Consider the following 57,671-nt stretch of genomic DNA (forward strand, 5'->3'; position numbering starts at 1 on the left):
TGCTTTGTCTGCTTTGTCTGCTTTGTCTGCTTTGTCTGCTCCTTCTCGCAATCTCGCTCCTCGCATCTAAAAACAAAAAAGCCCCGATATCGCTATCGAGGCTTCTGTTCGTTGAACGAGTTCGGCGTGAAATTATGCGCGGCTCATGAATTTGTGTTCAACGGTGTTGATGCGGATTTTGTCGCCATTACCGATGTACTCAGGCACTTGAACAGTCAGGCCAGTAGAAACGGTAGCTGGCTTAGTACGAGCACTTGCTGATGCGCCTTTGATAGAAGGAGACGTGTCAGTAATAACCATATCAACGGTTGATGGCAGTTCAATTGCTACAGGGCGACCGCTCACTGTTAGAACTTGAATACCTTTGGTTTCTTCAGTAATGAACAGGATTTCTTCTGCAATGGTTTCTTTGTTGAAGTGGTACGGCGTGTAATCTTCGCTATCCATGAAGATGTACTCGTCACCATCGATGTAAGAGAAATCCGCAGCGTGACGGCTGAAGTCAGCCAGTGGAAGCATGTCATCCGCTTTGAAGCTTTCATCATACTTTGCACCAGTTGCTACATCGTAAAGACGCATTCTGTACAGGCTAGTGCCTGCACGGCCAGCTGGAGTCAGCTTAGCAATGTCTTTAACCGCCAGCACTTTGCCGCCATGTTCGATAACTGCGTTCTTTTTAATTTCACTTGCCTTTGGCATGGTCATTTTTCCAATTGAGAAAATTTGGCAAGAAAATATCACGATTCTAAATTTTGGCAAGATGTTGGACGCAGAGATGGTGAAAGAACCACCGGTGAAGGCGCTCTACGAGGCATTTATCACGTATTCAAGGCCTAAATACGTGCCTGAGACACCGTGTAAAAAGGGCCGCTGAAAAATTTGTTGAACAACAATGCAATCAAAATTGCGACTGATTCGTTAATGAAGGAAAGCATTGTGTTTTACATGCGCCTTTATTCATTCACACAGGATCTCCTATGAACAAAGACAGTACGCGATACCTACATTAATCGCTTAGATTTTTCGGTGGTCACGCCGTCGCAGCTTCATGTGAAAGATTTGGATGGCGTGAGTGTGTCGCTGTGGGAAGAAAACGGTTTGTTGATGGGCCTCGCCAAAAAGCGTCAACCGGTATGTAATTCCGTGTGTTTTTGTACTTTTCCAACTGGGGACACGCGGGTATATTGCGTTGTATTCGATATCATTTTTTCGCCTATGACTTGTCTGAATAGGGTGTGCGAGAGAGCAAAACAGGGATGCACCGTGATAAAGCAACTCGAGAGTAAAATTGTTTACCAAAACAAGTGGATGAGCGTGAGAGAAGATAGAGTTCTTCGACCAAGTGGAGCAGAAGGCATCTATGGGGTAGTAGATAAGCCAGATTGTGCAGCGATCATCGCCATCGACAACGGCTTCATTCATCTGGTTCAACAATATCGCTATACGGTGCAAGAGCGTTGCTGGGAAATACCACAAGGGGCGTGGGAGTCGTCGCCTGACGCTGACCATCTTGATCTAGCAAAAGGGGAGTTGCGAGAAGAGACCGGGTTAGATGCGGCATCCATGACTTACTTAGGTGCTCAGTTCATCGCTTACGGCTTTCTTAACCAAACCTGCCATGTTTATCTCGCGACGTTCCTGACGCAAAAAGAAAACCAACTCGACAGTGAAGAAGAAGATTTGATCACACGCGCTTTTCCCGTGGATGAATTTGAACGCATGATCATTGATAACGACATCAAAGACTGCGTGACAATATCTGCTTATGGTTTGGCCAAATTGAAGGGGTTGGTGTAGCGAGATTGACAATGGTAAACGGCCATTCATTCCCTTCAGGTTAGCTTGTCCCCTCATTACGCTAATGGCATTGTTTTACTTTTGGATAATCTCGACCTGATATTGTTGTTGGGTGGTATTTGTTTTGTGTTTTTGCGACGGAAGATTGGCAAAATGTCGTTTAAATATACACATTTATGACATTTTTATGGCGCTGAGTGAGGGATATCGCAGAGACGGCTAAAAACCACAATATATCCGTGTGCACAACAAAGTTTCGTTCTTATAATGGCAAGAAAATGTATTAAATCGACTTTAAAAACATCGATTTAGATAATACGTGTCATAACAAGAAGCAGTTGAGCAAAGACGCCCAGTTTTACACTTCCATGTAAGCGTGGAGAAACGTTTCGCTCATGGAAAAATAATATGCGTATAGCCTCTCTAGCAATCCTCATCGCAGGATTGAGTACCAATGTCCCCAAATCTGCATTCGCCGAATCAGAACTCGATGAATTGCTTAATATGTCGCTTGAATCTCTTTCCGAAACCAAAGTCGTTTCCGCCACGCGTACTGCCCTCAGTTTGGCAGACACACCTGCCGCTGTGCATGTCATTACCGCCAAAGAAATCAAACGCTCAGGTGTTCGCTCAGTCGCGGATGCGTTGGTGCTTGCCCCAGGTCTGCATGTCGCAAAGTTCTCCAACTACGATTGGGGCATTTCTGCGCGAACCACCAATGAAGCTTTGAGTAACTCCATGTTGGTAATGGTGGACGGTCGAAGTGTTTTTAATGGCATGTTCTCCGGCGTGGATTGGGATCTTATTCCCGTTAGCCTTGATAATATCGACCGAATTGAAGTGGTGATGGGGCCTGTTGGCACCATTTGGGGTGGCAATGCCGTGCACGCCGTCATCAATATCATCACGTTAGACGCAGAAGATGTGTTACGTCGTCACGTTTCTGTGTCCGTCGGTAATTATGAATACCAAGAGTATCAGCTTCACCATGGCGGTCAGATCAGCGAAAATCTGCATTTAAGTGGGTACGCCGAGTTTGTTCAACACAAACCTTGGACGAGTGACGAGGAACGCGTAAAGCCGCTCCAACAATACAAGGTGTATACCGAACGGTTTGGACTGAGAAGTGACTATCAGCACCTCGACCGCACTGTCTCCGTGCAGCTTGGCGGCATTCGTTCCCGAGAAGACTATCAATGGGGGTACTACGAGCCTCACTTCCTTAACCCTGGGCATGATGGACCGGATTTCAGTGCTTTCGACACCGAGCTTTTGGCTGAAGAGTACTTTGCAGGCTTGAAATGGCTTCAAGAAGTGGACGAACAGCGTCAGTGGGAGCAGCAATTCTGGCTCACTTACAGCAGCAGTGATGGTTCTGACCGCAATGCGTCGTTTACGCGATTTGACTCTGAAACGCGGTATACCGATCAGAATGTGTTTGGAGGAAGCCTGACACTCGGCTTGAACTACCGATTGATTGACGAGCACTTCGACTCCTATGATACGAAGTCGTCTTATACCCTGCCTTATGCGCGAGTGACGGATGAGCCGGATTTCACGAACCAAAGCGTGGCGGTGTATCTCAACTATTCCTACCCACTCACTGACACCACAGAACTGATGGTGGGGAACCGTTGGCAGTACTTCAACTTGGTTGAAGACACGTTCGCGCAGCCACAAATTCGTGTGATGCAGAATTTGGGTGAAAATCAGCGGCTATGGGCTGGTTGGGGGCGTGCCGTGATCACACCGTCTCGCTTAGATCGCTCTACAGATTTCCATCAAAACATTTATGGCAGTGATGTGATGTTTTGTACGGCAACGCAACCCGTACAATGTCTGCCAGATAATTATGATTATCTGAAAAGCATTAGATACCTCGGTAACGAAGATATCCCTGTCCCTAAAATTGATACCTTCGAGATTGGCTATCGCTTCTGGGATGACAGGCGCATTCAGTTTGATGCAAATCTGTTTTACAGCGAAGAAGATGGTATTCCTGCTTATCAGTTGCTCAGTGCTGATCGTTATCTCTTTGGTGAAAACTCATCACCTGGCACTGCGGGCACCGTTGTTGATGTTTACAGTTATCAATTGATCACGCCGCTTTCGGCGACAACCTACGGCGGCGAGTTAAGCATGAAGTGGTCAATGAATTCTCAGCTTCAGGTGAATGCCAGTTACGCCTATAAACAGATCGAAGCGAAATGCGAAGGAAGCATATGCGGAAAGACCGAAGCGCCGATGCGCTCATACGAGAATGAACCGATGCATCTAGCGGGTGCGCAGGTCATGTGGGACGTTACGCCAGAGTTTTGGGTGAGTAATGTGGTTCACTATGTATCGGGATCTCATCCTGACGATGCCATCCCAACAAAAGAGCAATATGCGTGGCCTGAAGTGGTAACGTGGGATCTGATTTTAGGGTGGCAATATTCGCCACGTGCCCCTTTGTTTACTTTGACGGTTGAAAACCTCTTGAACGACCAAGTGAACGAGTTTCCTGATTCCATGGGCGGTTTTGATAATGGCACGCAATACTGGCTAGAACTTGATTGGCAGTGGTACTGATTATTTGATGACAAGGCAGCGTTTCCGTCACAGACAAGATTCAACGCGCTTTCACCGGTTCATTCTTGGACTGGTGATGCTTGCGTTGTTGTCTGTGTGCTTGCCTGTTCGAAGTAACGACTTCCAAGACGAAGATTTAAAGGCAGTGTACTTGTACCGTTTTGCATTTTTGGTGAATTGGCGAGATATGCAGCCAGCAGACGGTCGTTACGATTTCTGCGTCTATGGCGACAGCAGTGTGAGCCGTCGGCTTCAAGACATTGCAAACTCAAAACCTGAACAAGTGCAATATCACAACATAAAAGTCAGTGGTTCTTCTCAAGAACCTTGCCAAATCATTTACACCCCCGAGCGTGCCAAAGAACACATACGCACACTGCATAATCAATATCCCGATGCGTTGATTGTGGGTGAAGGTAAACGGTTCTCTAAGGCGGGTGGCATGATTTCGTTTATTAAAGTGAACAACCGCGTCAAATTACTCATTAATAGAAAGAATATTCAGGGTATGCCCTTTACTTTGCGCTCGCAGCTACTATCCATCGCCGTTATAGACGGGGAGGAGGAAATATGAATCGTCGCTGGATTAACAGCCTTCCTCTTCGCGTAAAACTTATCATGCCGATCTGGCTCTTGCTGACGCTTGGCATTGCCGTTGTTGGGCTTGCAGTGACGCACATTGTGAGTAAGAACCTCGATCAAAGCTTACTGAGTCGAACAGAAATCATGGCGAACGGTGCTGCGAGTAACTTAACGGCGGCACTGGCGTTTGAAGACAGGGCTACGGGTAGAGAACAGCTCGCAGCCTTGAGTTATGATCCTGATTTGATGGCAGCCCGCGTAACCCGTGTTGATGGCTCAGAATTTGCGAACTTGATGCGCCTGCCTGATGATTGCTTCACCATGGGCGCAGGGATCATATGCTCGAAAACCCCATTCACCAAAGTCTCGCGTTCCATTTCATTGGGAACGGATGTGCTTGGTCACATCGATTTGTTTATGTCACGCAGCGCCATCGTGAACGAACGAAATAGGCTGATCTTGTTCCTTGCTCTTGGAACGGTATTGTTGTCTCTGTTTTCTTGGATGTTCGCGCAGTTATTACACCGTATAGTCTCTTACCCACTGGCTTCTCTTCACCGCTCAATGTCGAACATGATCCGATTGGGTATTCATGGTCACACGATCCCGATTTATCACAACGACGAACTCGGTCGCCTCACGGATTGTTTCAACGATTTGGTGAGTAGCCTTGAGGCGCGTGATAAGCAATTAAACGCGACGTTTAAACAGCTGGAAGAAAAGAATAGCTATATCAATCAGGTATTGGACACCATGGATCAGGGTGTCATGGTTATCGCACCGGGCGATCTGGTCACGTATTACAACCCTGCGGCCGCTGCACATTTGGCGCAGCTAGGCTGTGACCCAAATGACTTGGGGCAACTTCTGCAAATTTTGGAACCTTCGTCAGTGATGCATCAAGTCTCAAATGCCATTGATGCGCATCAGCCGCTGACAGGACTGGAATTGCACCACCGCCACACGAACAGATTGTTCCGTGTAAGCACACACCCAATGGCGACCGCGAAGCACTCTTTGCTGCAATTTGAAGACATCACTCAGCAACATGTTGCGGAACAACGCCGTAAAATGGCGGAGTACATCTTTGACCAGAGCAAAGATGCCACCTTGGTACTGTCCCGAACGTTAGTCATTGAAGCGCAAAATGCGGCGTGTATTCGTCTGTTTGGTCAACATCGTCATTGGTCAGAATTGAGCGTGGATCAACATTTACGCTTTGGACGCCCTGAAGTGAAAGCGCTGTTGTCTAATGGTAGTCATCAGTGGCAAACCCATATGCTCTCTGCATTAGGCACCAGTTTGCCGTGCCAAATTTCAGTGCGCACACTGACAAATCGCCAAGGGAAAACCGAAGCCTTTGTGGTGTCCATTATCGATCAATCAGCGGCGATGGAAATTAAACGCCTCAACCATTTGGCAAACCATGACCCACTCACTGGCCTTGCAAACCGTGTAAGGGCACAGAAGCAATTGCTCCGTAGCCATGATATGGGCTGGGATGTGCACGTGCTGTTCGTTGACCTTGATGGCTTCAAAATGGTGAACGACCAATTTGGTCACCGAGTCGGTGACGAGTTGCTGAAAGTGGTCGCAAGACGATTATTGGCCAGCGTGGCTCAATCCGATATGGTGGCACGCCTCTCTGGGGATGAGTTCTTATTGATCATCAATAATGCTGCCGAGATTGAACCTGTCGCTGAGCGTGTTCTTCATAAATTAAGTCAGAGCATCATCATTGACGGCGCAAGGCCTCAAATCAGTGCGAGTATTGGTATCCGTCATTGGCGAGCGGGAGAGAGCGGTACGTTTAACGCGATCATCGAACAAGCGGATAAGGCCATGTACGCGGCGAAAGAAGCGGGTAAAAATCGCTATGCGATGGCGACTGAGGGAAGCCAAGAAAGCTCCGTATCCTAACTGCCTTAAAACACGGCCGTGGAAAACGTCAAAGGTAGAAACGTCAAAGGTAGAAACGCCATAGATTGCGCACAAACGAAGCGGCAATCGATGGCGTTTTATTTTGTGTTTTCGTTAACCTATACCCAAACAACCTCAAGACACTTTGAATCCTGAATCCTGAGATTATTTGGGTATAGTGTCAGAGAATCTTACTGGCTATTTTCTGGCAACGTGTAGTGACGCTACTCTCGTTTGACTTTGTAAATGCGGATTGAGATAGCCAAGAAATATCCCATTCTGATGATTTTGTGCGCATCAATCCTTTACGTAAAATAGGCACAAGTGGCTTTGACATGTCATTATTTGCTTTCACATCAAAGTCGATATTATTCTCCACCAATTTCCCGTCTTCTAATTTCCATTTTCCATGTGCAGACACATTAAAAGAATATGCATCCATTGGCTTAGGGTTTTGAATTATCGAGATGGCTTGGGTATCTAAACCGCCATCACTGAGGTAGGTAATGTCTGCGTTAAACGCTGTTTTTTGGCTGGATGAGGATACAGTGGTGCATTGCCATGATCCCAGTATTTTTTCTTTTATATCAATGTATTGAAGATTACTACTGGCCAGTTGCTGTTGTGTGTTGTCAGTCGATGCGCAGCCTGAAACTGCCGCGCAAATCATGAGCGGTATGAGTCCCTTCACGATACTGTGTCCCTTTTTGTCTAACCATTCATAATAAATAGCGGTGCGAGGCACGGCCACTAATAGGGGAAATAATAAAACTGGATGATTCGGTATTACTGTTATTTTTATATGTCTTAATAGTCATCAATTGCCTAATTTAGTAATCAATGAATAGGCAGTGTTAAATGCCATGGCAAACCCGTATATTCTATTTATTGTTTATCGAGTGTTGCGAGAAAAATAATATCTTGGTTTCACATTGCAGAGTGTCAACAGGATGAGATTGCCGAAGATATTCCGCGACAGGTGTGTTAGGCATCACAGAAATGAATTGAAAATCGAAAGAGTGCGTAATCTCGCATCACATGCAAACTGTTTTCCCCCTGTTTATTGCTGACTAGAAAGCGATCGAGATGAAAGCGATAAGGCACGTTTTTAACGAGGGTGATTTTGCGAGGGAAGACATCGCAGGCAGTGAAACTGTCTCGTTAAACGGTTAATCAAGTTTTTGTTAATCCATACTTTGTGAATCTATGCTGTGCGAATCAAAGCTTCGTGGATGCCGTCATTGGGATTACAATGCGCCGGAATTTTTATTACCCCGCAAAACCGCCTTCCTGCGAGTATGCTTTCAGACGGACACCTTCTTGAAACTCAGTAAAAGATTGACGCAAATCGATGCGATGGTTGCATCAGGCTATGACCATGTGTGGGACTGCTGCTGTGACCACGGTTTTCTCGGTTCAGCCTTGCTTGCCCGCAGTGCCGCACCGCATATCCATTTTGTCGATATAGTTCCCGCACTCATGGACACGGTGAACCAGAAGCTACAGCGGTACTTTGTGCATGCCACTTCCGCATGGACCACGCACTGCATCGACGTCGCAGCACTGCCTTTATCGCAATATCAAGGTAAGCACTTAGTGATCATTGCTGGGGTTGGCGGTGATCTTATGGTGACGTTTATCTCAGCCATTCGCCGCCGTTATCCAACGCTGGAATTGGACTTTTTGCTTTGCCCTGTGCGCCACCAGTTTTCATTACGTGAGCACCTTATCTCGCTCGAATTCTCCATGCTGCACGAGGCGTTAGTCGAGGAGAATAAGCGGCTTTATGAGGTGTTATTGGTTTCTACAGCGAGTGATGCTGGTTTCTCTGTTCATCCCGTCGGCGAGCGCTTTTGGCAAACGCAAACACCAGAGCAATCCAAAATTGCGTTGCATTATCTCAGTAACACGCTGAACCATTACCGCCGTCTGCAACAAAGCCAGCAAGAATCCGTTTCTCATATTGTTGAGGCGTACCAAGCGGTTAAGTTGCACGGCCTCTTTAGACGTTAGGAAAGACGAAGAAGTAAAAACCACCGTAGAAAAAGATAAACAAGATGGACGCGAAGAGCCCTGCGAAGAAATGCGATTTGTTGTCGTAATAGTCGATGAACCCACCTGCAAACAGCACGCGCTTGGTGGTGAACGCGTAAATCACGTTCGCGAATGACACGATAGTGGCGATGAGAAAAACGATGTCCATAAATGCATAACCAGTCTGTGAAAAGATGTGATTCTACGTGAACGGTTCTCGACCATAAGATTTGCTCTTCCTCGCGAAAAACTTTCATCGATAGTGTTCACATTTCTGTGTTAGCTTCGCGGAATAACAAAACAAAAAACACGGAGGAGTCGACATGACGTTGGAAGGGGCGGTGACGTTCACCATTGCGATATTCATTTTTGTTATCACGCCTGGACCTGGCATTTTTGCGTTAGTGGCTCGAGCCATGACGCGAGGTGCAAAAGACTGCTGGGCGTTGGCGTCTGGTATGGTGCTCAGCGATTTGGTGTACCTTATCTTGGCCTGTTTTGGTCTGGCGACCATCGCGGAAAATTATGCCACCTTGTTTGTGGTTATTCGTTATGTGGGTGCGGCGTACCTTATCTACTTGGGTTACAAAATGTTTGTCGCCTTGCCGCAAGCGCAAGACTTGGCAGATCAATCAGAGACCAAGCACTCAGGCCATGTGGCGGCCTTTATACAGGGCTTTTTGATTTCGGCATCAAACCCTAAAGTGATTTTGTTTTATATCGCATTTTTGCCAACCTTCATGGATTTAACGGTATTGAGCTTAGGCGATGTTGCATTGGCGGTTGTGCTGGCGTGTTTTGCTTTGATGAGTGGTGCGATGCTGATGGCATTTGGCGCGGCGCGTATGGCTCGCATGCTGAAAACGGAAGCTGCACAGCGCAAACTGAACCGTTGTGCAGGTTCTGTCATGATTGGTGCAGGCGCGTATTTGGCCGTGAGCCGATAAAGGCTTAAAACGGCTTTCTGAAGCGCTATTTTCAAACAACAAAAAAGCAGCCGACATGGCTGTTTTTTTATACCTGTTGCAGCGAGTTTTGCCACACCGTCTAAGCGATACTGGCTCGTTCGCTATACCTTGCGGCAAAGGTTTGTGCCAGCGAAGACACCACAGATGCAGACAACAATGGGTGAGCGCGCGTTGCCGTCACTAACACAATATCAATGGCGGGTAACGGCGGAAGATTCACATGGGTGATCACGTTGAGATCGTCTGGCACGCTATTGGATGCCATGGCGGAGATCGCAACGTTACTTCTAACCAAACCTTTCAACGTGGAAGCGCTGGTGGTGAAGGCATATAAGTCCACATCAATGCCAAATTTCCCCAGTCCATCCAAAGCGGTAGTGTGAAATTTACAATTCTTATCAAACAAGGCAAGGGGGAGCGGGCGACGAAGCGGAAGCTGTTTATCGCTGCCCATTATCCACACACCTTGGTCGTGCTGCAGCAACCAACCTTCATCGGAATCAGGGGCGCGCGTTACCACGACCACGTCGAGTTCTCCGCTGTCTAAACGTTGTCGAATACGCGTGCTGGATGCGCATAAAACATCAAAAGTAATGTGTCCATTTACGTGTGCCCGAAGTGATTCAAGAAGCCGTGGTAGCAGGCTTTCCGCATAATCATCAGGACAACCAATGCGGATAGGGCGAGAGGCATCTTCCTGTTTAAACGCGATCAAGGCTTCATCATGCCCAGCAACAAGGCGTCTTGCGTGGCTCACTAGACGTTGCCCCGACAAACTCAAACTGAGGGGGCGTTTATCGCGATTAAACAGCGTGCTACCCAATTCTTCTTCAAGCCGTTTAATCTGCATACTAATGGCAGATTGCGTGCGATGAATTTGTGCCGCTGCACGCGTGAAGCTGCCAGTATCGACAATGGCGAGGAAGCTTCTGAGTGAGTCGATGTCCATGACTGATTTTTCCTTACATCACAAAAGCGAATACTTAGTATCAATACTTTGCGTTAGAAACCTAACGGCTTGCTCAGCATACTGGTTTCATCAACGTAAATGCAAAGGAGTGCAAAGTGAAATTATTTATTGCAAACAAAAACTATTCGACGTGGTCATTGCGTGGTTGGCTGGTACTTCGCGGTTTCGACATTGATTTTGAAGAAATTGAGCTGTCGCTTTTCACTGATGAGTTCTACGACGAACTGAAAAAATACAGCGGTGCGGCGAAGGTGCCAATGCTGGTGGACAATGGTGTTCCGGTCTGGGAATCACTTGCTATTTGCGAATACGTGAACGAGCAATATTTGCAAGGAAAAGGCTGGCCAGAAAATGCTGCTGACCGCGCAAAAGCCCGTGCTATCTCCTCTGAAATGCACGCAGGTTTTGGTGGGGTTCGCAGTGAAATGCCAATGAACATTCGTGGTCGCCGCAAAATCACGCCCTCTGAAACGTGCCTAAAAGATGTGCAGCGCATTGACGATATTTGGGCAGAGCAAATGGAGGCGTTTGCGGATAAAGGCGGCTATCTGTTTGGCGAATTTTCCATTGCGGACGCCATGTATGCACCCATTGCACTGCGTTTCCTCACTTACGGCGTTCAACTGTCCGAGAAGGCCCAAATCTATGCGGATAACATTCTTGCAAATGCGGCGGTTCAGCAGTGGGTGGAAGAATCTAAGCAAGACTTGAGCGTGGTGCCGGAAGACGAAGCGGGCATCGAAATCAATGCGTATGCTTAGCGTCTCGACGACAAGCGTGAAACGGACCGAGTAATAACACCCTCTCAATCCTATCGATTTACCATACCTTTGACGGGCGTAAGCCCGTCTTTTTTTGCCCCAAACCGTCAGTTTGTCACCAAATCGGCCATTTCTTTGATGTAACCCATCTAATCGGTTTTTCACTTCCGTTTAAGGTGTGGCTTCATCCCGCAGAAAAGAAGTCGCACACCGATGACAAACATTAATCAAGAAAGACTGGTAGAGCATTTTATTGAGCTGGTGAAAATTGACAGCGAGTCAGGTAACGAGAAAGCCGTTGCCGAAGTGCTTGCGGAACAACTGGGCCAAATGGGCTTTGAAGTGACTAAGCTTCCTGTCCCAGACACCATTTCAAATGGCTTTAACATCTACGCGAAACTGCAAGGCGAGCGAGAAGGCAGCATTGTTTTCAGCAGCCATATGGATACGGTAACACCGGGTATCGGTATCGAGCCAATCATTGAAGACGGCATTATCCGCTCTAAAGGCAACACCATTTTGGGTGGCGATGATAAATCGGGCATCGCAGCGGTGATGGAAGCGGTTCGCACCATCAAGGCGAATGGCGAAGCGCACAAGACCATTGAAGTCGCGTTCACCGTGTATGAAGAGCTTGGTCTTGAAGGCGCGAAGCACTTTGACATGAGCAAGATTGAGTCGAACCAAGCGATCGTGCTTGATTCAGGCGGCAACATTGGCACCATCATTACCACGGCTCCAGGTCAGCAGAGTCTGAAAGTGACTATCAAAGGTAAGCCTGCGCACGCAGGTCTGGCACCTGAAACAGGCATTAACGCGCTGACCGTAGCCGCTGATGCGATCAGCAACATGACGCTAAGCCGTATTGACCATGAAACCACCGCAAACATTGGCGTAGTGCGTGGCGGGCAAGCGACGAACATCGTGATGCCTGAGCTATACATTGAAGCGGAAGCGCGTTCACTGGACGACGAAAAGCTGGCGAAGCAAGTGGCGCACATGGTGTCAACGTTTGAAGCCGCGGCTGAAAAACACGGTGCCGAGATCGAAATCGAGTCTACCCGTTCTTACAATGCTTACCGCATCGCGGATGATAACCCTCATGTTGTCGCGATTAAAGCCGCATTCGAAGCCATAGGCATTGAACCAATGACCAAGCCAACGGGCGGCGGTTCTGATGCGAACGTCTTTAACGAGAAAGGCCTCACCACGGTTAACTTGTCTACCGGTATGTCAAAAGTTCACACCACTGATGAGTTCATCGCGATTGCTGATATGGTGTCTGTGACTGAATTTATTCGTTCATACCTGACGCGTTAATTTCAATCATACGATTTTTCAAAGCATCAAATGCCGCCTACATGGGCGGTATTTTTTTATCCAAGCACCTTGTATGAAAACCTGCTTCTAGGGAAACCAGACACTTAGGCTATGTTCTATGCAAATGGAAACAGCAACGTATGCCAACAGTACCGCCATCACCCGAGTGAAATACGCAAAGTAACGGGGGTGTTCGATTTGCCGTCCAAGCGCTCCGCCAATGAGTGAGTAGGAAAGGGGCGCACCAAAGGCCAATATCGACAGGGCGGTTGACCACAACCCCCCAGCCATGCCTCTGATTTTGCCAGTCGTGACAAAAAGCGCATCGTGACAGTGAAGGACGTATCGCTTTTAGGTGTAGCAGCTGCGAGTTGGTGTGATACTAAACGGTTGGTTCGATATAAACCGATGAGTGACATCCGCAGACAGACGGAAAAACAGACAAAAAAGAGGCAGCGTCTTTAGACACTGCCCCTATTAAACAATCATTTCTTAGTGCTTAGGCCGTATTAAAAACCGCCGCCACTTTCAGGATAACCAAATGTTGAACCGCAGTGGTCACATTGTTGGTAAGAAGATCCAAGCATCACATCGATGGAGTTCGATATTACGATGGTTGCGCGGTGGAAAAGCGTGCTGTTTGCGTCCGCTTTCAGTGGCTCTAGGTCGATACGTTGGTGCGAAGTCATACACGCACACTCGTTACAAAATAGTTTGTTTTCTTGGTCTGCCATGTCGCCTTCCTTGGTTCGGTGAACAGATTCGGATGACTTCACCCTACGTAGCGTGACGCTGAAAAATAGGCCAACGCCCTATATTTGAGACTCATATCACTGTATCTGACGATGACTGCTGACGATTTGAACACCACGAACAGAAATGTTTACGAAGACGTTGAATGCTGGACGCTCTCTTGTTTTGCGATCTTCTTTCGTACATTGATGGCGCAGCCTTTGTCATTCACTGGGCCTGATACCGCTAAAAATAGGGGAGGGGTAGCTGTATCTGGAGACAGCAAACCTTCGACGCTATATTTCAATCTTGCCGTATATGCATGAGCTGTGAGCATTGAATTTATTGGTTCTCCGTCTAGGAAGTATTGGATGTCATTCTTATTAAGGTACTGTGCGAGTAGCATGTTATCGCTCGCGTCCTTACCCAAAATATTAACCAATATTTCCTGGTGGCATTGGGCTCGTGAGAGCACATACACATAGCTGCTGTTATTGGTGTTTAATGCTGCTTTTAGATCAAGTGTCCAGCCTGAACTTGCTACGGTCTCTAAGAAGTGTGTCTCTGTTTTTTCATGTTGCGTGATAGAGGCAGTGCTCGTATAGCGAGCCACCTTTTGACCAAGACTCACTGTGGCGATGAGGATGAACAGGAAAATACAAACGAAGTGGGTTCGCATCATGTTATGCCTCCCTAGCAGCATTTATTGGCGTTTTTTTGTCACTGAACAGCAAAGCAGATGCGGCAATTAGGGTGAGCAATACATTGTAAACTTCGAGCCCGACACCTTCATGGACAACCAGGTAAATGTCGTAACTTATTGCCATTATGCCGATGCGCACGATGTTCAGTGACATCAATAGAACAATGATGGCGATTGGCCAAAGTGGGCGAATGGACTGTCCGCCTTTCAAAAAGAACAAAGACACCCATCCCAGCATGACGAAAGCAACATTGGAAAAACATGAACAGCCAATGCCGATGGAAAGATCATGGTTTCCGGTAAAAAGAAGGTGATTTCCGTTGATAATGAGCCCGTCATAAAGTAGCGAAAGCGCAGACCCAATGAGCCAAGTCTCAGCATCTAGTATTGAAGATGATGTGATTTTGAAAAGACAGGATTTCCAGATAAAACTGCCAGCAATCATCAGCCATAGAAGGTGCTGCGGTTTGGCTTGTTGACAGAAGTAGATGCGCCATACTGATGCAAACGCTAAACCGACCCATGCCACCAAGGTGCTAGGAATCAGACAAGCAAGTGAGAGAACGAGACAGGGAACGATAACATTATCTGGGTTGTGGCTGTCTTTCCCCCGCTTCCAGTGAAGACACATAATGGTAAACAACGAGACAATCAAGACGGCGGGGAGGGGGTCGTTGGATTCTCCGTTAACCCAAAGAATGAGATTGTAAGAGAGCCCATTCGCGACCGTTAGCAAGGCCAAAAAAACATAAACGGTTTCGGTAAAGAAAAGGGTTTTGCCATTGCGATTCTGGGCTTTCATTCTTATCACCGTCAGGTCTGTTTAGAGACTAGGCCGCTGTGTTATCAGCATGTGAAACCTTGGCTTTTCTGCGCTGTAATACAAAGCCAACTGCGCCTGCAAGAAGTAATACACCCGAACTAATAGCACTTGCGCCAAAATCGCCCATTGGAGCACTAGAACTTGAGGCACAGTGTGGATTACCGACATGTTTACCGTTTCCACAAACGGCATCAGGCACTGCATAGGCCGCTGTCGAACACGCCAGTAAAGTGACAAAACCAAGGGCTCGATAATATGTTTTCATTGTGATCTCCTAAATGTGATGTGCGTAGCTGTCTGGTTTCAAAATGAAATTAAATTTGAAGAGAGATTTTCAATTTGCACTTATCCAAGGGTGAATTGCGTAAAATTGCTCTTATCCATTGATACAATTCAAGCGCTGTGCCAATAAAAGGTGTTGTATGTTTTTTTTAATTAAACTGTGAAAATAGATGGACGGTGAGGAAGGGCCGAAGCGCAACCTGAGAAGAGAGAAGAGAGAAGAGAGAAGAGAGAAGAGAGAAGAGAGAAGAGAGAAGAGAGAAGAGAGAAGAGAGAGTATGGGAATGAGGAAACAAGAAAAAGGCCTGAAGATACAGGCCTTTCAGCATACATTACTGTCTCAGGTTAATCGACGCTGATGAGTATGCGACTCTCTTCCAACATGGTTGAGATAACGTCGGAGCCGGATGATGTTCCCGCCATTCCAAGGTTTTCTGCCAGCTCAGACACCGAGGTGTTACTGAACACGATTTGCTGGTCGATCACGTCGCCATCTGTTGAGATAGAAAGAATGGCTTCGTTTTCGTCGTTGTCTTCGAGAGATACAAGATAGTCACCAATACTTTCATTCTGGATGCCATCAAGGACATCGGTGAAATCCAGCACATCCATTGATGGCGAGTAATCTGTGATGGTGTCGATAGTCAATGGCGCTGCATCACCCTGAAGGAAAGCAAAAGTATCTGAACCTTCGCCACCAGTGAGAGTGTCAGACCCTGCACCACCAACGATGAGGTCACTGCCCAAACCACCATCGATGTCATCATCACCCAGGCTACCGTAGAGGCCGTCGTTGCCTTCTTCGCCACGAATGACGTTATTGTCTTCGTCGCCAACGAGCAGGTTATTGCCTTCAGTGCCGAGAAGCTCATTATCATCTACCAGCGCTTGAAGGTCTTTATCGACATCTTCGCCAGCTTTAATGTCTAGTGTGCTGTCTGCGTGCTCACCAAGATCGTTCACTAAGACGAGGTCAAAATGCTCAACTTGATCGTCCGCAATCGCATCATCGATCAAATGATAAGCGTATTCACCTTCTGCGTGACGTGGGTCGTCGCGTCCAAAGATGGTGAGTTCACCTTTGTCGGTTTCGATCACCACGGTTGATTCCGGCATTTCGTAAACGGTGCCATCAATGTTGATAGACTCGATGTGCCAATGGCCAATCATGTCCGCTTCAGAGAGTAGGGCCCCCGTCGCAAGGAAGTTGTCGTCTACTTGTGAAACAATGGCATGTTCTTCAAAAGAGAGCGCACCTGATTGGGCAATCAAATCGTTGAAGTCTTCTTCTGACACAAAATCAAAGTTGCTTTCATCAAGATCATCCACTGCGACATCAACTAAGCGCAGCGTATTGCTGCCCAATGTAATCAAGGTGTCTAACCCATCTTGCGTGAGTGTCAACCCCGCAAGCGTGAAAGCACCGACTGATCGAGGCAACGAGATTTTATCATCGCGGACGCTGAAGTCTGCAACGGTGTCATTCCCTTTACCATCGAACAGCACCACATTATTGCCGCTGCCTAGGGTAATGGTGTTGTTACCTTCACCACCGTAAACCACGTCGCTGCCGCTGCTGCCGTAAAGGTTATCGTTACCTTTGCCACCAACCATAATGTCATCACCGCTGCCGCCGTTCAGGTCATCATCGCCTAAGCCGCCGGATAGAATGTCATTATCGTTACCGCCATAAAGGGTATCGTTGCCGTCACCACCGTTGATAGAGTCATTGCCGTTGCTGCCGTACAGGGTGTCTGCGCCGTCGCCACCATTGACGATATCGTTACCAACGCCGCCGTATATCAAATCATCACCTAGACCGCCGTCTAAGTTGTCATTACCGATGTCGCCCCAAAGGCTATCGTTGCCTTGTCCGCCTATTTGCGTGTCATTGCCGATACCGCCATAAAGCAGGTCATCGCCTCTGCCCCCCATGAGAAGGTCATTATCTTCTGCGCCGTAGAGTGCGTCATTTCCATCGTTACCGTGAAGAACGTCATCACCAGTGCCGCCTTGTAATTCATCTGCACCGAGACCGCCATTGAGGGTGTCGTTGCCTTCATCACCATGAATCAAGTCAGCACCTCGGCCACCATTTAAGGTATCTTGGCCAGTGCCACCTTTGAGTTCATCATTGCCACGACCGCCATAGAGCATGTCGTCACCTGCGTCACCTTTGACGTAATCACTGCCTTTACCGCCGCGCACAACGTCGTTGTCATCGCCGCCAAATAAACGGTCGTTGCCTATGCCACCATGGAGCGTATCTTCGCCCGATGCGCCATATACTTCGTCGTTACCTCTGCCACCGTTAAGAGTGTCATCACCGGTGCCGCCTTGTAATTCATCGTTACCCCGGCCACCTAACAGTGTATCGTCGCCCGCATCGCCGTGGAGAACATCGGCGCCTCTTCCACCGTTGAGAACGTCGTTACCGATACCGCCATCGAGGTTGTCATTCCCTTTGCCGCCAAAGAGTGTGTCGTCACCTTCCTCGCCTTTGAGCAGGTCGTTGCCTAAGCCACCGTTGAGCGTATCTTGGCCTGTACCACCTTTCAGTTCATCACTGCCGCGACCGCCGTAGAGCATGTCGTCGCCCGCATCGCCTTTCACATAGTCATTGCCTTTCCCGCCATGAACGACGTCGTTATCGTCGCCGCCAAACAGACGGTCAGCACCAAGGCCACCTTTTAAGTTATCTTCGCCTGCGGCGCCATAAAGCTCATCGTTTCCTCGGTTACCTTTCAACGTGTCATTGCCAACACCGCCTTGAAGCTCATCAGCACCTAAGCCGCCAAGCAAGGTATCATCGCCTTCATCACCGTGAAGGATGTCAGCGCCTTTTCCACCATTGAGCACGTCGTTACCGATACCACCGTCGAGGTTATCGTTCCCTTTACCGCCGAGTAGGGTGTCGTCACCTTCCTCACCTTTAAGCAGGTCGTTGCCCAGGCCACCGTTGAGCGTATCTTGGCCTGTACCACCTTTTAGTTCATCGCTGCCGCGACCGCCGTAAAGCATGTCATCGCCCGCATCGCCTTTGAGGTAATCATTGCCTTTACCGCCTTTCACAACATCGTTGTCATCACCACCAAACAAACGGTCAGCGCCGATGCCGCCATTAAGGATGTCTTCACCTGAGCCGCCGTAGAGTGAGTCTTGGCCTTGATTGCCATGCAGAATATCGTTGCCATCGCCGCCTTGTAGTTCATCAGCGCCACGACCGCCGTTGAGGGTATCTTGGCCTTCTTCACCGCGAAGCAAATCAGCACCACGTCCACCGTTTAGGGTGTCATTACCGTCGCTGCCACGAAGCTCATCATTACCGCGTCCGCCGAAGAGTGTGTCATCCCCGTCGTCGCCTTTGACATAATCATCGCCTTGACCGCCATGGAGAACATCGTTGTCGTCACCGCCGTAAAGTCGGTCTGCGCCTCGGCCGCCGTGCAGGCTGTCTTCCCCTTCTGCGCCATAAAGCATGTCGCTGCCTTGGTTACCTCGCAGCACATCGTCCCCGAGGCCGCCTTGCAATTCATCTGCGCCGCGTCCGCCTTTAAGGAGATCATCGCCTTCATTGCCGTGGAGTTCATCGTTCCCTTTACCGCCGTGCAGAATATCGTTACCGGTACCCCCGTTGAGGTCATCAGCACCTCGGCCACCGAACAGGCGATCATCACCGGATTCACCAAAGATTTTGTCATCACCTTGGTTTCCGTAGAGGGTGTCGGCATGGCCAGTAAACTCGTAGACAACGCCGTCGATTTCCACGGTTTCGTAGACTTCAGCCAGCGAAACTTGGTCAATCAGCGCGCCGTAGCTGTCTGATTGTCCCTCGCCTTTGAACGTGACGGTGAGGCTTTCTGTGCCTTCAGGCACAACAAATAAGGCTTCAAAAGAATGGAAGCTTTCATTTGATTGGGTGTTATCGAAAAATTGGGAATAAAGGACATTGCCTTCATTGTCTTCTACTTCAACCGAGAATTGGCTTGTCTCTGTGTTGCCACCGCGATAGCGGTTCGCGTAATCAAAGCTCAAAGAAAGGGGGGAGGTTGAATCTGCAGAAATGCCCGATACATCAACGGTTTGTTGAACGGTCGCATTCGCCGTCGAATCCAGCTCCATCACAGTGTTTGATGTGCTGTTTTGTGGGCCACCACCAAAGCTGCCTTGTTGGAATTCCATGCGAACGTTGTCTGGTGTGCTCCAGCCTTCCACTTGATCGTCTTGAAAGAGCCCCCAGCGGTTGCCTGCATCATTACCCCACGCTTCAAACTCGCCGTTTGTCAGCGTGCTTTCGCCGCGTGTTGCGTTGTCGCCGTCATCGCCAAAGATCACGTCGTCGCCACGACCGCCGCGGATGGTGTCATTGTCGCTATTACTGTCGTCAATGACGGGGTTTTGTGTGACATTGAGATCGAACGTAACATCGTTGTAGTTTGCGTCTCCCAAATCCCACAGGTCTTCCCAACGAGAGCGGGTACCATCAAAGTTCTCGTGGTCCTCGCCGTCACCATTGGCGTTATCGTCAGAGACATAAACATCCAGTGATGACCCGTTTTGAGTGACGGTTGGGCGGGCGAGGCTTAAGTCAAGTTCGACATCACCCACTTCAAATCCGTTATTCCCACCGTTTGGCACCAAGAAAAATCCAAGGGTTTCTGCGCCAGAGGGCGAAATATTTATATCAATATTGTCTGCAGTTTTTGCGTTGGTAATGAGTACCTGCGCTTCAGTGACATTGCCATCACCATCTAGCAGGTAGTAACCCATGCTGTTTTTGTACCCTGCGACGCTTTCTACATCGGAGATGGAGATGTTTACGTCCCCATCACCTTGAAGCGTGAACAAGCTACTGTTTGTTTGGTGACCCAGTTCTATCGGATCTGCATCAATGTTGTTTGAACTAGGCGCGCTGTCCGGTTCACCTGCATTCCCGTAGAGGCGATCATCACCTTGGCCACCATTGATAATGTCGTCACCGGCGTCTCCTTTGAGGGTATCTTCCCCTTTACCGCCGACGATTTTGTCTCTTTGTTGTGTGCCATCCAATGCATCATCGCCGGAAGTGCCTTGAATGACATTATCGAAGGCAGGCGGTGCTTCTTGTTGTGGAATCTCGGGCTCCACAGCTTCAGTGGGGTCTACTGCGTCTTGAACTGGCGCGTCATCTTCCGGCGGCGCTTGATTGAGCGCAGCGATAGAAACGGGCTCTTCTTCAACAACGGTAGGTTCTGCATTATTGTCATTCTGATCATCATTATTCACTGCTGCGCGACGAGAAGGTGAGAAGGCATCAAAGCGGGTAGTTACCAGTGAATTGAATTGATTCGCAGAAAGACTAAAATCGGGATTGAGATCGTTGATGTCGTTGAAAAGAGACTCGAGAAGGGATTCCTGTTCTTCATCAACATCGTCTTCTTCATTACCGAAGCCAGCAAAGAAGGTCGATTGACTAACAGGTTGCCCTGCTGCTGGATCGCTTCCGTCTAGGCTAGTAGGGTCTTCGCCATTTGCAATGGCTTCAACAATACCTTCAACACCCTCGGGCAATTGAAGTTCCTTGTCTTCACCGTTTTCATCGATGAAAACCACTTCACCGTTGAGGGCAACAGAACTGTCTGATGTGTCAACGAATGTGGTTTTACCTTGTTGAGAAGTTAACAGATCTCCACGACCAATTTGATCGCCAGCTACTATCTCTTGCGTGCCACCATCTGGCGATACCGCAAAAGCTTGCCCCTGTACCTGAGTAACTAAAAGCTTCTCATCCATACTTTTTACCTTCTTCTCGTTTCCCTAGTGCTCAAAAAGCGCACAGTGCTTCAACGTAAAAAGTAGGCTTAAGATACGAGTGACTCAAATATAAAATTAACGTCTTATAAGTGAGAATTTAAAATGGAGCAATTTATCGGTTTTGGAGGGTAAATTAATTGAACTCTTACAACATGTTAATATTATTTTTGGCTGGGACGGAAAATAAATGGCATAACCAACGGTAAATCCACAAAACACAGTCATTAAAAAAAAGTGTAAAAAATTAGACAAAAATGATATTTTACTATGCAATCAGTGGCATTGATGTGTGATGGTGCTGTGGTGTGTTTCACTGTTACTTTCATCGCATTTAATCAAATCGAAATACGAGGCTAAAACGTGGTGTGCTGAAATATTTATTTAGCCTAAGGATAAGGAGTATGCCATGCGCTCAGAGGTTGAAGCGATCATTCAAATGAGGGAAGAGCACGTTACCTCTGTGAATGTTAATACAAATAAGAGCGTGATTGAGCGATTCTCTTTTCAAGCGCCTTCACTGATTGATAATGCAGCAGGGGAAACCGCGAACCGCGACATTGTTGTTTACCTTCCGCCAAGTTATGAAGCATCGCCTGATTGTTTTTACCCGATTGTTTACGTCCTGCATGGCTATGATGCCTCACCTGAAAGTTGGTTTACGCAAGCTGAAGGCGTGCCAGCGCTTAATGAGATCATGGATTCGCTCATTGAGTCTGGTGAGGTGGAAGAGATGATCCTTGTGGCAGTTGACGGTACAAACTCTTTGTTCGGAAGCTGGTACTTGAATTCAGATGTATCTGGCAACGCCATGGACTACGTCGCGAGAGATCTTATCGCTGAAGTAGAGAGCCGATATCGCGCCTGTAGCGATAAACGCGCATTGTTTGGGCACTCCATGGGGGGATTTGGCGCGTTTAATATTGCCTTTCATTTTCCGAATACCTATCAAGCCATTGCTGCTCTGAGCCCCGCCGCCATGATGCTTGTTCCTCATGACTACCAAAAGCATGCAGATTTCTTTGGCGATCAAATACGTCGGTACTGCAATGACGAAGATGTAGCGTGGTTTATCATCGCCTATCTGTCGATTCTACGTGGCGTTGCCCCGAATGCAGACAATGCCCCCAGTTTTATTGCGACCAACATGAAGGACGCAATGGCGGCGCTCGAAGCCCTTGGGCTTTCACAGCTATCGAAAACTCACGCGAGAAACGTCGGTTTACTGCCGTTTTACACCGAAATAGGTACGCAAGAAGACGATGTGTTCGACATGCCTGTGTTGACACAATTTGAGCAAATGGTATCCACCATGAAAGAAAATGGTTTGAATATCACGCATACCACCTTCGAAGGCGGTCATGTTGATAAGATCACGGACCAAATCATTCGAGCGTTAACGTTTATCGGGCCATTTTTGCGATAACGCTAGGGTGTGAGCGCGTCATGAAGCGTGACGCCTGATTTCGTGTGTTGCTCTTTTTTTCAAATTTCCGTCGTCTTTTTTCTCGCTACTCCGTCTTATAAGCAAAGAAACAATAAACGCCACATGCATAGCGTGTGGCGATTTTTATTAAGTTATTGCTACATATAAGAAAAATGACAATGAAATTAAACCATGATTTGGTAGGGACGCTAGGAGGCATCCGCCGAGGTATTGAAAAGGAAACCCTTCGCACCACGAAGCGCGGCACATTAGCCCAAACCCCGCACCCTAAATCACTAGGCGCAGCGCTCACTCATCCGTTCATCACCACAGACTTTGCCGAAGCGCAGCTGGAGCTTATTACCCCGGCATTTACCGACAAACTGAAGATGTTTGAACACTTGGCGTCGCTGCATCACTTTGTGGCGACTGAATTGCCACAGGGTGAAACGCTGTGGGCGGGTAGCTTGCCGCCAGTATTGCCAAACGACGACGATATTACGATTGCACAATATGGCACCTCGAATGCCGCACAGATGAAAATGAAATACCGCCGAGGGCTGGCGAACCGTTATGGCAAACGGATGCAAACCATTTCCGGCATTCACTATAACTTTTCATTTCCAGAGGTGTTTTGGCAGCAGCTGCATGCACACGAGAACAGTGAGCAGACACTGTCTGATTTTATCTCTGAAAAGTATTTTCATATGATCCGCAATGTGATTCGCCACGGTTGGATCATTCCTTTCCTCTTTGGCGCGTCCCCCGCCGTCGATAAAAGCTATGTCCTCGGGCGCGAACATCACCTAGAGGCGATGGGGGATGACACCCTGTATTTGCCTTGGGCAACATCGCTGCGTCTAAGCAATCTTGGTTATACCAATAGCGAGCAATCAAACTATCCCCTCAATTACGACAGCAAGATGGCGTATTTGAAGGGCGTGTCTGATCTGCTTGCAATGACGAGTGATAAGTATCGCCATCTCGACGCTAGCCAGCAGTTAAACGCGTCAGTGTTGCAACTCGAAAACGAGCTTTACAGTTCGGTACGTCCGAAAGTGGTCAGTGCAGAGCTACGCCCGTTAGACGCCATGTGCCAACACGGCGTGGAATACGTTGAGCTGCGTACAGTCGACAACAACCCGTATTTGCCACTGGGCATCAACGACATGCAGAGTCATTTCCTCGATGTGTTTTTGACGCACTGTGCCGTGTCGTCAAGCCCATCGTTGACCCCGCAAGAGTTCGCCATTATTCAGCAACGTGTTGAGCAGGTTGCCACGCAGGGTAGAAAACCTGATGTACTGCTGCCAACCCTTGAGGGTGAGCAGCGTTTGGCGGACATGGGGCAGACCTTGCTGGCTTCAATGAAAGAGGTGGCTGCGCTGTTTGATACCGCGTTTAACACGCAAGCATATTCTCTCAGCGTGTCATTGGAACGCCAGAAGTTCGCTGACACCTCACTCACGCCATCCGCCATGCTGCTGGCAGACATGCGTGCGACAGGCCTTGGCTATCGCGCGCTGGTTCAGCGTTTATCCGACGGACACATGCTAACGCATACCGCGCATTCGGTGTCTGATGACACACGCGCTGAGCTGCAACAGTGGGTGGCGAAATCTTTACGCGATCAAGAGACGCTGGAAAGGGCAGACGATGTGCCATTCGATGCCTTCTTGCGCCGTAAAACCGCCATGACGTGTGATTGCTAATCCTGCGACAACTAACAGATAGATAACCCATGGAACTTATTTGGAAAATGCGCGGGTACATGAAGCTATTTACCCGCCGATACTTGATTGCGTTTGTCGCCTTGCAGACGGTGGCAATCTTAAACCTTGCACCGCCTTGGCTTATTGGACGCATTGTTGATGCGATCAGTGCCGACACCTTAACGAGGCGGTTTCTGTTCTCACACCTTGCGGGCATTCTTGTCGCAGCGATTGCGATGTATGCGCTGCGCTATGTGTGGAATAGCCAGTTGTATGGTGCAGCCGTCGAGATCTCGCGCGTGATCCGCCGCGATCTGTTCTTGCACTTCACCGCCATGTCGCCATCATTTTATGGCAAACACAGCGCGGGGGATTTGATGGCGCACGCCACCAATGATCTGAATGCAGTCGAAACCGCCGCGGGTGATGGTGTCATGACCTTGGTAGACTCGCTCATTGCGGGCTTTACCGTGATTTTCGGGATGGTGTTCTTGGTCAGCGGCCATTTAACGGCTGTCGCGTTGTTACCTTTTCCGTTACTGGTGTTTGTGACGAATCGCTACGGCGCGGGCATGCAAAAACACTTTGGTCGCGCACAACAAGCCTTCTCTCACCTCAATGAAGAAGTGCGAGAAACCGTTGCCGGTATTCGCGCCGTGCGCTCGCACGGCATCAATCAGCGCCAGCAGCAACGTTTTGGCGAAAAACTGGATGAAACCTTAGACGCAAACATTGCTGTGGCAAAAGTCGACGCGTTATTTGGCCCGACAATTCAGCTAATTTACGGCACGTCCTTTGTGATCACCTTGGCGTACGGCGGTTGGCTGATCAGCAACAACACCATCACGGTGGGGTTGTTTACCAGCTTCACCTTGTACTTGACGCAGTTGCTTGGGCCTTTTTTGCAGTTTGGTTGGCAGTTCAACGTGTTCCAACGTGGGAATACCTCGTGGAAGCGCCTTGAAGCCTTGTTTGCCCAAAAGCCGAACGTGGTGGAAGGGAATAAAACCCTGCCTTCTGGTCAAGCCGCAACACTGGCGGTCAACATTCGCGCCTTTTCTTATTCGCACACCAAGGTGTTGGAAGACATTCACTTTACCTTGCATGCTCGCGGGCTTATTGGTGTCACCGGGCCAACAGGTGGGGGCAAGAGCACGTTGATCTGCCTGATCATGCGTCAGTATGGTCTGTCTGATCCTCAATCAGAGATAACGCTTGCGGGGGTGAACACCGAGACGCTTACCTTTGATGCACTGCGTGGCAGGCTGGCATGGGTGCCACAAAAGCCGATGCTTTTTTCTGGTTCCATTGCGGAAAATATTGCCCTTGGAAAGCCAAATGCGACCCATGAAGAGATTGCATTCGCGGCAGAAATGGCGGGCATTAAGGGGGAAATTGACGCCATGAGAGAAGGTTTCAATACCCAGCTCAGCGAAAATGGCGCAAACCTATCGGGTGGTCAGAAACAACGCATTGCGCTCGCAAGAGCATTGATGACAGATGCCGACATCTTGCTGCTCGACGACCCATTTAGCGCGCTCGACATGAAAACCGAATCGCTCGTGAGGCATAACTTGCGCATGCACTTCAGCCACAAATCCATGCTGCTGGTGACACAACGTTTGCCTAACCTTCGCCATGCGGATGACATTCTCGTGTTAGAGCAGGGGAAGGTCGTTGAACGCGGCAACCACCTCGATCTTATGGCGGCAGACGGTTGGTATGCCAAGGTCTATGAGCGACAAGCACACGCGAATATTCAGTTGAAATCTCACACGGTAAACCCATTGGTTGCGGAGAAGAATCACCAAGGAGTCTGCCATGTTGAGTAAGTCCATGAAGCGATTGGTCCGCTACACTTTGCCCCACAAAGTAAGGTTCGCAGTGGCATTTTCATTCTTGCTGGTGGCAGTCACCGCAGAAATGGCCATCCCTTGGTTGGCAAAAGTCATCATTGATGAAGTGATTGTGCCGCAGCAATTTGAATGGCAGCACCTTGGCTATTTGAGCGCGGCAGTGTTGGCGCTGTATCTGGTGCAAGCGGGTTTCCAATACCTGCAATCGCTCTCGTTCAAACACAGTGCCTTACTGGTGGTGAATGACGTTAGAAAGCAATTGTTTGACCACGTACTCCGGCTGCCCATCGCGGCGTTTGATCGTTTGTCGACGGGGCGCATGGTCTCTTATGTCACCAACGACACTGAGTCATTGCGTGACCTGTTTGTTTCGACGTTTCCGACCATTGTTCAGGGCAGTTTGCGTATTATCGGTATTTTCATTGCCATTGCGTTATTGGATTGGCGTTTAGCGCTGATCAGTTTGGCGCTGATTCCTGTGTTGCTGGCAACCATGCAGATCTATCGCAAGGTTTCCACGCCAGTATTTGATGGTATTCGTGTACAGATCAGCCACATCAACAACACCATCAGTGAATCGCTGCAAGGCATGTCCTTGGTGCAGGCGTTTCGACAAGAAAATACCTTCAAGGCCAGGTTCGAAAAAGACAACGATGCATGGTTTGGGTTTCGTACCCGTTCCATCGCGGTAGATAGCCTCATGTTGCTGCCGTTTACCCGCCTTGTGGGCTCATTGACGGCACTGGGTATCGTGGCATGGTTTGGCAGCGCATCGCTGCAAACCGTGGTGGAAATCGGCACGCTTTACGCCTTCCTCAACTACATCGAACGTTTCTTCGAACCGTTCAGGCAACTGTCGATGGAGCTACGGAAAATGCAGGTCGCCTTGGTGTCATCTGCGCGTATTTTCGAAATTCTTGATGAACCTACACAACATAATCACCAAGAAAACGCACCAATCTTGCCACTTGCGCGAGATAAAGACATCGAGTTCAACGATGTTCGACTAGCGTATGAAGAGGGTGTTAATGCACTAGATGGAGTGAGTTTCGTCGCTAAAAACGGTCAGTTCACCGCCATTGTTGGCCCAAGTGGCAGCGGGAAAAGCTCGGTGGTTAACTTGCTGATGCGTTTTTATCCGCACCAAGAAGGTGAAATTCTGGTGGGTGGGCAGTCGATTGATGCATTGCCAGATGCGCAGATCCGTCGCTTGTTCGGGTTGGTGTCACAAGACCCTTATATGTTTAGCGGATCGGTTCGCGAGAACATCGATTTGTTGTCGCAAGGTGCCAATGTTGAAACGGCGGTGACTGCGGCAACTGTCGTAAATGCTTCACGGTTTATCGATCGCTTACCTGAAGGGTATGAGCATCATCCAGGTCATGGTGGTGCGTCTTTGTCGGTAGGCGAGAAACAACTTATTGCCTTAGCGAGGGTGTTTGCCCACAGCCCTGACATCTATTTGTTGGATGAAGCGACCGCAAATATTGACAGTGAAACGGAAGAGGCAGTAAAAAGCGCGCTATCGAATATTCAGCATGGACGCACGCTTATCGCAGTCGCGCATCGGTTATCAACGATTAAGAATGCCGACCAAATTTTGGTGATGAGCAAAGGGAAGATTGTTCAACGAGGTACACACGACGAGCTTGTCTCGCAGTCGGGTGAATATCGCGAGTTATACCTCGCGCAGAAAGAACAAGAAGAACATGAAACTGAAAATGCCCATCTCGGTTTGGCAACAGCATGAGGCCACGGAGAGTGCGCTTTCCAATGGCTTTCATAACGGTATTCAACAACGCACAAATGCGTGCGTGAAACGTGAAACGGTAGACATGATGAAGACATCAATACTCGAAAAGCAATGCGTTGAAGAGCAATACCTCAATACACAAACCGTTGATGAGGTCTGCGAGTGGCAAATCATGCACGGTGTTGCCATAAAAAACAGCGATGGCACCACTGCACGCCATTGCCCTTTTAGCATTGCGCCGATGACCATGAAACGTCGCGTGTTTGAGCACTTGAAAACAGTGACGCCGATGCTGACAAACCTTATCAGCAAGGTGTCAGAAGACATGCCTTTCTTGCAGTCTTCGTTGAGTAGCATGGCGAACGCTGATCCCTTCTTTGGTCGCTTGATGAAAATGCACGCGCAGATCCACGGCACAGAAGCTGCGCCTAAAACCGCGCTGCGTAAGCCTTTGCTTCTGATGCGTACCGATTTCATGGATGATCGCCAACAAGGCGCGAAAGTGATCGAGTTTAACGGCATTGCTGCAGGCATGGGGCCATTTGGCCAACGTGCCAATGAAATGCACGATTACATGCGTAGACAGTGGCCTGAGATATATCGCGATTGGGTGGAATCGCCAGCGGCTATACCTGCGGATAATGCATGTTTGGAACAACTGGCGCACGGCATTGCGACGGCAGCGCAAGACATTCGCGCAACGTATGGCACGCCAACTGGACAACAAGAACAGCGCACCTTCTTGATGGTTGTGCAGAAACACGAAGACAATGTGTACGACCAACATTTGCTGGAGGTTGCGCTGCAGCAGCGTGGTGTGCGCACCGTTCGTCGAACCTTTGACCAACTTTCGTCGCAGCTTTCGACAGGTGAAAACCAACGCCTGATCTTGAAAGACATTGGCGCGGTGGATGTGGTATACCTTCGCGCTGGCTACCAATATTCTGATTATTTCGCGCCTGAACTGCGTGAAGCCAATTGCTGTCACACCCTGAGCCAAACGCGTGTGTTCATTGAGCAGCATAACGTGGCAGTGAACGCGACAGTCGGCCAACAACTCGCCACCAGCAAGACCATGCAAATGATCCTCACCATGATGACCGCGCAAGAGTTAACGCATTGGGGATTGAGCGAAGAGAATGCCACACTGGTCAAAAGTGTATTGGCAGATATGTTGCCGATTCATGCGGAGGCGATTGCATGGTTTAATCGCGATGCTGAAAAGCGCGAGTGGGTGCTAAAGAACCAAGGCGAGGGCGGTGGTCACTGCGTGTTTGGTGACGATATTTCAGCCAAGTTAGCGACGCTGAAACCCGAAGATTATGATGCATGGGCCTTGATGCAGCGTTTGTATCCCCATGAACGTGAGCGTCCAACCGTTGCTGTGCGAAACGGTGAGCAAACGCTGGTGGACGATCTTGTCAGTGAAATTGGCCTGTTTACCGCGTATTTCGACGGGAAACCCGTCACTGACTTCGAAGGTTATGCTGGGTATTTGGTGCGCAGCAAGCCAGCAAAAGAAAATGAAGGCGGCATTCATAGCGGTAAGGGGATACTCGATTCTATTACTCTTATCGACTAGCATTCCTCTAAGTAGAGTTACCCAAGCAAATTTTCACTGAAAAGCATGTTGAGGTTGTTTGGGTTTTGAACGATAGCCGCGGAATATCGCGGCTATCGAATAATAAGAGTAAAACGATGACGATCGAAGCTGTTTGGCATGAATATCAATCAAGCGTAAAAGCCTTTCTCCACGCAAAAGTGTCGAATCCCGACGATGTTGACGACCTTCTTCAAGACATTCTTTTGAAAACCTACCTTCATCTCAACGAAGTGAAAGACAGAACCAAGGTGAAATCCTGGCTGTTCCAAATTGCCAACAATGCCATTGTCGATTTCTATCGTGAGAAAGGGCGTTCGAAGCGTATTTCTCAAGATGACTTGTGGTTTGAGCGTGAGAAAGAACAGGTGCGCGAAGATCTCGTGTCATGCTTGCTTCCGTTTATTCAAGCGCTTCCTCATGAAGATGCTGAGATGCTCACTTCCATCGAACTGAATGGACAATCTCAAAAAGCGTATGCGAAAGAACAAGGCATTAACTACTCCACCTTGAAATCTCGTCTGCAAAAAAGCCGCGAAAAAATCAATGCGCTGTTTCAGGATTGCTGTGAGCTCTCACTCGACAAAAATGGCAGTGTCATTGATTACGAAGCGCGCTCAAAAAACGGGAAGTATTGTTAGAGTCTGTTGATCTTTGGTGGCGAAGTTTTGCTTAAAATTTGCCCTTTCATAACACGTTCATTAAATGGCACGGAATGTGTTGGTATTGGCTTATGCAACCCGACCCTCTCTTTGCCTAATAACTTAATCACCTGTCTCCTATATCGGCACCCTTGCAGCGTTAATGACGCGTTTTTTTGCGTTGATATGCATAAAAATAGTGAGCGAAAACGGGTGATTAGCAGTATTGAGAAAGAAGTCAAGCGATGTTGTGTCAGGAATTCTAGGTTGGCTATAAGCCGCATTCTCGCTGCTTTTCGTCCTGAAATAGCGACATTGAACAAGCCGAGAATCTAGTCAATATTTTGCTAAATTGTAAAGATTCCCAAACTTACAAAACCTCACTATTGTTACATCGGTCATAATCAGCCTACTAATGGCATACGCGTCAATGCCAGCGTTTTTCTATAACAGGAAGAGGCTAGACCATGCACAATCAACCGAGAACCAAAGATCTCCCTTCTTTTATCGAACAACGCCTGAATTTCTTCGTTCAAGACTTGTTTGAACCCTTTAACGACAACATTCCGTTGCCTGTGGGTCAAAAACCAAGTCGTGACGCCGTAACGATGCAAAGCAATGATTATCTTGCTTTGTCTTTGAACGATGAAATTCAGTCTGCTCACATGCAAGCTATCTCGAACAGTGATGAGAACGTCGTGATGTCGGCGGTCTTTTTACAAGATGAGGCATCTAAACCTGATCTCGAGAAACGGCTCGCCTCCTATGTTGGCATGGAAAGCTGTGTGCTTTCTCAGTCTGGCTGGGCGGCGAACATTGGCTTGCTACAGACCATTTGCGCCCCAGAAACTCCGGTGTATATCGATTTCTTCGCGCATATGTCGATGTGGGAAGGTGCGAGAATTTCCGGAGCGAAGATCCGCCCATTTATGCACAACAACGTTGCTCATCTGCGAAAGCAGATTAAGCGTCACGGTGCGGGTATTATTTTGGTGGACTCCGTTTACAGTACAATCGGCACGGTTGCACCCCTTGAAGCCATCTACGAAGTGGCAAAAGAGTTCGATTGTGCGCTGGTGGTGGATGAATCCCATTCGTTGGGTACGCACGGCCCTGAAGGTTCCGGCCTTGTTAGGGAGTTGGGGCTTGAGCAAGACGTGGATTTTATCACCACCAGTCTTGCAAAGGCATTTGCTTACCGTGCGGGTGCCATTATGGGCCCTGATAAACTGATGCAAGCGCTGCCTTTCGTGTCATTTCCAGCCATTTTTAGTTCGATGGTACTGCCACAAGAAATCGTCAGACTAGAATCTACGCTGGACGTCATTCAACGTTCTGATGATAAACGAAAGCGGCTCTTTGAAGTGGCGGAAATATTGCGTACAGGGCTGAAAAACATTGGTTTTACGGTTCGTAGTGAGTCGCAAATTATAGCACTGGAATGTGGTAGCGAAAAAAACACTGAGCGCGTGAGAGACTTTCTTGAAAACAGACATGTCTTTGGTTCTGTGTTTTGTCGACCAGCAACACCTAGGAATAAAGCCATTATTCGTTTCTCGTTAAGTGCTGATATGACGAATCGTGATATCGATTATGTGTTAACAGTTTGCCAAGCTGCGTATGACAGCCCTGACCTTGAGTTTGTGTAGTCTCTATGATGTCACTAACACATTCGCGTTAACGTAAAAGCTCAGCCTTGTGCTGAGCTTTTTTTTCTGTGTATCGATAGCATTTCGAAACCCAAATATCAGGAAACCCAAGTCACAATCTTATCGTGGAGGCGTTTTCTATCGGAAGGTTTCACGATGAAATCAGACATGCCAGAAGACGCCACTTTGTCTAAGGTAGACCTTGAACTGTCTCCCGTGTGCGCAATGATAGGTACGCTAGAATAACTTTTCCCCGAGTCTCGAATAATACGTGACGCTTCCACGCCGCTCATTACCGGCATTTCTATGTCCATGAGTACTAAATCAACGCGCTTGTTATCTAAGGTTTCAATGGCTTCTCCACCGTCTTTGCATTGGATAACGTTGAACCCCAACTTCTCTAGAAGCTTCGCGGTAAATTTTCGCAAGGTTTCACTGTCATCGACGACCAAAATGGTGTGCTTTTGAGGCTCTAAAACACACTGAAGCGGTGCCATCATATCCTGCTCTGTCGCATCAAACAGCAGACCTTTAATGGCTGATGGCGTATTGAGCAGCCAGGAACGCGCTTCAATCCACACCGGATTAAACACCGCATTGGTCTGATAATCCGTCGCACAATGCTGGAATAAGTAAATAATACGCGCATTGGTAAAGGAAAGCAGGGGTTCAATGTGCGTGAGGATATCGCCATTGGCGACCATGCTTTCTAAGTCAATAAAGACTAAATCGTACTCAAATTCATGTTCTTTCTTTTGCAGCATGGAAAGGGTACTCATACTGTCCACACGCATGCTCAGCGCTTTACCGGTATCAATCGCTTTGGACGTGAGAATACTTTGGTCGCTAACAATCAGCATGGATTTCAGGTGGAGGACATTTCGCTCAATGACATCAACTTCGTCAGAATTCAGTGCGGGGAAGTGCAAGGTGAATTCTGACCATGCCCCAAGCTCTGAAGTGCATGAGATATTCCCACCAAATGCCACCATCACCTTCTTACAGAAAGGTAACCCTAGCCCATAACTGCCTGAGCGCCCGGTGGTGTAGAAATTGTCGAAGATGTGCTCGATGATTTCTTCTGGAATGCCTGACCCATTGTCTCTCACGATAATGCGGCTTTCGCGCTCGTCAGATTCCAGCGTGACATTGATGTGGAAGTTTTCTGGACTTCGATGATGAAAAGCATTTTTAAACAGATTGTAGATAACGTACTTGAGTAGGGTGTCACTGCCTAAAAATTCAAATTCATCCCGAATATCGATGGAAATCAAGAAACGATCCGTTGCGCTCTTATAGCCAAAACTTGTCATCGCATTTTCTAGCACATGCTGCGCCGAGTGCTTTTTGAACGTCGATCGTGACACGCGGTTCTCATCGATAGAGGTCAGCAACAGATCTATGGTCTCATTACCCGCGCGAATGATGTTCATAGCATCATGGCTGATCTCACGCAGTAAAAGCGCATCTTCCGCAGAGAGTGTGTAGTTTGCTTTCTTTTGATCGTGGGGGTTGGGCAGGATGGCTTGAATCAAATCAATGGAGGTACATAGCCCACTGAGCGGATTGCGCATCTCATGAGCGATGCCTGCCCCGAACACTTTGGCAATCGAGACTTTGGTTTCGTGTTCCATTTGATTGCGAAAGTAGAAGAGATTCCCAAACATATACATGAACAGGAAGATAGGAACATAGGTCCAATTCATGGTTAATGCGAGGTGGTAGTCTTTTGAAACCCACGCGAAGAAGATGGCAAGGGTGATACCAATAAAGGTTTGGATAAACATCACCCGCGTGATGTGTACCATCAATATATGGACGAAAATCGCAGCCATACAAGAGAGTAGCCACACGCTCGACCAATCATTCATAAAAAGCATATAGAAAAAGAAGAAGGGGAGGCAGACGGTCATGGCAACTTGATAATACAAATGCATATTATCCTGCCATGCGAGCTTCACTTTATTGCGGAACAAAATGATGAGAAAAAGAACGGAACAGAAGAGGCGGAGTGGCAGGTTTTCATAAGGTTGCGGGAAGATATATTGCCAGATAACAAAATATGCGGGGAAGCCGATGAGCCCCATCCATCCGATTAACGTCAGATTAGGCTCAGCATATTGATATACTTTGCGAAACGCCGCATCCATGCTCTCGATAGTAATTTTCCTAACCCTCACCAAACATTGTATAAACTGGCTAACTCTTTGAGTGCTTTGCGCGGAAATGTCACTGCAAGCCGTCTCTGTACGTTGCTCTTATTATTTCGTCGCTTTTTTCATACTGTTTTTTAAACCACAGCAAAACCGCGAGTACGTAAGCGTTCTCTTATACATCCGACTCGAAAATAAGGCGGGGTATGAAAAATTTTATACAACGCTTCGATATTGCAGTGTCTCTCTTTTTGTACAAAGCGATTAAATGCTGATTGGTATTAGATTTCGCTGTGACTTTGAGATCTAGACACAGGAAATGGGCGTAGGGGCTGGGTGTGAAGCGCAAGAATAAAGGCTTGGAGCCAAATAGATACTGCAATTCCAGTGGGTTGCAAACCCTCGAATTGCGTTAATAGTGTGAGCTGTGATAGGTAAGTGGTTAGTTGATTACACTCCATACACAAAAAAATGCAGCATTTACACAATGACTAATAATGCAAACTTTATGAAAGAAAAAACGAGCCAGATAGGCTCGTTTTGGTTTTGTTTAAAACGAAGCGGTGCTGATCAGTCTTCCATGTAACTTTCAATGCTCGGGCAAGAACAAATCAAGTTGCGGTCGCCATACACGTTGTCGACACGGTTTACTGTTGGCCAGTATTTAGCATCTTTCGCTTGCGCACTCGGGAAGCATGCCAGTTCACGGGTGTAAGGACGTTCCCACACGTCAGACATCAAGTCTGATTGGGTGTGTGGTGCATTAACCAATGGGTTGTTTTCCAATGGCCATTCGCCGTCTTGCACTTTCGCGACCTCTTCACGAATCGCAATCATGGCATCACAGAAACGGTCCAACTCAGCTTTGTCTTCACTTTCTGTTGGCTCAATCATGAGCGTGCCAGCAACAGGGAATGACATGGTTGGTGCGTGGAAGCCATAGTCCATCAGGCGTTTTGCGATATCTTCTTCGCTAATGCCTGACTCGTCTTTGAGAGGACGAATATCAATGATGCATTCGTGCGCAATACGCCCGTGTGTACCGCGGTACAGCACTGGGTAGTATGGGCACAGACGCTCCATCACATAATTCGCGCTCAAAATCGCTACTTTAGTGGCTTCGGTCAGGCCTTGTTCGCCCATCATGGCAATGTATGCCCATGAGATTGGTAAAATAGAGGCGCTACCGATTTGTGCAGCAGATACTGCGAATTCAGTGCCGTTCACAGCGTGGCCTGGAAGGAAAGGGGCGAGGTGCGCTTTCACACCGATAGGCCCCATACCTGGACCGCCACCACCGTGAGGGATACAGAAGGTTTTGTGCAAGTTCAAGTGAGAAACGTCTGAACCAATGAAGCCAGGGCTCGTTAGACCAACCTGTGCGTTCATGTTCGCGCCATCAAGGTAAACCTGACCACCCGCTTCATGAACCAATTCGCACACTTCTTGAACCGCTTCTTCGTAAACGCCGTGCGTTGATGGGTAGGTGATCATGATGCAAGAAAGGTTGTCGCGATGTTTCTCAATCTTTGCTTTCAGATCTTCCACATCGACGTTACCGCTGTCATCACAACCCACGACAACTACTTTCATTGACACCATGGCGGCAGACGCTGGGTTTGTACCGTGCGCAGAGCTTGGGATCAAACACACGTTGCGGTGCGCATCGCCACGGCTTTCGTGGTAACGCTGAATCGCGATTAAGCCCGCGTATTCGCCTTGTGCACCAGAGTTTGGTTGCAGAGACATCTCATCGTAGCCAGTGATTTCACAAAGCATTTTGTTGAGTGAGTCAGCAAGCTCGGTGTAACCCAAGGCTTGATCTGCTGGTACGAACGGGTGCAATGCACCGAATTCCGGCCACGTGACGGGGATCATTTCAGCAGCCGCATTTAGCTTCATGGTGCAGCTACCTAGCGGGATCATGCCGTGCGTCAAAGAGAAGTCTTTGTTTTCTAGCTTCTTCATGTAACGCATCAGCTGTGTTTCACTATGGTGCGTATTGAAGACGGGGTGCGTCAGGTACGCACTGGTACGACGACAAGATTCTGGAATCGCCGCAAACTCGTCAGCTTCGATAGACGCGGCGAATTGGGTGACATCGCTTTCATCAGTGATGGCGGCTAACAAGCCGTTGATGTCTTCCAATGTGGTTGTTTCATCCACACTCACACCGAGTTGACCATCAAGCTTACGCAGGTTGTAGCCTGCATCTTGTGCTTTCTTGAACAGAGCGTCCGTTTGATCGCCCGTGTTCAGGGTAATGGTGTCGAAGAAATCATGGAATGCCACTTCTACGCCAGCATGATTGAATGCTGCCGCCGCTAAAGCGGTGAGGTGGTGAACACGACGTGCAATTTTCTTAAGGCCTTCTGGGCCGTGGTAAACCGCGAAGAATGCCGCCATGTTGGCCAATAACGCCTGAGCAGTACAAATGTTCGACGTCGCTTTTTCACGGCGAATATGCTGCTCGCGGGTTTGCATTGCCATGCGCAGCGCTTGCTTGCCTTTGTTATCGATAGACACACCGATCACGCGGCCAGGCATGGTGCGTTTGAGTTTGTCACGGGTTGCCATGAACGCAGCGTGAGGACCACCGTAGCCCATTGGCACGCCGAAACGTTGTGCTGAGCCAATCACGACATCTGCACCCATCTCACCCGGTGCTTTTAGCAAGGCGAGAGAAAGCAGGTCTGCGGCGACAATAACCAATGTTTTATTGGCTTGTGCTTGGGCAATCAAATCCGTCAAATCACGGACTTGGCCAGTCGTACCTGGGTATTGCAGCAGCGCACCAAACACGTCGTGCTGTGGCAAGGTATCTGCAGCGCCAGTGATCACGTCGAAGCCCATGAAGCCCGCGCGTGTATTAATTACGTCCAAGGTTTGCGGGTGCACGTCATCTGCAACGAAGAAGGTATTGCTCTTACTCTTACCACCACGCTTACATAGCGTCATGGCTTCAGCAGCGGCTGTCGCTTCATCCAGCAGTGAGGCATTCGCCAATTCCATGCTGGTCAAATCCATCACCATTTGCTGGAAATTCAGCAGTGATTCAAGACGACCTTGAGAAATTTCTGGTTGGTATGGCGTATAGGCCGTGTACCAACCTGGATTCTCTAAGACGTTGCGCAGAATGGGTGTAGGCGTATGCGTGCCATAGTAACCTTGGCCGATGAAGCTTTGCTTGATGACATTCTTGCTGGCAATGCCTTTCAGTTTGTCTAGCATGGCAACTTCGCTGAGTGCATCGTCTAGCTCAAGCGGTCGAGGTAAACGAATGTGAGCAGGTACCGTTTCTTCAATCAAATGCTCAAGGCTCGTGGCATTCACGGTACGCAGCATCTCGGCTTGATCAGTGTCACGCGGGCCATTGTGGCGCGTTACAAACTCATCATGAGGTTGGAGTTGGTCGAGTAGGCGTGATTCGGTCATGACAGTCGTCCTGAATTAGTCTTCGATAGTTTCTTGGTAAGCGTCAGCAGACATCAAGTGATCTAGGTTGCTGTCTTCAGCAAGCTTGATTTTTGCAATCCAACCACCTTCAAACGGCGCTTCGTTAACAAGTTCTGGGCTGTCTTCCAGATCTTCGTTCACTTCAACGACTTCGCCGTTTACTGGGCCATAAATGTCAGAAGCTGCTTTTACTGATTCTACCAATGAGAAACCTTCGCCCACTTCTACTTCGCTGCCTACGTCTGGCAGATCCACAAAAACGACATCGCCGAGAAGCGATTGCGCGTGCTCAGAAATGCCAACGGTTACAGTACCGTCACCGTTGTCTTTTACCCACTCGTGGCTCTCAGCAAACTTCAGGGTTGCATCCATTTCTTCATCTCCGTTTGAAACGTGGTTATTCGTCTTCGCTTACTCAGCGAAAAAACGCGATTTTGTGTTCTATTCGGCGCGCTTTATGACAGCGCGCAAATACTATGTTCGTTATTTTTTTGACCTTGCTGGCACGCGACTCAACATGCGACAACATTGATGGCGATGGTGTTTGTTGCAAGGCCACCTTGTGAGGTTTCCTTGTACTTGCTCATCATGTCGAGCCCGGTTTCGTGCATCGTTTTTATGACGCTATCTAACGAAACGTGGTGTTCACCATCACCGTTCAACGCCAATCTTGTGGCGTTGATGGCTTTTACTGCGCCCATGGTGTTGCGCTCAATGCAAGGCACTTGAACCAAACCATTTATTGGATCGCACGTTAGGCCCAAGTTATGTTCCATGCCGATTTCAGCGGCATTTTCAATTTGTGCTGGTGTCGCACCCATTGCGGCGGCCAATCCTGCGGCTGCCATGGAGCACGCCACGCCAATTTCGCCTTGGCATCCCACCTCTGCAGCAGAAATCGACGCATTGGTTTTATAAAGCGAACCAATTGCGGCTGCGACGGCGAGGAAAGTACGAATACCGTCCATGTTGTTTGGCGACACAAACTTGTTGTAGTACGCCAACACTGCCGGAATAACACCCGCGGCACCGTTTGTTGGTGCAGTGACTACACGTCCGCCAGCTGCGTTTTCTTCATTGACTGCCATGGCATACATGTTGACCCAATCATTCGAATCAACGGGCAGTCCGTCGGTGTCTTTACGCTTGATGCAGTCGTGTAATTTTTTCGCACGACGTTTTAGCTGTAAACCACCCGGTAGCGTGCCTTCCTGTTCAATGCCGCGCTCGATACAGGCCAACATCACTTGCCAGATGGCATCGATTTGTTGATTGACTGCCTCCATCGTTGCCTTTTTGTCTTGATGTTTGGCACGCGCCAACTCATTGGCAAACATGATGTCAGCAATCGATTTGTTTTGCGTTTTACAGTGCTCAAGAAGTTCAACGGCACTGCTAAATGTATTCGGTGGTGAAAAATCCGACGCCAATGCATCGGTTTCACCTTTTTCAACCACAAAACCACCCCCTACCGAGAAATACGTTTTGCTGAGCAAGATCTCATCGTTTTCACCCAGTGCCGTCAACGTCATGCCATTTGGGTGCTCAGGCAACACTTTGTCGAAATGGAAGACCAAGTCTACATCCCAATCAAACGGAATAAATCGATGTCCGTCGAGAGGCAGCTCTTTGCTTCCTTTAACCATGTTGCACATGGTTGGAATGTCGTCTGAGTTAATGCTATCGGGCCATTCACCCATCAATCCCATGACGCAGGCAACATCGGTAGCGTGTCCCTTTCCCGTCAAGGCTAATGAACCGAATAACTCGATAGATACCTTGTGGGTATTGTGGAGCAATGCTTCTTCGCGAAGATTGGCAGCAAATCGGGCAGCTGCGACCATCGGCCCAACGGTGTGGGAGCTTGATGGACCAACGCCAATTTTGAACAGGTCAAACATGCTATGGCTCATTGCACGTATCCTCGTTTTGTAGGGTACACACCATCCCTTGATGGGGGATGACAGTCCGGAGCCTATTATTTAAGTATTGGCTTTTTATGCGTTGCCGGAGTCAACATTTGTGTAACATACAAAACGTACCACCACTTCGTAAAACAAAATTTCCTATAGGAAACTCGTGTTGTGATCGCCTAGCCATATTTCGAAAATAGCCATCCACACGAAGCATTCTGGTTTTCGTTTTTGCGCAAACGTTTGCTTTTTTACCTTTTGGCATCCATGATTGCAACGGTTATTTCATCGTTATTCATTAATAGTAATTAAAATCAGCGACTTATGATTTTTGCTATTTTGTTGGATTTTTGAGTGATCTATCGAAGCCATGGGTTGATGTAATTTCAATTAGTTAGTGCTCATCGTCTGTCAGTACGTTTTTTCGTAAGTTTCCAATAGGAAACTTTTTGTTAAAAGTGTTAACTTGCGCTTATCGGCTAGCACAGTCTCTGTGTAAGAATGAGCCAACGCTGACGGCCCATGAGATAATGTAAAGGGGAGTCGAATGACAACAGAGACAGATACACAGGACGTGTATCCACCAGTAACCGTTGAACGCGGAAGCTTGAGTGCAAGCGGTGACGCGCACGTTGCGCCCCTGAAGTTGGGTGAACGCTTGAAAGAAATCCGAACCGCGGGTGGTTTGACCTTGGAAGAGGCGAGCAAACTGACGGGCTTGGCGAGATCGACATTATCAAAAATCGAAAACGAACAGATTTCGCCAACCTTTCAAGCGATGCAAAAGCTGGCTGCGGGTTTGAACATTGGTATTCCCCAATTGTTCACGCCACCAAAACAACGAAAAGCCACAGGCCGACGCGACATTACGCGCGTTGGTGAAGGTAAGGCGCGACCGACTGCGACTTACGAGCATGAGTTACTTGCTACGCAGCTAACTAACAAGAAGATGTTTCCGTTCAAGTCCCGTGTGCATGCGCGCTCATTCGACGAATACGATGAGTGGATTAGACACGATGGCGAAGAGTTCCTATTAGTGCTTGAAGGAAGCATCGTATTTTATTCAGAGTTCTATGAAGCGATTACCTTAGAAGAAGGTGACAGTGTGTATTACGACGCGGCGATGGGGCACATGCTGACCTCTGCCAGTGAAGAAGACGCACTCATCCTTTGGGTAACAGCTTCTTAGTATTTTCCTCTAGAGAGAGGCTGTTCATCCTCGTAAGAAGGATGAACAAAACACCAACCCGCCAAATGGCGGACAATTTCTCAGTACGTCGGCTATTGCCATGATCATGGAGTGAAACATGTCACAGGATCTTCTCAAAACCCCGTTACATGCCCTACACATTGAAACGGGTGCCAAAATGGTACCATTCGCAGGTTATGACATGCCTGTTCAATACGAATTGGGTGTGCGTAAAGAACATATCCATTGTCGCGAACATGCGGGTCTGTTTGATGTGTCGCACATGGGTCAGCTTCGTTTACATGGCGAAAACGCAGCAAAAGCACTTGAGGCGTTAGTGCCCGTTGACATCATCGATTTGCCAGCCGGTAAGCAGCGTTATGCGCTGTTCACCAATGAGCAAGGCGGCTTGATGGATGACTTGATGGTGACAAACTTTGGCGATCACTTGTTCGTGGTCGTGAATGCCGCGTGTAAAGCGCAAGATATTGCGCACCTTCGTGCCAACCTGCCAAGCGACGTACAACTGGAAGAAATCGAAGACCGTGCGCTGCTAGCCTTGCAAGGTCCAGAAGCCGCAACCGTACTTGCGACGCTCAACCCTGCAGTTGCTGACATGGTATTCATGGATGCCGCCTCGATGGATTTGGGTGGCGTTGAGTGTTTGGTGAGCCGTTCTGGTTACACCGGTGAAGATGGCTACGAAATTTCTGTTCCTGCCGACCAAGCCGATGCGTTTGCACGTACGCTATTAGCAAATGATGCCGTTGAATGGATTGGCTTGGGTGCGCGTGATTCACTGCGCCTTGAGTGTGGTTTATGTCTATATGGTCATGATATTGACACGACAACCACGCCTGTTGAAGCAAGCTTACTGTGGGCGCTGAGCAAGCCACGCCGTGCAGACGGCGAGCGTGCCGGTGGGTTCCCTGGTGCAGACATCATTCTGGATCAAATTGCGACCAAAGATGTTTCGCGCAAGCGTGTTGGTTTGCTGGGGGGAAGTAAAGCACCTGTTCGTGAAGGGGCAGTGCTGTTTGATGCTGATGACAATGAAATTGGCGTAGTCACCAGCGGCACGTTTGGCCCAACGAAAGGCCAGCCTGTGGCCATGGGTTACGTTTCAACTGCACTCGCAGTGATTGGCACAGAAGTGTTTGCAGAGGTGCGCGGTAAGAAGTTGCCGATGACTATCGAAAAGATGCCATTCGTACCACAGCGTTACTACCGCGGCTAATGTCGCTGCCTGCGGCGTATTGACCTCGGAAAAGATTTTACGGTCCGGCGTCAAAAAACGCAAATGGCAGTGAACACGCCAAATAAGTGTCACAAAATTGCCGCTTTATGCAATTTAAGCGAACACCTTGCATCCGCGATATCGGATTCGAAAAGAAAGGCCAGTGATTATCACCGGCCTTTTTCTTTTTGTACTCAATGGCCTAAATGCAACCATTTTGACACTGTAAAATATTTTTACACATCGTCTCGTGATTGGCATCGACTATGCATGCATTTAATACAGCAAATGAGTGTTCTGTTAGTAGGGGTGAAACCTCCTGCCAAGGAGCAAAGTGCTGTGAGTCGGCGCAGAAGAACGGAAATTCGCAGGCGTTACACAGCATAATGGATTAATGTCTTATATGTACGACATGTCGTCGATAGGAGAATTTACAGTATGCTTGCTGAACAACGGGATGACATTGATAACCCCCTGATCTGGCCGATTCTGAGCGTGCTTGAAGAATCTCACCAAAGCTGGAAGGTTCACTACCTGATGTCTGAGCTACAGAAGAAGACCATCATGGATCATTTAGACGATGACCTTCAACTGGATCTCTTCAAGCGTAATTTTCTCATCATGAACGCCCTATACCAACTGCAAGAAATGCTGCTTCCTCAGCAGTGGTTGCAAGTAGAGTCGATGGACATTCAATTAAAATGGCGCGGCGCAAGCTCAGGGTTTGTCCAACATGAAATCAATCGCGACGATCCCTTGCGTGAATATTACATGGACTGGAAAAACTACGATGCGCAACTCGAAGATGTGCGTGATTTGCTTTCCTCTTTCTGGAAGCGTTATCAGCAGCACGTTGGACATTGCAGTGAGACAACGGTCGAGCGTAAAAATGCGCTGTCAGCGTTGGGATTGTCGGTGGATGCGTCGGATTTAGAGATACGCCGTCAGTGGCGAAAAATGGCGCTAAAATGGCACCCAGACCGTCCAGAAGGCGATGCCGCTACATTCCGCACTATGTGTGAAGCGTGGCAAAGTTTACGCCTTTAGGCGTGTCGCCAACAATTAGGTCTGTCGCCAACAATGTACCCATGATTTCGAAAAGCCAGTATCAACCGATGCTGGCTTTTTTGTTGAGTGCGCGCTTTTCATTTGCCGCTGAGACGGTGAACAATATCAGGGTCAATAAGACAATGCCTCCGCCGATCAGTACATTCTGGCTCGGCACTTCCCCCAACCCCCACCAAACGAATAATGGGCCCAAAATCGCCTCCAAAAGCATGAACAAGTTGGCATGCGCCGCAGGTAGATAGCGAGGACCAATGGATATCAGTACGAAGGAAAGTGGCACTACACCCACACAAAGGATCAAGATATAAACCCACTCTTGTTTGGTGAGCGCGAAAGGTTCAGCGCCTGCAATAAGGGCAATGATCATGGTGAAAAAGCCGCCAAGCACAAGGTACAAATGTGCATTCTTGCTTTGCGTTTTGCGTAGGATAACAAAGTAAGAGGCCAGCATAAAAGCCGTGACTAACGCCATCAAATTACCGATCGAGGCGTCAGGCAATGCGGTATCACTGAACACAAACACAATGCCTGCTGTCGCAGCGACAATGGCGATGAGAGTGCGTCTATCAACACGCTCTTTGAGGAAAAAGTAGGCGAGCAGGGCACTGATTAAGGGGCTGACATTAATGATGATTAATGTGCTGGCAACTTGTGTCATTTCAATAGAGAGCACAAAGCATATCGTCGACAAGGAGAACGCGATTGAGCCAAGAAATAAAGATTTTGTTGGCGCTTTAATAGCCGCAATCGTTTCTTTGGGTTGAATGACGAGTATCACTGCCAGAATAACCACCACCGAAAAAAAACCACGCCAAAAAAGCAATGTCCACTCTGAGGAATGTATTAGTCGAATCAATAAGCTATCGACACTCAGCAAGGTGATGCCGACCAACATCGCCCACGTCCCTTTATAAATCGGCGACACAGCCACTCCTTAGCGTTTTGTTTTGGCGATTTGGTTTCGTCTCTCCCATTCTTGGGTCAACGTTTTATTTCAGGTATTCGGTAAACCGTTTTCAGTATAAATGTAGATGCAAACAGGCTTTTGCTTTTTCTCACTTTATCAACCGAATGTCGCCGTCTACGCTTATATAAAACAAATGTCACGAACATAAGATTTTCGGAGACGAAATGAGATCAATTCGGCACGTATATTTTGCCTTCATGGGATTCATTCTTTTTCTAGGCGCATCCATTATTTTTGCAGTTATCCGCTCTGAAGCGCTGAGTGAAGATATCAACGAGATTTATGAGCAACGTCATCAACAATATGCATTAGCCATTGAGCTTAAACAAAGTTCTGACTTGTTAACGCTGTTCGCGCGCAACTATTCCGTCACGACAAACAATCGGTGGCGTTACTTGTTTGAGCAGGTAAAAGCGGTGCGAGATGGGCGGCTCCCTATGCCAGCAGGGTACAATTTCGACTATTGGTCACAGCTTTCTGATCCTAGCTACGAAGTGAGTCAGCCAGAGATCCCCATCCGCCCTGACTATCCTTCTTTGCTGAGCAGATTGCGTGATGTGGGTATCAGTGAAGCGCATTTGGCGTTTTTGACACAAGCGCTCTCGCGCTCACAAGACCTGATCGATATTGAACAGTCGGCAATGGATCTGATCCAAGGTCGCAAGCGCACTGCGCGTGGAATCGAACGCGTATTACCTGATTCAGAACTTGCACAGCAAATGCTGTTTGGGGCTGATTACATCCATGAAAAAAACAAGATCATGGGCCCAATTGGTGCTTTCTATGACACGATAGAAAAGAGCACGCGCTTAGAGTTAGAGAGCTTGATACAGAGTAAGCGCAACATGGATGGCATTGTTGTTTCCATGGCTTATCTGCTGATAATCTCCGTCGCTGCGACAACCATTTTGCTTTGGGTACGTTTCTTGAAGCCGCTAGACAATATTCGCAGCACAATTGTCAGCAAGGTTAAGGACAAACAGTTTGAATTCAAGTTGGACGTGGAAAGCCAAGGTGAGCTTAAAGATCTCGCTTCGGCGCAAAACAAGGTACTAGAAGAAATTGCAGAACGGTTTGAGTTTAGTCGCCAGATAAAAGCGTTTTCTGATTTGATTCGAGGCTGTGCCGATACGCGCTCCCTTGGTATTGAAGTGCCAACGTTCTTCTCGCAACGATTCGAAATCCCTTATTCAGCCATTTATTGCGTGAGAAATGAAAAGCTTCATCTCATTGGCGGTGTGGGTGTTGATGAACAAACAAAAGTGATGGAAGCGGAGAGTGTTTCATTCCATCGCACTATCATTCGTACCAAAGAATTCTTGCGCATTCGTAACCAAGACGAAAAGTTCACCCTAACGCTACCAGCAGGGTTGTTAAAGCTCGAGGAAATGTATTTCATTCCACTGTTTGTAAACAGTGAAATGGTGGGCGTGTTGGAATTGGGCTCGGTGCGTGTGCTTTCTGACAAAGAAATAGATTGGCTCTCCGAAGCGCAAGAGGATTTGGCCGTGGGCATTCAGCTCACCATGAACGCAGAGCTTCAGGTAGAAGCTGAGCGCAGAATCTCAGAACAGCTCAAACTTAACCAACAAATCATCAATGCAATGCCTAACCCAACCTACTTCCGCGACACAGAAGGCAAGTACATTGGGGTTAATGACGCGTTCACAGACTTCCTTGGTTTGTTCTTTGTTGATGTGGTGGATAAATCGCCCGATGAGCTCTTTAAAGAAGACGTTTCCACCATGTTTGCTGAGAAGGAAAAAGCCCTTCTCGAAAACCCAGGTTCACACGTTTATGACATCGAACTCGCCAACGCAGAAGGGGATGTGCGCATCCTGACGGTGTATGAAGCAACCTATTATGGCGGTGATGGGCAACCACTCGGTATCGTGGGTCTCTTCGTTGATGTGACAACGCAAAAACGCCTAGAAACTGACTTGATTGGTGCGAAAGACCAAGCCACAGAAGCCAGTAAGGCCAAAGGCGAATTCTTGGCAAACATGAGCCACGAAATTCGTACACCAATGAATGCCATCCTAGGGATGTCGCACTTAGCCTTGCTGACGGATCTCAACGACAAACAACGCAATTATGTTGGCAACATAGAAAAAGCGGGTAAATCGTTACTCGGCATCATCAATGACATTCTTGATTTCTCGAAAATCGAGGCGGGTAAACTCTCTGTTGAGCACATTGAGTTCAGGTTCAGCGAAGTGTTGGACAACATTAGCAACATCATTTCAGTGAAAGCCAAAGAGAAAGAGCTCGAGCTTATCTTTGATATTGACCCAGACCTTCCTGACGACTTGGTGGGTGACCCATTACGTCTTGGTCAGATCATTATCAATCTCACGGGTAACTCAGTGAAGTTCACCGACAGTGGGGAAATCATCATCCGTGCACGTAAAGTGTCTGATGGGGATGAAGTGGTCGAGATCCAGTTCGACATTGAGGATACCGGCATCGGTATGAGCGATGAGCAAATGGAGCGTCTGTTCCAGTCATTCTCTCAAGCAGATGGTTCTATCACCCGCAAATACGGCGGTACAGGACTTGGTCTCACCATTTCTAAGAGTTTCGTTGAACTCATGGGCGGTCGCATTTGGGTAGAAAGTGAGACGGGTAAAGGCTCTACGTTCTCGTTCACTATTCGTTGTGGCCGCAGTGATTCAAGTATCAAAGAACAAGTGGCGAAAAGCACCATTCTTAACGATAAACGCGTGTTGGTGGTGGATGATAACCAAGCCTCGCGCGATATCATGTATGCCTTGCTTGATAACTTAGATCTGCGCGTTGCGGCGGTATCTAACGGTGAGGAAGCTGTATTCGAAGTTGAAAATGCCTGTAAAGGGAATGATGGCTTCGATGTGGTGGTCATGGACTGGAAAATGCCGGGCATTAACGGTGATGAAGCCACCATGCAAATTCAAGAACTGCCTTTGAATAAAATGCCCAAAGTCATTCTTGCCAGTGCATACGGTGAAGATGCAGGCTTGATCACCGATGACATGCAGGATTTGTTTGATGCAACCCTCGTGAAACCCATCAACCCGTCTTCTTTGTTTGATGCACTCATGGAAGCGTTCGGAAAAGAAGAGCTGAAACTGGTTAATGCGCGAGATATTGAAGAGAAATCGTCAATTGTTTATGACTTTACCGGATTAAATATCCTGTTGGTTGAAGACAACATGATCAACCAGGAAGTCGCGAAGGGTATCTTGGAAACCTATAACCCATCGATTGAAGTGGCAGATAACGGGCAAGTCGCCCTCGACCGGGTACAAGAAAAAGCATTTGATATCGTCCTTATGGATATGCAAATGCCTGTGATGGATGGCGTGACGGCTACGCAGAAAATTCGTGAAATTGAGTCTCTCTCGGGTCTGCCTATTGTCGCCATGACGGCCAATGCGATGGAGCGTGATGTTAAGCAATGTAAAGAAGCGGGCATGAATGATCATGTGTCGAAACCTATCGATGTTGATGAATTGATCAGTGCTATCCATAAATGGACATCAGCGTCACGGGAAGCGGTGAAGTCGTCAGTCGAGGCGAATGAGAAGAAAGAAACAGAACAGCAGGTTCATGATCTGAGTGATATCGATCCGCTAGTGCTTGATGCCAATGAAGGCATTCGTCGAATTGGTGGTAATAGCGTGGCGTACTGGAAAGTCATGACCGCGTTTGTAGAGAGTAAACTGGCGAAAATAGACACGATCAGAGAAGGCATTGCGCAAGAAAATCGTGATGACGTTGAAATGTTTGCTCACTCCCTGAAAGGTGCCGCTGCGAATGTGTCAGCGAAAGGGTTAGCGGTTTTGGCGGGTAATTTGGAAGACCAAGCTACGAGTGATGGAAGAATGGAAGCAAGCTTAATGGATAAAATCCAAGCTACGCTGCTGGAAATTCAAAAATACATTCCGAGCGATGAACCTGTTGAGGAAAAACCGGCACAAGCTTCTTTTGCGGGGTACACACCAAGGGAGTTCCGCATTGAGTTAGAGCAACTCAAAATCCTCTTGAATAATTTTGATACTCAAGCTGTTGATTTTGTTGCGGGGATTAAAGAAAGTTCGAAGAGCATGGATGTTGATCTTACGCCTGTAGAAGATGCTATTCGTAAGTTTGAATACGAGGTTGCCGCGAAGAAACTAGAGATTGTGTTGGAATCTTTAGGTATTGATGAAGAAGAGAATACACCAACATTGTTTTAGGTTAGAGATGCACAACGCAGTACAACAGAAATAAAGCCAACGAAAACAAAAAGGCCGCTCAATGAATATTGTGCGGCTTTTTCAATGGGTCAGTTAGGTGACCAGAAAGCGATGTTAATCGTGAAACGCGATTACTTCGCCAGAGAACGGCTACGCAGTTCAAAAATTAATTTTTCGGCGCTGCATTCAAATTTCAGGCGAACTTTTAGCGGATTAAGCGCCAGTTCTGCAGATTCATCCAGATCGTGCACCACAGCGTCATTGACTTGCTTCGCCAGTGCTAGGTATGCATTGAATTCAGCGATAGCGATTGTTTTATCTTCTGCAAAGATCTCAACTTCAGCCACGTCATCGCCTTCGCTGATTACGTAACCCATTTCAGCGGTCACGCCGCACGCTTCGCATACTTGAAATTCTTCCTGACTCATGAGCACTCTCTCGATGATGGGGATAATAGTAAGATTCGCCCTTCGGCTATTTCGTAATATTACTACATTTAACGTTGGTCTTTGTAGGGTTTTTTCGTGGTTCTCGCGAAGAGTAAGGTGTGAATGTGTACGATCAGTGTGATTGAATTCATCGCCAACAAAAAGAAAGCGGACCTATTAGTCCGCTTTGATTTGAAAAGGATTAGAGAGAGAACATTATTCTTCCCATTGCACCAATTTGTCTGATGGCCATGTCGCGCCCAGGTCGTGATACTTCTTCTCGATCAAGTGGCGACGGATCTTCAACGTTGGCGTGAGCAAGCCGTTTTCAACGCTCCATGGTTCTTTGATTAGCAGCACCCCCTTAATTTTTGCGTGTGCTTCTAATTCACCGTTAATGGTGTCGATGATGCGTTTTAAGCGACGCTCATAGCGTTCTGGGTCGAAGTTTGGAAACTCTTGAGGCAGAGCAAGCAATACAGGGCCTGGCATGCCTGAGCCCACGAGACACATCATTTCGATGTTGCTGAGTTCAAACAAACGTTTTTCGATCGGCACAGGGCTGACAAATTTCCCTTTGGCAGTCTTAAAGGTGTCGTTCTTGCGGCCTTGAATACTGAGGAAGCCTTCGCTATCCAAGTCACCGATATCACCGGTGTGAAGCCAACCATCAATGATAGTTTCAGCAGACGCCTCGGGATTCTTGTAATAGCCAGCAAACAAGCCTTCACCACTGACAAGGATTTCGCCATCAGCGGCGATTTTAATATCAACCCCAGGGCCTGCATTGCCCACAGTACCGATTTTGTCGGCACGGAACGGGTAGTTCAGTGTGCTGTAGGCAAATGACTCGGTCATGCCCCACGCTTCCGTGATGTTTAATCCAAGACGTTCATACCAACGCAACAGCGCGGCAGAAACAGGCGCAGAGCCACAACCCAGCACGCGGGCTTGGTCGAGACCTAGGTTTTTGGCGACTTTCTTCTTAATCAAACCAGACACGAAAGGAATGCTGAGTAGCAAGTTCAGTTTGCCGTCTGGCAGTTTTTGCTGAATACGTTGCTGGAACAACGTCCACAAGCGCGGCACCGAGATAAACAGCGTTGGTTGCTGCATTTTCACATCATCGATAAAGGTATCGAGTGATTCAGGGAATGCAGTACAAATACCAGACATCATCGCAGAGCCCATGATGTAGACGCGCTCTGTAATGTGTGCGAGTGGCAAGTAAGAGAACAAACGCTCTCCGCCCACCATGCCGATATGGTCAATCAGGCGCTGCGCCGACCATGCGAATGCACCGTAGGTCAGCATTGCGCCTTTGGGTAAGCCTGATGTGCCCGAAGTGTAAACAATCGACATCAGATCATCGTCGGCGTGTTCAGGGTTGACATCCGCTCGGTCGTGTTGGGCGACCAAATCTGACCAATCATACCCGCAGTTGATGGTCGGGTAGGGCATGGCGATGGTTTGTAGGTTGCTGCGTGAGACCAAGGTGTCTTTCAGCGCTTTTGTGTCGTCGAGCTTGCCAACAAAGAGGGCTTTTGCCTCACTGTGGTCAAGCACATGTCCAATGGTATCTCCACCGGCGGTAGGGAAAATCGGTACGCTAACGTAGCTTCCCAACATCATTGCCAAATCAGCAATGAACCATTCGGCACAGTTTTTTGAGATTAGACCGACTTTGTCACCCGGTTCTAAGCCCATTCCACGTAAGGCCGTAACGATCCTCAGTGCCTGATCGACGGCGTCTGAGTATGTGAAGTCTGTAAATTGGCGATTGATGATTTGTCGTAGAAAGATTTCATCAGGGCGTTCATCAGCCCATCGCAGCATTTGTTGATATGGTTTTGGTTGACCCATAACGGACCCCGTATAACTGAAGGGAAGAGGTTAATCGTTCTAATTATATGTTATTAAGTTGTTAAACTAAGATTCGAGCCATGGTTTGGTCAAGTTGTTCTTTCAAACGCTTGTTCAAATTTTGAAGCTGGTAACGAAGACGCATTGACATTTGTGCACTCATACAAAGAATAACACCTTGGTTTCATGGTGTTATCGATTCATCTTACAATCTCCCGCGTCAAACCTTACTCGCTTCACGCTTCTTACAATTTCGCGAACAATATGCTCATATAATAGACATATGTACTATCTTTAAGATCGCGAGTTAACGATGGGTGGTCGGTAAATTACCCTCGATTTCCGCTACAACAAAAAGCAAATGCGCGCCTAAAAATACTATTCACTCAACAGCGCGCGTGCTGGTCGCAGAGAGGTCGGACGTTCTGAAGCCTGCACTTACTCCATATGGAAGCCAGGAAACAGGGATTAGAGATATGCCAAAGAGAAGCAAAGAAGATACTGAAGTAACGATTCGACTGATCCTAGATGCCGTGGTCGATCAACTCGTTACTTTGGGGTATGACAGAATGTCTTACACCACATTGAGCCAGCAAACAGGGATTTCACGAACAGGGATAAGCCATCACTTTCCCAAGAAAACCGATTTCATCACACGTCTGGATGATAGGCTGATAGGGATTTTGATTGACCGTTTAGACCTCGATGGCGATAAACGCAGCTTCATAGACAGCTGGTTGAACGCATTGCGATCAGATAACCGTTTTACCGCCGTACTACGTTTGTTCTTCCTTCATACGGTCTCTTCAGAAAACGCGCAGGAATTTACAAGCCATGCGAGTAAAAAGCTGCATTCACTTTGCTGCGATCGCTATGGTGACGACTTTGAAAAAGAATTTGAGTGGTTATTAGGAAAGTCTCTGCTGACCATGGCGTAATCTTCGCCATCTAAGGCACATTAACACGAGAGCGAATACTCTCCCGACCTCGTAAGCTCTCGCCGCTGACACTGGAAAAAAGACGCTCATCTCGAGCGTCTTTTTTTATTCCATTCTTTGACGAATGATTTACAAAATGACGTTTTTTAACCACATTTTTAACGGCTAAATTGATCTGAAACAGTAAATAGCCAAAAACCATTCAATCACCCAAATTTAAGTTGAATAGTTCAAATATAATTTAATAATGGGCGCTTCGGAATCCGAAATCTAGATTTACCTCCTTTTCCCAATGAGAGTTTTCATGAGCAATTCATTAGTACTAGTCCTGAACGCCGGCAGTTCTTCTCTTAAATTCGCACTGATGGACGCACAAACAGGCGCAGCAATGTTGTCTGGTCTTGGTGAGTGTTTTGGTCTGGAAGATGCGCGCATCAGCTGGAAGCGTGACGGACAAGACAAACAAGAGCTCATGCTCGAGCAAGGTGGTAATCATCACGAAAAAGCGGTTGAGCTTATCGTTGAATTGGTTGAAAGCATGAACGTGAACGATCAGCTTGTAGCGATCGGTCACCGCGTTGTTCATGGCGGCGAAAAATTTGCACAAGCAACATTGCTGAATGACAGTGTGGTGAATGATATTGACGCACTGAGCGACCTTGCGCCCCTGCATAACCCAGCGAACGTGATGGGCATTCGCGCAGCAATGAAAGCATTCCCGTCATTGCCTCAAGTTGCAGTGTTCGATACAGCTTTCCACCAAACCATGCCGCAAAAAGCCTTTACCGGCGCCATCTGTAGCGAGCTTTACAAAGAATACGGTATTCGCCGTTACGGCTTCCACGGCACAAGCTACTACTTCGTCAGCCGCGAAGCCGCCAAGATGGTGAACAAGCCTGTTGAAGAAACTAACTTCATTTCGGTTCACCTTGGTAACGGTGCCTCTGTCTCTGCGGTTCGCAATGGTGAATCTGTTGATACCTCTATGGGCTTTACGCCATTGGCAGGTTTGATGATGGGCACGCGTTCTGGCGACCTTGACCCAGGTATCATCGAGTTCCTGATGAAGAAAGGTTGGACGCACGAGCAAGTGTTCGACACGTTGAACAAGAAATCTGGCTTCCTCGGTGTTTCTGGCCTGACGTCTGACGCTCGTGGCATTCTTGAAGCCATGGAAAGCGGCCATGAAGGTGCTAAGCTGGCGTTTGAAGTCTTCACTTACCGTGTGGCGAAATTCATCGGTTCTTACATGATCCCATTGGATAGCCTAGATGCCGTTATCTTCACGGGCGGCATTGGTGAAAACTCACTGCCTATTCGTCGCGAAATTCTGAAAAACCTAAAACTGCTTGGTTTTGTTGAAGACGTTGCGGGTAACGAAGCGGCACGTTTCGGTAACGCAGGTGTTATCGGTGCGTCTGAAATGCTAGGTGCACAAGTGTTGGTTATTCCAACCAACGAAGAATTCGTGATTGCATCGCAATCAGCTGAGTTTGCGAAGTAATAAGAAAACGTAGAATTGAAAAGAGGAGCCGCTGACGAGAGTCAGCGGCTTTTTTTATTCTATCGAAGAACAATCATAGTAAAGCGTGTTAGAAATGGTAGGCCACGGTTGCACCAACCATCCATTGGTCTTCACTGTCAACAATGGGAGAATCAGCAACTTCGTTGCCTAAACGCGTGTATTGCGTTGACTGTGTGAGATTCCAGTTGTCACTGAGCGGATAAATCAGTTTGTAACCCACCTCATAAGCGACACTGCTGTCGCCAGTATAAGCGGGGCGATTGATCCGCGCTTCGTTTTGATTCACGCCAAAATAGTAATCAACAAAGTCTTTGCTTTGCAGCATCACACCAGCGAAAGAAACGAAATCGGCATCGCCAATGGGAAAGATGTCAAAGTATCTTGCGCCAGCAACATACCCTTTATAAGCACCGGAAACATCGTGTTGGAAATAGGTGGAAATCACGCCTGTGCCGACTCTGAAATCTGCATTCACGCCGAGATCGAGGCTCAAGTTCCGGTCATCCATGCCTTTTAGAAAGTCTGAGGTGTCTTTGTCATAGGCGATGCCTGACGTGGTCAGGATAACCCCAAGGTTGACCCAGTCACTGTCTGTGCCGTAGACACGATAGTTTGCGCCACTAAAATCGACATTTAGGTTTTCACCGTGGTAGCCAAAATTTAACAAGGGAACGACAGAGTTATCTTGTTCCTTATAGAGATCGCTGACACCCGCAGCGCCCACCTCCGCTATCCATGTGTTTTGTTTGGTGTAGATACCACCGTTTAAAATATACGTGTCGCCTGCGGCATGAACGGCAGAAGCTGCGGCAAGGGTAGAACATAAAACGATAATGTTTTTCATGATGCTGTCCTGAGTTGTGCGTCCTGTGAACACCGTACGAAATCAGCCTGCTTGACGAAAGGGTCAGTGTGTCAGGGTTTGTTGGCGTTTTGTCACTGATTGTCAGCGCCAAGGTATGGAAACGTAAGAACGACTCTGGCGCCGCTTGAAGAAGGTTCTTCAAAGGCGGCATGACCGTCATGTTTCTCGATGATCAGTTTGACGATCGCCAATCCCAATCCGTGGCCCATATTCGCCTTGTTTCTTGATGGATCGATACTAAAAAAGGGCTCGAAGAGGCGCTCTCGGTATTGCTCAGGAACCCCTGGGCCATCGTCTTCAATGACAATCTGAATAGTTTGTTTATGTTGAAAACAATGCACTGCCATCTTGGATCGTGAGTACCTCATGGCATTGGCTAATACGTTTTCAATCGCCCGCTTTAATAAGATTTTGTCAGCTCGAAATGAAATATTAGGGTCTACAGCTACGTCTATTTGACGGTGCTGAGGGTTAGGCAGGCGCTCAACTAACTGTGTAACAAATGGTTGTGCACGTATGTTCTCTCGATTAAGCGGCGCGTCCTGACGACCCACTTTTGCGAAGTAAAGCAGTGCATCAACCAATTGTTCCATTTCCTCTGTGTCTTCGATAATACTCGCGATTTTTTCTTTGAGCGCTGGGGTATCGGCTTCTTCATGAAGAATTTCTGCTTGCCACTGAATGCGAAAAATAGGTGTTCGAAGATCATGGGCGACCGCTTGGGTGAGTGTGCGATTGCTGGTGATGAGCTGGGATATTTTGTCAGCCATTTCATTGAAGCTTTCGTTCATTTTTCCCACTTTGTTTCCACTGTTGGTGGGAGCACGTACGTTTAGGTTTCCTTTGGCAAACTCTGCCGTTGCACGCTGTAACGCGCGCGTTCTGCGGCTGATAAACCAGATAAGCCAACTTGAATAGATCAAGAAGCCGATCGCGGTAAACACGAAAAACAAAGAATCGCTAAATGCTATTTTCTGCCGAACCAGCGCGCCCTCATCGGGGGCGATGTGATAGAAACTCTCTGAGTTGGGAAAAGTTAGCCAAAGTGCCCGTTCTTCGTCATAAAAGGAATAAGGATGGGGCGGGGGGGTCATCGCAAAGTAGTGTTTCACCTCATTGGGGGCATTATCTAGGGGCACAATTTTCAAGATACTGGCTGTGGTGTCGGCATAGTTGGCAAGTAGCTGCGCTGTAAACGCACTGCCCTGTGGTTCCGATAGGGTATTTAAGGCGTGATGAAGGGCGGCAGCGTGCATGTCCTCCAGGACATAGTCGTAGTCTGGATTGAGTTGGTAGACAAAGAAATCAAAGGCAAACAGACTGACAATAAAGAGAAAAAACAGTCCGATAAATGATTCGATATAAATTCGCCACATAGTCACACGTTATGTTGAAGGTCGTGCCAAGCATCTGGCACAAAAAGGTAACCCTTCCCCCTCACGGTAATGATCCGAGAGGGCGATGAGGGGTTGTCTCCTAGTTTTTTGCGCAAACTGACCACTTTGTTGTCAATGGTGCGATCCAATCCATCGTATTCAATGCCTCTTACTGCAAGGGTAAGTGTATCTCTGGATAACACTTCATCCGCCGATTCCGCGAGCAACCACAAGAGATCAAACTCACTGTCTGACAAGGGAACATGCTTATCGGCTAATACACACCATTTCCGTGTTTTATTTAGCGATAAACTACCATAAATCAGCGTGTTATTCGATTTTTGTGGCAAGTGCTCTACCGTTACTGACGGGTTATCACCTCGTCGCAGTAGTGCCCGCAATCTCGCCAGTAACACTCTCGGTTTAATCGGCTTAGTAACAAAGTCGTCAGCCCCGATTTCGAGTGCCGCCACGTGGTCAAAATCATCATCACTGGCTGTCAGCATGAGTACCTTGCCAGAAAACTGGGGGCGGATCTGTCGGCAAATTGTCAGACCATCGATATCAGGTAGCATCAGATCAAGCATGACAATCTCGGGTTGCTCCAACAAAATCGCCTCAATCGCATCTTCCCCTTGCTCGAATGCCTTAACATCAAAGTCTTGTTCTTTGAAATAAGAAGACAGAAGCTGACGAAGCTTAGCGTCATCTTCAACGATGAAAAGACGGGGAGTAGGTGCCATCTGACGTCCTTAATATTCATGTAAACAATATGTCCACACACTGTTTTAGCACAGCCTTTGGTGTTGAATGGTCACTCATTTCTAAATTATGGATAAAAAGGCAAAGAAAGTTCGCGTGTTGACAGTGTTGAAATTTTTGACCAAATGAGACGTTCAACCAAGCGCTGATGAGTTACAAACATTGCATTTGGATTTTTGCATCAAGATACTCTTGTGATTTTGGTCACAAAAAATTACCATCTCGCCCCCTTTTACATGCAGACCCCAAATCAAATGAACATTTCAGAATGTATGTTAGCCGTAATCACAAATGACTACGTTTTAGCCTGCAGTATGCTTGCTGGCTTTATTGCGATCACGTATTTAGCGTTGAGCTATGCGCGTGTTAGCTATATGCCAAAAACCCCACAATGGTTGATGTCGATCATCGTCGCTGTGGCGATTGCTGGCGTTTCGGTTCCCCTTTATGTGGAACTCCACGTCAAAGAGCAAAACACAATCAATACACAGCAAGCACCGATCAACAAAAACTGATTTTTTCAACGTAGTTATTTGCCGTCGCCGATGAGTTTAGCGGACGAACTTATTGGCGATAGACAGTCGTTTATGCGACTAAACATGCCATTTACACAAAAACCATACGTTGTGTGCAGATATTTTGTAACGCGCGGTAACGAAGTTTGATGCTCGAAAGGATACCTAGAAACGCAATGAATGCGTTGAATGTATTACGTTTACTGCCTTGGGTCGGACTTTGTTGGCCTTTGCGTCTCTAAGTACACACACGTTGCCCCTCGATTATTCTCTAGACTCTTTCAATTCGACGGAAATATACTGCGCTTCCTGTTATTACATTAGGAATACTGTGTGGACCCCTCCTCGAATCAATTGTGTAAACCGTTCTTGGTCTTTTGTTATCAAGGGAGAGCACGACAATGATTGAGCCCCTTTTCACCCTGCTATTTGGCATTCTTCTTATCTTGGCGATTATTGCAGCAAACGGCTATTTCGTTGCGCAAGAGTTCGCATACATGGCCGTTGACCGAGCAAGACTCGCAACGTTAGCTGCCACCGGCGATGAAGCAGCAAAACGCGCGTTAGCCGTCACCAAACGAACCAGCTTCATGCTTTCTGGTGCCCAACTTGGCATCACAGTGACTGGCCTTGTCCTTGGCTTTGTTGCTGAGCCGCTCGTGGGTCAATCCATGGGCGTTATATTGCAAAGCTTCGGGTTGTCGTTAGAAGCGGGTATTGCGATCGGTACGATTGTCACTTTGGCCGTCGCGATGGTCGTTCAAATGATTTTTGGTGAGCTGTACCCGAAAAACCTTGCGATTGCTAACGCCGAGCCGATGTCTCGTATGATGTCTCGCTCAACACTGATCTACATGTCAGCGTTCGGCTGGATCATCAGCTTCTTCGACAAATCAGCCAACCTTCTTTTGCGTGCAGTTCGCATTGAACCTGTTCACGATCTTGACGTGAGTGCATCAGAGGAAGATTTACACCATATCATCGCGAATTCGCGCGAAAGTGGTGACTTGGCCGTCGAGTTGTCGCTGATGATGGATCGTATTCTTGATTTCCCTGAGCGCGACGTTGAACACGCCATGGTGCCTCGCTCGCAGGTAGATTGGGTTGAGCCGGAAACCACACTGACCGAGCTTTTGTCGTTGATGGCACAAGCACACACGCGTTACCCCGTGATTAACGATGACGATGCACCTGTGGGCGTTGTGCATCTGTCGGATGTATTGGCGCATGTCGATGCGGGCAATACAGACGACACTGTTGAGACGGTCATGCGTCCTGCCATCGTTCTACCGACCTTGATGCGCCTGCC

General features: G+C 47.9%; 42 protein-coding genes (1 of these 42 only partly in view). 23 read left to right on the forward strand and 19 right to left on the reverse strand.

The window, feature by feature from the left end; all coding sequences use genetic code 11:
- Window positions 1–132: 132 nt before the first annotated feature.
- Complete coding sequence (gene efpL / locus BM082_RS00210; RefSeq protein ID WP_017011449.1) at window positions 133–699, reverse strand: elongation factor P-like protein EfpL; 567 nt, start codon at window positions 697–699, stop codon at window positions 133–135.
- A gap of 516 nt (window positions 700–1,215) precedes the next feature.
- On the opposite strand from efpL, the gene BM082_RS00215 reads away from it, so the two are divergent.
- From BM082_RS00215 to BM082_RS00230, 4 genes are all read left to right on the forward strand, one after another.
- Complete coding sequence (locus tag BM082_RS00215; RefSeq protein ID WP_050999833.1) at window positions 1,216–1,797, forward strand: NUDIX domain-containing protein; 582 nt, start codon at window positions 1,216–1,218, stop codon at window positions 1,795–1,797.
- Window positions 1,798–2,205: 408 nt separating this feature from the next.
- Window positions 2,206–4,368, forward strand: a complete 2,163-nt coding sequence (locus BM082_RS00220) for a TonB-dependent receptor plug domain-containing protein (protein WP_017011452.1) — start codon at window positions 2,206–2,208, stop codon at window positions 4,366–4,368.
- A 76-nt stretch (window positions 4,369–4,444) separates the two neighbouring features.
- A complete protein-coding gene (locus BM082_RS00225) occupies window positions 4,445–4,942 on the forward strand; it encodes a YfiR family protein (RefSeq protein ID WP_241814567.1) in 498 nt (165 codons plus the stop codon).
- The gene (locus BM082_RS00230) at window positions 4,939–6,870 is read left to right on the forward strand and encodes a diguanylate cyclase domain-containing protein (protein WP_017011454.1); all 1,932 of its coding nucleotides are present in this window, start codon (window positions 4,939–4,941) and stop codon (window positions 6,868–6,870) included. The genes BM082_RS00225 and BM082_RS00230 overlap by 4 nt, the downstream gene beginning before the upstream one ends.
- A 181-nt stretch (window positions 6,871–7,051) precedes the next feature.
- On the opposite strand, the gene BM082_RS00235 is transcribed toward BM082_RS00230, so the two are convergent.
- On the reverse strand, window positions 7,052–7,561 hold the full coding sequence (locus BM082_RS00235) for a hypothetical protein (protein WP_244275868.1): 510 nt from the start codon (window positions 7,559–7,561) through the stop codon (window positions 7,052–7,054).
- Window positions 7,562–8,076: 515 nt separating this feature from the next.
- Between BM082_RS00235 and BM082_RS00240 the strand changes: the two genes are divergently transcribed.
- Window positions 8,077–8,883: a tRNA (adenine(22)-N(1))-methyltransferase gene (locus tag BM082_RS00240; protein ID WP_017008413.1), complete on the forward strand. Its 807-nt coding sequence runs from the start codon at window positions 8,077–8,079 to the stop codon at window positions 8,881–8,883.
- Here the strand turns inward: BM082_RS00240 and BM082_RS00245 are convergent.
- On the reverse strand, window positions 8,873–9,073 hold the full coding sequence (locus BM082_RS00245) for a hypothetical protein (protein ID WP_017008412.1): 201 nt from the start codon (window positions 9,071–9,073) through the stop codon (window positions 8,873–8,875). The two genes, BM082_RS00240 and BM082_RS00245, sit on opposite strands and share 11 nt — an antisense overlap.
- A gap of 154 nt (window positions 9,074–9,227) precedes the next feature.
- On the opposite strand from BM082_RS00245, the gene BM082_RS00250 reads away from it, so the two are divergent.
- The gene (locus BM082_RS00250; protein WP_074924794.1) at window positions 9,228–9,851 is read left to right on the forward strand and encodes a LysE family translocator; all 624 of its coding nucleotides are present in this window, start codon (window positions 9,228–9,230) and stop codon (window positions 9,849–9,851) included.
- Window positions 9,852–9,951: 100 nt separating this feature from the next.
- On the opposite strand, the gene BM082_RS00255 is transcribed toward BM082_RS00250, so the two are convergent.
- On the reverse strand, window positions 9,952–10,821 hold the full coding sequence (locus tag BM082_RS00255; RefSeq protein WP_074924796.1) for a LysR family transcriptional regulator: 870 nt from the start codon (window positions 10,819–10,821) through the stop codon (window positions 9,952–9,954).
- A 116-nt stretch (window positions 10,822–10,937) separates the two neighbouring features.
- On the opposite strand from BM082_RS00255, the gene BM082_RS00260 reads away from it, so the two are divergent.
- Both BM082_RS00260 and BM082_RS00265 read left to right on the forward strand, forming a co-directional pair.
- Window positions 10,938–11,603 carry a glutathione S-transferase family protein gene (locus BM082_RS00260; RefSeq protein ID WP_017015351.1) on the forward strand — a complete coding sequence of 222 codons (666 nt, stop codon included), beginning with the start codon at window positions 10,938–10,940 and terminating at the stop codon, window positions 11,601–11,603.
- Between the two features lie 213 nt (window positions 11,604–11,816).
- Window positions 11,817–12,923, forward strand: a complete 1,107-nt coding sequence (locus BM082_RS00265; RefSeq protein WP_017015352.1) for a M20/M25/M40 family metallo-hydrolase — start codon at window positions 11,817–11,819, stop codon at window positions 12,921–12,923.
- Window positions 12,924–13,432: 509 nt separating this feature from the next.
- Here the strand turns inward: BM082_RS00265 and BM082_RS00275 are convergent.
- From BM082_RS00275 to BM082_RS25405, 5 genes are all read right to left on the reverse strand, one after another.
- Complete coding sequence (locus tag BM082_RS00275; protein ID WP_017008404.1) at window positions 13,433–13,657, reverse strand: hypothetical protein; 225 nt, start codon at window positions 13,655–13,657, stop codon at window positions 13,433–13,435.
- A gap of 149 nt (window positions 13,658–13,806) precedes the next feature.
- Entirely contained in the window at window positions 13,807–14,337 is a 531-nt protein-coding gene (locus tag BM082_RS00280) for a hypothetical protein (protein ID WP_017015354.1), read from the reverse strand.
- Between the two features lies 1 nt (window position 14,338).
- Complete coding sequence (locus BM082_RS00285; RefSeq protein WP_017008402.1) at window positions 14,339–15,160, reverse strand: hypothetical protein; 822 nt, start codon at window positions 15,158–15,160, stop codon at window positions 14,339–14,341.
- Between the two features lie 28 nt (window positions 15,161–15,188).
- Complete coding sequence (locus BM082_RS00290; protein ID WP_017008401.1) at window positions 15,189–15,446, reverse strand: hypothetical protein; 258 nt, start codon at window positions 15,444–15,446, stop codon at window positions 15,189–15,191.
- Between the two features lie 362 nt (window positions 15,447–15,808).
- A complete protein-coding gene (locus BM082_RS25405; protein WP_074924798.1) occupies window positions 15,809–21,235 on the reverse strand; it encodes a DUF4114 domain-containing protein in 5,427 nt (1,808 codons plus the stop codon).
- A gap of 427 nt (window positions 21,236–21,662) precedes the next feature.
- Here BM082_RS25405 and BM082_RS00300 point away from each other — a divergent pair, with 427 nt between their 5' ends.
- The 7 genes from BM082_RS00300 (at window position 21,663) to cqsA (ending at window position 31,890) form a co-directional block, all read left to right on the forward strand.
- Complete coding sequence (locus tag BM082_RS00300) at window positions 21,663–22,679, forward strand: alpha/beta hydrolase (RefSeq protein ID WP_074924801.1); 1,017 nt, start codon at window positions 21,663–21,665, stop codon at window positions 22,677–22,679.
- A gap of 179 nt (window positions 22,680–22,858) precedes the next feature.
- A complete protein-coding gene (gshA, locus tag BM082_RS00305; protein ID WP_074924804.1) occupies window positions 22,859–24,391 on the forward strand; it encodes a glutamate--cysteine ligase in 1,533 nt (510 codons plus the stop codon).
- Between the two features lie 29 nt (window positions 24,392–24,420).
- Window positions 24,421–26,223, forward strand: coding sequence for an ABC transporter ATP-binding protein (locus tag BM082_RS00310; protein WP_017015359.1), 1,803 nt, complete (start codon window positions 24,421–24,423; stop codon window positions 26,221–26,223).
- Window positions 26,213–27,997 (forward strand): ABC transporter ATP-binding protein, encoded by a 1,785-nt coding sequence (locus tag BM082_RS00315; RefSeq protein ID WP_017008395.1) that lies wholly within the window; start codon window positions 26,213–26,215, stop codon window positions 27,995–27,997. Before BM082_RS00310 ends, BM082_RS00315 begins: the two co-directional genes overlap by 11 nt.
- Before the next feature lie 88 nt (window positions 27,998–28,085).
- Window positions 28,086–29,582 carry a glutathione synthase gene (locus tag BM082_RS00320; RefSeq protein WP_208862509.1) on the forward strand — a complete coding sequence of 499 codons (1,497 nt, stop codon included), beginning with the start codon at window positions 28,086–28,088 and terminating at the stop codon, window positions 29,580–29,582.
- A 116-nt stretch (window positions 29,583–29,698) separates the two neighbouring features.
- On the forward strand, window positions 29,699–30,241 hold the full coding sequence (sigZ, locus tag BM082_RS00325; RefSeq protein ID WP_017008393.1) for an RNA polymerase sigma factor SigZ: 543 nt from the start codon (window positions 29,699–29,701) through the stop codon (window positions 30,239–30,241).
- A 467-nt stretch (window positions 30,242–30,708) separates the two neighbouring features.
- On the forward strand, window positions 30,709–31,890 hold the full coding sequence (gene cqsA, locus BM082_RS00330; RefSeq protein ID WP_017008392.1) for an alpha-hydroxyketone-type quorum-sensing autoinducer synthase: 1,182 nt from the start codon (window positions 30,709–30,711) through the stop codon (window positions 31,888–31,890).
- 98 nt (window positions 31,891–31,988) lie between these two features.
- Here cqsA and BM082_RS00335 read toward each other — a convergent pair whose 3' ends face one another.
- The 4 genes from BM082_RS00335 to BM082_RS00350 form a co-directional block, all read right to left on the reverse strand.
- Entirely contained in the window at window positions 31,989–34,040 is a 2,052-nt protein-coding gene (locus BM082_RS00335) for a hybrid sensor histidine kinase/response regulator (RefSeq protein ID WP_017015361.1), read from the reverse strand.
- 573 nt (window positions 34,041–34,613) lie between these two features.
- Entirely contained in the window at window positions 34,614–37,478 is a 2,865-nt protein-coding gene (gene gcvP / locus BM082_RS00340; protein ID WP_074924808.1) for an aminomethyl-transferring glycine dehydrogenase, read from the reverse strand.
- Window positions 37,479–37,493: 15 nt separating this feature from the next.
- Window positions 37,494–37,871, reverse strand: a complete 378-nt coding sequence (gcvH, locus tag BM082_RS00345; protein WP_017008389.1) for a glycine cleavage system protein GcvH — start codon at window positions 37,869–37,871, stop codon at window positions 37,494–37,496.
- Window positions 37,872–38,011: 140 nt separating this feature from the next.
- Complete coding sequence (locus BM082_RS00350; RefSeq protein ID WP_074924810.1) at window positions 38,012–39,412, reverse strand: L-serine ammonia-lyase; 1,401 nt, start codon at window positions 39,410–39,412, stop codon at window positions 38,012–38,014.
- Between the two features lie 547 nt (window positions 39,413–39,959).
- On the opposite strand from BM082_RS00350, the gene BM082_RS00355 reads away from it, so the two are divergent.
- From BM082_RS00355 to BM082_RS00365, 3 genes are all read left to right on the forward strand, one after another.
- Window positions 39,960–40,601: a helix-turn-helix domain-containing protein gene (locus BM082_RS00355; RefSeq protein WP_017015364.1), complete on the forward strand. Its 642-nt coding sequence runs from the start codon at window positions 39,960–39,962 to the stop codon at window positions 40,599–40,601.
- A 118-nt stretch (window positions 40,602–40,719) separates the two neighbouring features.
- Window positions 40,720–41,838 (forward strand): glycine cleavage system aminomethyltransferase GcvT, encoded by a 1,119-nt coding sequence (gene gcvT / locus BM082_RS00360; RefSeq protein WP_017015365.1) that lies wholly within the window; start codon window positions 40,720–40,722, stop codon window positions 41,836–41,838.
- Window positions 41,839–42,276: 438 nt separating this feature from the next.
- The gene (locus tag BM082_RS00365; protein WP_017008385.1) at window positions 42,277–42,885 is read left to right on the forward strand and encodes a DNA-J related domain-containing protein; all 609 of its coding nucleotides are present in this window, start codon (window positions 42,277–42,279) and stop codon (window positions 42,883–42,885) included.
- Between the two features lie 61 nt (window positions 42,886–42,946).
- Here BM082_RS00365 and BM082_RS00370 read toward each other — a convergent pair whose 3' ends face one another.
- The gene (locus BM082_RS00370) at window positions 42,947–43,831 is read right to left on the reverse strand and encodes a DMT family transporter (RefSeq protein ID WP_017015366.1); all 885 of its coding nucleotides are present in this window, start codon (window positions 43,829–43,831) and stop codon (window positions 42,947–42,949) included.
- Between the two features lie 206 nt (window positions 43,832–44,037).
- Here BM082_RS00370 and BM082_RS00375 point away from each other — a divergent pair, with 206 nt between their 5' ends.
- Window positions 44,038–48,090, forward strand: a complete 4,053-nt coding sequence (locus tag BM082_RS00375; RefSeq protein WP_026025007.1) for a hybrid sensor histidine kinase/response regulator — start codon at window positions 44,038–44,040, stop codon at window positions 48,088–48,090.
- Window positions 48,091–48,221: 131 nt separating this feature from the next.
- On the opposite strand, the gene BM082_RS00380 is transcribed toward BM082_RS00375, so the two are convergent.
- Entirely contained in the window at window positions 48,222–48,518 is a 297-nt protein-coding gene (locus tag BM082_RS00380; protein WP_017008382.1) for a DUF406 family protein, read from the reverse strand.
- A gap of 216 nt (window positions 48,519–48,734) precedes the next feature.
- Window positions 48,735–50,381 carry an AMP-binding protein gene (locus BM082_RS00385; RefSeq protein ID WP_017017843.1) on the reverse strand — a complete coding sequence of 549 codons (1,647 nt, stop codon included), beginning with the start codon at window positions 50,379–50,381 and terminating at the stop codon, window positions 48,735–48,737.
- 476 nt (window positions 50,382–50,857) lie between these two features.
- Here BM082_RS00385 and BM082_RS00390 point away from each other — a divergent pair, with 476 nt between their 5' ends.
- Window positions 50,858–51,319 carry a TetR family transcriptional regulator gene (locus tag BM082_RS00390; protein ID WP_017008379.1) on the forward strand — a complete coding sequence of 154 codons (462 nt, stop codon included), beginning with the start codon at window positions 50,858–50,860 and terminating at the stop codon, window positions 51,317–51,319.
- Between the two features lie 304 nt (window positions 51,320–51,623).
- Complete coding sequence (locus BM082_RS00395) at window positions 51,624–52,823, forward strand: acetate/propionate family kinase (protein WP_074924812.1); 1,200 nt, start codon at window positions 51,624–51,626, stop codon at window positions 52,821–52,823.
- Window positions 52,824–52,911: 88 nt separating this feature from the next.
- Here BM082_RS00395 and ompV read toward each other — a convergent pair whose 3' ends face one another.
- The 3 genes from ompV to BM082_RS00410 all read right to left on the reverse strand — a co-directional run bounded on the left by ompV (window position 52,912) and on the right by BM082_RS00410 (window position 55,828).
- A complete protein-coding gene (gene ompV / locus BM082_RS00400; RefSeq protein WP_017008377.1) occupies window positions 52,912–53,688 on the reverse strand; it encodes an outer membrane protein OmpV in 777 nt (258 codons plus the stop codon).
- 92 nt (window positions 53,689–53,780) lie between these two features.
- On the reverse strand, window positions 53,781–55,085 hold the full coding sequence (locus BM082_RS00405) for an ATP-binding protein (protein WP_017008376.1): 1,305 nt from the start codon (window positions 55,083–55,085) through the stop codon (window positions 53,781–53,783).
- Between the two features lie 2 nt (window positions 55,086–55,087).
- On the reverse strand, window positions 55,088–55,828 hold the full coding sequence (locus BM082_RS00410; RefSeq protein ID WP_017017845.1) for a response regulator: 741 nt from the start codon (window positions 55,826–55,828) through the stop codon (window positions 55,088–55,090).
- 291 nt (window positions 55,829–56,119) lie between these two features.
- On the opposite strand from BM082_RS00410, the gene BM082_RS00415 reads away from it, so the two are divergent.
- Both BM082_RS00415 and BM082_RS00420 read left to right on the forward strand, forming a co-directional pair.
- Window positions 56,120–56,362, forward strand: a complete 243-nt coding sequence (locus BM082_RS00415) for a hypothetical protein (RefSeq protein ID WP_229491944.1) — start codon at window positions 56,120–56,122, stop codon at window positions 56,360–56,362.
- 401 nt (window positions 56,363–56,763) lie between these two features.
- A protein-coding gene (locus BM082_RS00420) for a hemolysin family protein (protein ID WP_017008373.1) crosses the window boundary here: on the forward strand, window positions 56,764–57,671 show its 5' portion. Its footprint extends 469 nt past the window's final position; the window shows 908 of its 1,377 coding nt (coding positions 1–908); it begins with the start codon at window positions 56,764–56,766; the stop codon falls past the right edge of the window.

Origin of the sequence: Enterovibrio norvegicus DSM 15893, assembly GCF_900115495.1 — a bacterium.
Classification (GTDB): Bacteria; Pseudomonadota; Gammaproteobacteria; order Enterobacterales; family Vibrionaceae; genus Enterovibrio; species Enterovibrio norvegicus.

Bases quoted from the DNA above. Each gene is read 5' to 3' on its own strand.
- BM082_RS25405 (WP_074924798.1), bottom strand. From the start codon at position 21,235: ATGGATGAGAAGCTTTTAGTTACTCAGGTACAGGGGCAAGCTTTTGCG.
- BM082_RS00255 (WP_074924796.1), bottom strand. From the start codon at position 10,821: ATGGACATCGACTCACTCAGAAGCTTCCTCGCCATTGTCGATACTGGC.
- BM082_RS00275 (WP_017008404.1), bottom strand. From the start codon at position 13,657: ATGGCAGACCAAGAAAACAAACTATTTTGTAACGAGTGTGCGTGTATG.
- BM082_RS00365 (WP_017008385.1), top strand. From the start codon at position 42,277: ATGCTTGCTGAACAACGGGATGACATTGATAACCCCCTGATCTGGCCG.
- BM082_RS00405 (WP_017008376.1), bottom strand. From the start codon at position 55,085: ATGTGGCGAATTTATATCGAATCATTTATCGGACTGTTTTTTCTCTTT.
- BM082_RS00395 (WP_074924812.1), top strand. From the start codon at position 51,624: ATGAGCAATTCATTAGTACTAGTCCTGAACGCCGGCAGTTCTTCTCTT.
- BM082_RS00230 (WP_017011454.1), top strand. From the start codon at position 4,939: ATGAATCGTCGCTGGATTAACAGCCTTCCTCTTCGCGTAAAACTTATC.
- BM082_RS00215 (WP_050999833.1), top strand. From the start codon at position 1,216: ATGACTTGTCTGAATAGGGTGTGCGAGAGAGCAAAACAGGGATGCACC.
- BM082_RS00390 (WP_017008379.1), top strand. From the start codon at position 50,858: ATGCCAAAGAGAAGCAAAGAAGATACTGAAGTAACGATTCGACTGATC.
- gcvP (WP_074924808.1), bottom strand. From the start codon at position 37,478: ATGACCGAATCACGCCTACTCGACCAACTCCAACCTCATGATGAGTTT.
- BM082_RS00300 (WP_074924801.1), top strand. From the start codon at position 21,663: ATGCGCTCAGAGGTTGAAGCGATCATTCAAATGAGGGAAGAGCACGTT.
- BM082_RS00245 (WP_017008412.1), bottom strand. From the start codon at position 9,073: ATGGACATCGTTTTTCTCATCGCCACTATCGTGTCATTCGCGAACGTG.
- BM082_RS00265 (WP_017015352.1), top strand. From the start codon at position 11,817: ATGACAAACATTAATCAAGAAAGACTGGTAGAGCATTTTATTGAGCTG.
- efpL (WP_017011449.1), bottom strand. From the start codon at position 699: ATGCCAAAGGCAAGTGAAATTAAAAAGAACGCAGTTATCGAACATGGC.
- BM082_RS00385 (WP_017017843.1), bottom strand. From the start codon at position 50,381: ATGGGTCAACCAAAACCATATCAACAAATGCTGCGATGGGCTGATGAA.
- BM082_RS00290 (WP_017008401.1), bottom strand. From the start codon at position 15,446: ATGAAAACATATTATCGAGCCCTTGGTTTTGTCACTTTACTGGCGTGT.
- gshA (WP_074924804.1), top strand. From the start codon at position 22,859: ATGAAATTAAACCATGATTTGGTAGGGACGCTAGGAGGCATCCGCCGA.
- gcvT (WP_017015365.1), top strand. From the start codon at position 40,720: ATGTCACAGGATCTTCTCAAAACCCCGTTACATGCCCTACACATTGAA.
- BM082_RS00410 (WP_017017845.1), bottom strand. From the start codon at position 55,828: ATGGCACCTACTCCCCGTCTTTTCATCGTTGAAGATGACGCTAAGCTT.
- BM082_RS00320 (WP_208862509.1), top strand. From the start codon at position 28,086: ATGAAGACATCAATACTCGAAAAGCAATGCGTTGAAGAGCAATACCTC.
- BM082_RS00380 (WP_017008382.1), bottom strand. From the start codon at position 48,518: ATGAGTCAGGAAGAATTTCAAGTATGCGAAGCGTGCGGCGTGACCGCT.
- BM082_RS00285 (WP_017008402.1), bottom strand. From the start codon at position 15,160: ATGAAAGCCCAGAATCGCAATGGCAAAACCCTTTTCTTTACCGAAACC.
- gcvH (WP_017008389.1), bottom strand. From the start codon at position 37,871: ATGGATGCAACCCTGAAGTTTGCTGAGAGCCACGAGTGGGTAAAAGAC.
- BM082_RS00350 (WP_074924810.1), bottom strand. From the start codon at position 39,412: ATGAGCCATAGCATGTTTGACCTGTTCAAAATTGGCGTTGGTCCATCA.
- BM082_RS00310 (WP_017015359.1), top strand. From the start codon at position 24,421: ATGGAACTTATTTGGAAAATGCGCGGGTACATGAAGCTATTTACCCGC.
- BM082_RS00355 (WP_017015364.1), top strand. From the start codon at position 39,960: ATGACAACAGAGACAGATACACAGGACGTGTATCCACCAGTAACCGTT.
- BM082_RS00415 (WP_229491944.1), top strand. From the start codon at position 56,120: ATGTTAGCCGTAATCACAAATGACTACGTTTTAGCCTGCAGTATGCTT.
- sigZ (WP_017008393.1), top strand. From the start codon at position 29,699: ATGACGATCGAAGCTGTTTGGCATGAATATCAATCAAGCGTAAAAGCC.
- BM082_RS00250 (WP_074924794.1), top strand. From the start codon at position 9,228: ATGACGTTGGAAGGGGCGGTGACGTTCACCATTGCGATATTCATTTTT.
- BM082_RS00240 (WP_017008413.1), top strand. From the start codon at position 8,077: ATGCTGTGCGAATCAAAGCTTCGTGGATGCCGTCATTGGGATTACAAT.
- BM082_RS00375 (WP_026025007.1), top strand. From the start codon at position 44,038: ATGAGATCAATTCGGCACGTATATTTTGCCTTCATGGGATTCATTCTT.
- BM082_RS00220 (WP_017011452.1), top strand. From the start codon at position 2,206: ATGCGTATAGCCTCTCTAGCAATCCTCATCGCAGGATTGAGTACCAAT.
- BM082_RS00315 (WP_017008395.1), top strand. From the start codon at position 26,213: ATGTTGAGTAAGTCCATGAAGCGATTGGTCCGCTACACTTTGCCCCAC.
- BM082_RS00280 (WP_017015354.1), bottom strand. From the start codon at position 14,337: ATGATGCGAACCCACTTCGTTTGTATTTTCCTGTTCATCCTCATCGCC.
- BM082_RS00335 (WP_017015361.1), bottom strand. From the start codon at position 34,040: ATGGATGCGGCGTTTCGCAAAGTATATCAATATGCTGAGCCTAATCTG.
- cqsA (WP_017008392.1), top strand. From the start codon at position 30,709: ATGCACAATCAACCGAGAACCAAAGATCTCCCTTCTTTTATCGAACAA.
- ompV (WP_017008377.1), bottom strand. From the start codon at position 53,688: ATGAAAAACATTATCGTTTTATGTTCTACCCTTGCCGCAGCTTCTGCC.
- BM082_RS00225 (WP_241814567.1), top strand. From the start codon at position 4,445: ATGCTTGCGTTGTTGTCTGTGTGCTTGCCTGTTCGAAGTAACGACTTC.